General features: G+C 71.1%; 52 protein-coding genes, 1 tRNA gene and 1 pseudogene (2 of these 54 only partly in view). 30 read left to right on the top strand and 24 right to left on the bottom strand.

Going from position 1 to position 56042, the window contains the following annotated elements:
• The 3 genes from pepN to P1K89_RS01775 form a co-directional block, all read left to right on the top strand.
• Window positions 1–1683 carry the 3' portion of an aminopeptidase N gene (pepN, locus tag P1K89_RS01785; protein ID WP_284614640.1) on the top strand. 1044 nt of this gene lie to the left of the window's left edge, so only the last 1683 of its 2727 coding nucleotides appear in the window; its start codon lies off the left edge, out of view; the stop codon is at window positions 1681–1683.
• A complete protein-coding gene (locus P1K89_RS01780; protein ID WP_284614639.1) occupies window positions 1680–2687 on the top strand; it encodes a class 1 fructose-bisphosphatase in 1008 nt (335 codons plus the stop codon). Before pepN ends, P1K89_RS01780 begins: the two co-directional genes overlap by 4 nt.
• 71 nt (window positions 2688–2758) lie before the next feature.
• A tRNA-Thr gene (locus P1K89_RS01775) sits at window positions 2759–2834 on the top strand.
• A gap of 78 nt (window positions 2835–2912) precedes the next feature.
• On the opposite strand, the gene P1K89_RS01770 is transcribed toward P1K89_RS01775, so the two are convergent.
• On the bottom strand, window positions 2913–4244 hold the full coding sequence (locus tag P1K89_RS01770; RefSeq protein ID WP_284614638.1) for an HD-GYP domain-containing protein: 1332 nt from the start codon (window positions 4242–4244) through the stop codon (window positions 2913–2915).
• Between the two features lie 226 nt (window positions 4245–4470).
• Window positions 4471–5550, bottom strand: coding sequence for a TRAP transporter substrate-binding protein (locus tag P1K89_RS01765; RefSeq protein WP_284614637.1), 1080 nt, complete (start codon window positions 5548–5550; stop codon window positions 4471–4473).
• Window positions 5551–5759: 209 nt separating this feature from the next.
• Here P1K89_RS01765 and P1K89_RS01760 point away from each other — a divergent pair, with 209 nt between their 5' ends.
• On the top strand, window positions 5760–7229 hold the full coding sequence (locus tag P1K89_RS01760) for a M28 family metallopeptidase (RefSeq protein WP_284614636.1): 1470 nt from the start codon (window positions 5760–5762) through the stop codon (window positions 7227–7229).
• Window positions 7230–7282: 53 nt separating this feature from the next.
• Here the strand turns inward: P1K89_RS01760 and pmbA are convergent, their stop codons facing one another.
• Window positions 7283–8671, bottom strand: coding sequence for a metalloprotease PmbA (pmbA, locus tag P1K89_RS01755; RefSeq protein ID WP_284614635.1), 1389 nt, complete (start codon window positions 8669–8671; stop codon window positions 7283–7285).
• A 67-nt stretch (window positions 8672–8738) separates the two neighbouring features.
• Here pmbA and yjgA point away from each other — a divergent pair, with 67 nt between their 5' ends.
• Window positions 8739–9296 (top strand): ribosome biogenesis factor YjgA, encoded by a 558-nt coding sequence (gene yjgA / locus P1K89_RS01750; protein WP_284614634.1) that lies wholly within the window; start codon window positions 8739–8741, stop codon window positions 9294–9296.
• Entirely contained in the window at window positions 9289–9876 is a 588-nt protein-coding gene (gene mog, locus P1K89_RS01745; protein ID WP_284614633.1) for a molybdopterin adenylyltransferase, read from the top strand. The genes yjgA and mog overlap by 8 nt, the downstream gene beginning before the upstream one ends.
• 36 nt (window positions 9877–9912) lie before the next feature.
• Here mog and cysE read toward each other — a convergent pair whose 3' ends face one another.
• Window positions 9913–10692 carry a serine O-acetyltransferase gene (cysE, locus tag P1K89_RS01740; RefSeq protein WP_284614632.1) on the bottom strand — a complete coding sequence of 260 codons (780 nt, stop codon included), beginning with the start codon at window positions 10690–10692 and terminating at the stop codon, window positions 9913–9915.
• 44 nt (window positions 10693–10736) lie between these two features.
• Window positions 10737–11441 carry an RNA methyltransferase gene (locus tag P1K89_RS01735; RefSeq protein ID WP_350080802.1) on the bottom strand — a complete coding sequence of 235 codons (705 nt, stop codon included), beginning with the start codon at window positions 11439–11441 and terminating at the stop codon, window positions 10737–10739.
• Window positions 11442–11638: 197 nt separating this feature from the next.
• On the opposite strand from P1K89_RS01735, the gene P1K89_RS01730 reads away from it, so the two are divergent.
• Together P1K89_RS01730 and P1K89_RS01725 are read left to right on the top strand one after the other, a co-directional pair.
• On the top strand, window positions 11639–12685 hold the full coding sequence (locus P1K89_RS01730) for an inositol monophosphatase family protein (RefSeq protein WP_284614630.1): 1047 nt from the start codon (window positions 11639–11641) through the stop codon (window positions 12683–12685).
• Between the two features lie 137 nt (window positions 12686–12822).
• On the top strand, window positions 12823–13281 hold the full coding sequence (locus P1K89_RS01725; RefSeq protein WP_284614629.1) for an outer membrane lipoprotein: 459 nt from the start codon (window positions 12823–12825) through the stop codon (window positions 13279–13281).
• A gap of 171 nt (window positions 13282–13452) precedes the next feature.
• On the opposite strand, the gene P1K89_RS01720 is transcribed toward P1K89_RS01725, so the two are convergent.
• Window positions 13453–13947, bottom strand: coding sequence for a hypothetical protein (locus tag P1K89_RS01720; protein WP_284614628.1), 495 nt, complete (start codon window positions 13945–13947; stop codon window positions 13453–13455).
• Between the two features lie 7 nt (window positions 13948–13954).
• The gene (locus tag P1K89_RS01715) at window positions 13955–15088 is read right to left on the bottom strand and encodes a ParM/StbA family protein (protein WP_284614627.1); all 1134 of its coding nucleotides are present in this window, start codon (window positions 15086–15088) and stop codon (window positions 13955–13957) included.
• Between the two features lie 165 nt (window positions 15089–15253).
• On the opposite strand from P1K89_RS01715, the gene P1K89_RS01710 reads away from it, so the two are divergent.
• The 3 genes from P1K89_RS01710 to mobA all read left to right on the top strand — a co-directional run bounded on the left by P1K89_RS01710 (window position 15254) and on the right by mobA (window position 17335).
• Window positions 15254–15967 carry an ABC transporter permease gene (locus P1K89_RS01710; protein ID WP_284614626.1) on the top strand — a complete coding sequence of 238 codons (714 nt, stop codon included), beginning with the start codon at window positions 15254–15256 and terminating at the stop codon, window positions 15965–15967.
• A gap of 61 nt (window positions 15968–16028) precedes the next feature.
• Complete coding sequence (locus P1K89_RS01705; RefSeq protein ID WP_284614625.1) at window positions 16029–16733, top strand: energy-coupling factor ABC transporter ATP-binding protein; 705 nt, start codon at window positions 16029–16031, stop codon at window positions 16731–16733.
• Window positions 16730–17335, top strand: a complete 606-nt coding sequence (gene mobA, locus P1K89_RS01700) for a molybdenum cofactor guanylyltransferase (RefSeq protein ID WP_284616292.1) — start codon at window positions 16730–16732, stop codon at window positions 17333–17335. The genes P1K89_RS01705 and mobA overlap by 4 nt, the downstream gene beginning before the upstream one ends.
• Here mobA and P1K89_RS01695 read toward each other — a convergent pair.
• From P1K89_RS01695 to P1K89_RS01645, 11 genes are all read right to left on the bottom strand, one after another.
• Window positions 17298–17726: a hypothetical protein gene (locus P1K89_RS01695; RefSeq protein ID WP_439897946.1), complete on the bottom strand. Its 429-nt coding sequence runs from the start codon at window positions 17724–17726 to the stop codon at window positions 17298–17300. The genes mobA and P1K89_RS01695 overlap by 38 nt on opposite strands.
• A gap of 32 nt (window positions 17727–17758) precedes the next feature.
• On the bottom strand, window positions 17759–18928 hold the full coding sequence (locus P1K89_RS01690; RefSeq protein WP_284614624.1) for a formate dehydrogenase subunit gamma: 1170 nt from the start codon (window positions 18926–18928) through the stop codon (window positions 17759–17761).
• A 28-nt stretch (window positions 18929–18956) separates the two neighbouring features.
• Window positions 18957–19196, bottom strand: a complete 240-nt coding sequence (locus P1K89_RS01685) for a hypothetical protein (RefSeq protein ID WP_284614623.1) — start codon at window positions 19194–19196, stop codon at window positions 18957–18959.
• Window positions 19193–19819 carry a formate dehydrogenase FDH3 subunit beta gene (gene fdh3B, locus P1K89_RS01680; RefSeq protein ID WP_284614621.1) on the bottom strand — a complete coding sequence of 209 codons (627 nt, stop codon included), beginning with the start codon at window positions 19817–19819 and terminating at the stop codon, window positions 19193–19195. Before fdh3B ends, P1K89_RS01685 begins: the two co-directional genes overlap by 4 nt.
• A gap of 21 nt (window positions 19820–19840) precedes the next feature.
• Window positions 19841–22816, bottom strand: coding sequence for a formate dehydrogenase subunit alpha (locus P1K89_RS01675; protein ID WP_284614620.1), 2976 nt, complete (start codon window positions 22814–22816; stop codon window positions 19841–19843).
• A 10-nt stretch (window positions 22817–22826) separates the two neighbouring features.
• On the bottom strand, window positions 22827–23063 hold the full coding sequence (locus tag P1K89_RS01670; RefSeq protein ID WP_284614619.1) for a formate dehydrogenase: 237 nt from the start codon (window positions 23061–23063) through the stop codon (window positions 22827–22829).
• Window positions 23064–23197: 134 nt separating this feature from the next.
• Window positions 23198–23827, bottom strand: coding sequence for a TorD/DmsD family molecular chaperone (locus P1K89_RS01665; protein ID WP_284614618.1), 630 nt, complete (start codon window positions 23825–23827; stop codon window positions 23198–23200).
• Window positions 23820–25955, bottom strand: coding sequence for a 4Fe-4S dicluster domain-containing protein (locus tag P1K89_RS01660; protein ID WP_284614617.1), 2136 nt, complete (start codon window positions 25953–25955; stop codon window positions 23820–23822). Before P1K89_RS01660 ends, P1K89_RS01665 begins: the two co-directional genes overlap by 8 nt.
• Window positions 25879–26517 carry a DUF3306 domain-containing protein gene (locus P1K89_RS01655; RefSeq protein ID WP_284614616.1) on the bottom strand — a complete coding sequence of 213 codons (639 nt, stop codon included), beginning with the start codon at window positions 26515–26517 and terminating at the stop codon, window positions 25879–25881. Before P1K89_RS01655 ends, P1K89_RS01660 begins: the two co-directional genes overlap by 77 nt.
• Entirely contained in the window at window positions 26517–27023 is a 507-nt protein-coding gene (locus P1K89_RS01650; protein WP_284614615.1) for a DUF3305 domain-containing protein, read from the bottom strand. The genes P1K89_RS01655 and P1K89_RS01650 overlap by 1 nt, the downstream gene beginning before the upstream one ends.
• Window positions 27024–27109: 86 nt before the next feature.
• The gene (locus P1K89_RS01645; RefSeq protein WP_284614613.1) at window positions 27110–27757 is read right to left on the bottom strand and encodes a CatA-like O-acetyltransferase; all 648 of its coding nucleotides are present in this window, start codon (window positions 27755–27757) and stop codon (window positions 27110–27112) included.
• Between the two features lie 146 nt (window positions 27758–27903).
• On the opposite strand from P1K89_RS01645, the gene mutS reads away from it, so the two are divergent.
• The 7 genes from mutS (at window position 27904) to P1K89_RS01610 (ending at window position 37625) form a co-directional block, all read left to right on the top strand.
• Window positions 27904–30543: a DNA mismatch repair protein MutS gene (gene mutS / locus P1K89_RS01640; protein WP_284614612.1), complete on the top strand. Its 2640-nt coding sequence runs from the start codon at window positions 27904–27906 to the stop codon at window positions 30541–30543.
• Complete coding sequence (locus P1K89_RS01635) at window positions 30540–31367, top strand: proteasome-type protease (RefSeq protein ID WP_284614611.1); 828 nt, start codon at window positions 30540–30542, stop codon at window positions 31365–31367. The genes mutS and P1K89_RS01635 overlap by 4 nt, the downstream gene beginning before the upstream one ends.
• 364 nt (window positions 31368–31731) lie before the next feature.
• Complete coding sequence (locus P1K89_RS01630) at window positions 31732–32817, top strand: YVTN family beta-propeller repeat protein (RefSeq protein ID WP_284614610.1); 1086 nt, start codon at window positions 31732–31734, stop codon at window positions 32815–32817.
• A gap of 10 nt (window positions 32818–32827) precedes the next feature.
• Window positions 32828–33988: a di-heme oxidoredictase family protein gene (locus tag P1K89_RS01625; protein ID WP_284614609.1), complete on the top strand. Its 1161-nt coding sequence runs from the start codon at window positions 32828–32830 to the stop codon at window positions 33986–33988.
• Window positions 33989–34010: 22 nt separating this feature from the next.
• Entirely contained in the window at window positions 34011–34442 is a 432-nt protein-coding gene (locus tag P1K89_RS01620) for an NUDIX hydrolase (RefSeq protein WP_284614607.1), read from the top strand.
• A gap of 34 nt (window positions 34443–34476) precedes the next feature.
• Window positions 34477–36348, top strand: coding sequence for a M3 family metallopeptidase (locus P1K89_RS01615; RefSeq protein ID WP_284614606.1), 1872 nt, complete (start codon window positions 34477–34479; stop codon window positions 36346–36348).
• Window positions 36345–37625, top strand: coding sequence for a S41 family peptidase (locus P1K89_RS01610; protein ID WP_284614605.1), 1281 nt, complete (start codon window positions 36345–36347; stop codon window positions 37623–37625). Before P1K89_RS01615 ends, P1K89_RS01610 begins: the two co-directional genes overlap by 4 nt.
• Before the next feature lie 19 nt (window positions 37626–37644).
• Here P1K89_RS01610 and P1K89_RS01605 read toward each other — a convergent pair whose 3' ends face one another.
• Window positions 37645–39054, bottom strand: coding sequence for an MORN repeat-containing protein (locus P1K89_RS01605; protein WP_284614604.1), 1410 nt, complete (start codon window positions 39052–39054; stop codon window positions 37645–37647).
• A gap of 223 nt (window positions 39055–39277) precedes the next feature.
• Here P1K89_RS01605 and P1K89_RS01600 point away from each other — a divergent pair, with 223 nt between their 5' ends.
• Window positions 39278–40027 carry a winged helix-turn-helix domain-containing protein gene (locus P1K89_RS01600; protein ID WP_284614603.1) on the top strand — a complete coding sequence of 250 codons (750 nt, stop codon included), beginning with the start codon at window positions 39278–39280 and terminating at the stop codon, window positions 40025–40027.
• 753 nt (window positions 40028–40780) lie between these two features.
• Here P1K89_RS01600 and P1K89_RS01595 read toward each other — a convergent pair.
• Window positions 40781–41467: pseudogene (locus P1K89_RS01595) on the bottom strand (aminotransferase class I/II-fold pyridoxal phosphate-dependent enzyme); the annotation flags it as partial.
• A 361-nt stretch (window positions 41468–41828) separates the two neighbouring features.
• Here P1K89_RS01595 and P1K89_RS01590 point away from each other — a divergent pair.
• A complete protein-coding gene (locus tag P1K89_RS01590) occupies window positions 41829–42659 on the top strand; it encodes a response regulator transcription factor (protein WP_284614601.1) in 831 nt (276 codons plus the stop codon).
• An 87-nt stretch (window positions 42660–42746) separates the two neighbouring features.
• On the opposite strand, the gene P1K89_RS01585 is transcribed toward P1K89_RS01590, so the two are convergent.
• Window positions 42747–45491, bottom strand: a complete 2745-nt coding sequence (locus tag P1K89_RS01585; protein WP_284614600.1) for a TonB-dependent receptor — start codon at window positions 45489–45491, stop codon at window positions 42747–42749.
• 275 nt (window positions 45492–45766) lie between these two features.
• Between P1K89_RS01585 and P1K89_RS01580 the strand changes: the two genes are divergently transcribed.
• The 7 genes from P1K89_RS01580 (at window position 45767) to pnuC (ending at window position 51799) form a co-directional block, all read left to right on the top strand.
• Window positions 45767–46588 (top strand): alpha/beta fold hydrolase, encoded by an 822-nt coding sequence (locus P1K89_RS01580; RefSeq protein WP_284614599.1) that lies wholly within the window; start codon window positions 45767–45769, stop codon window positions 46586–46588.
• A 65-nt stretch (window positions 46589–46653) separates the two neighbouring features.
• The gene (gene pyrG, locus P1K89_RS01575; RefSeq protein ID WP_284614598.1) at window positions 46654–48312 is read left to right on the top strand and encodes a CTP synthase; all 1659 of its coding nucleotides are present in this window, start codon (window positions 46654–46656) and stop codon (window positions 48310–48312) included.
• On the top strand, window positions 48309–49166 hold the full coding sequence (gene kdsA / locus P1K89_RS01570; RefSeq protein ID WP_284614597.1) for a 3-deoxy-8-phosphooctulonate synthase: 858 nt from the start codon (window positions 48309–48311) through the stop codon (window positions 49164–49166). Before pyrG ends, kdsA begins: the two co-directional genes overlap by 4 nt.
• A gap of 12 nt (window positions 49167–49178) precedes the next feature.
• Window positions 49179–49472, top strand: coding sequence for a DUF1330 domain-containing protein (locus P1K89_RS01565; RefSeq protein ID WP_284614596.1), 294 nt, complete (start codon window positions 49179–49181; stop codon window positions 49470–49472).
• A gap of 93 nt (window positions 49473–49565) precedes the next feature.
• Window positions 49566–50852, top strand: coding sequence for a phosphopyruvate hydratase (eno, locus tag P1K89_RS01560; protein ID WP_284614595.1), 1287 nt, complete (start codon window positions 49566–49568; stop codon window positions 50850–50852).
• A gap of 34 nt (window positions 50853–50886) precedes the next feature.
• Window positions 50887–51159: a cell division protein FtsB gene (ftsB, locus tag P1K89_RS01555; RefSeq protein WP_284614594.1), complete on the top strand. Its 273-nt coding sequence runs from the start codon at window positions 50887–50889 to the stop codon at window positions 51157–51159.
• A gap of 19 nt (window positions 51160–51178) precedes the next feature.
• Window positions 51179–51799: a nicotinamide riboside transporter PnuC gene (gene pnuC / locus P1K89_RS01550; protein WP_284614593.1), complete on the top strand. Its 621-nt coding sequence runs from the start codon at window positions 51179–51181 to the stop codon at window positions 51797–51799.
• Window positions 51800–51808: 9 nt separating this feature from the next.
• Here pnuC and P1K89_RS01545 read toward each other — a convergent pair whose 3' ends face one another.
• Entirely contained in the window at window positions 51809–52957 is a 1149-nt protein-coding gene (locus P1K89_RS01545; RefSeq protein WP_284614592.1) for an ABC transporter substrate-binding protein, read from the bottom strand.
• Window positions 52958–53094: 137 nt separating this feature from the next.
• Here P1K89_RS01545 and P1K89_RS01540 point away from each other — a divergent pair, with 137 nt between their 5' ends.
• Both P1K89_RS01540 and P1K89_RS01535 read left to right on the top strand, forming a co-directional pair.
• Window positions 53095–53775, top strand: coding sequence for a Crp/Fnr family transcriptional regulator (locus tag P1K89_RS01540; RefSeq protein ID WP_284614591.1), 681 nt, complete (start codon window positions 53095–53097; stop codon window positions 53773–53775).
• Between the two features lie 4 nt (window positions 53776–53779).
• Window positions 53780–54463, top strand: coding sequence for an AAA family ATPase (locus P1K89_RS01535; protein ID WP_284614590.1), 684 nt, complete (start codon window positions 53780–53782; stop codon window positions 54461–54463).
• A gap of 3 nt (window positions 54464–54466) precedes the next feature.
• Here the strand turns inward: P1K89_RS01535 and hslO are convergent, their stop codons facing one another.
• Together hslO and P1K89_RS01525 are read right to left on the bottom strand one after the other, a co-directional pair.
• A complete protein-coding gene (hslO, locus tag P1K89_RS01530) occupies window positions 54467–55447 on the bottom strand; it encodes an Hsp33 family molecular chaperone HslO (protein WP_284614588.1) in 981 nt (326 codons plus the stop codon).
• Window positions 55448–55481: 34 nt separating this feature from the next.
• The gene (locus P1K89_RS01525) at window positions 55482–56006 is read right to left on the bottom strand and encodes a gamma carbonic anhydrase family protein (protein ID WP_284614587.1); all 525 of its coding nucleotides are present in this window, start codon (window positions 56004–56006) and stop codon (window positions 55482–55484) included.
• A 33-nt stretch (window positions 56007–56039) separates the two neighbouring features.
• Here P1K89_RS01525 and P1K89_RS01520 point away from each other — a divergent pair, with 33 nt between their 5' ends.
• Window positions 56040–56042 carry the start of a ferritin-like domain-containing protein gene (locus P1K89_RS01520; protein ID WP_284614586.1) on the top strand. It continues 801 nt past the right edge of the window, so only the first 3 of its 804 coding nucleotides appear in the window; the start codon lies at window positions 56040–56042; the stop codon falls past the right edge of the window.

Genomic DNA, 56042 nt, shown 5'->3' with positions numbered 1-56042 from the left:
CGCATCGACGACGTGCGCGGCCTGCGCGCCGCGCAGTTCCCCGAGGACGCCGGCGCGATGGCGCACCCGGTGCGCCCCGACAGCTACGTCGAGATCAACAACTTCTACACCGCCACGGTCTACGAGAAGGGCGCCGAGGTCGTGCGCATGATGGCCACGCTGGTCGGCCGCGAGGGCTTCCGCCGCGGCATGGACCTGTACTTCCAGCGCCACGACGGCCAGGCCGTGACCTGCGACGACTTCGCGCAGGCCATCGCCGACGCCAACCCCGGCAGCGCGCTGGCCGCCCACCTGACGCAGTTCAAGCGCTGGTACGCGCAGGCCGGCACGCCGACGCTGCACGCCGAAGGCATCTTCGACGCGCCGACGCAGACCTTCACGCTGACCTTGCGCCAGACCTGGGCGCCCTCGCCCGGCCAGGCCGACAAGCATGCCTACGTGATCCCGGTCGCGATGGGCCTGGTCGATGCCGCCGGCCGCGCGATGCCACTGCAGCTGGAGGACGAGACCGCGCCGACCGGCACCGAGCGCGTGCTGGTGCTGACCGACACCGTGCAGGCCTTCCGCTTCGTCAACATCGACGTGCCGGTGGTGCCCTCGCTGCTGCGAGGGCTGTCGGCGCCGGTGCTGCTGCGCGACGGGCTCGACGACGCATCGCTGCTGCAGCTGCTGAAGCACGACCACGACCCGTTCAACCGCTGGGAAGCCGGCCAGCGCTTGGCGTTGAACCGCATGCTGCAGGCGGTCGAGCACCGCGCGTCGGAGGCCGTGCTCGACGAGGCCTTCATCGAGGCGATGCGCAGCGTGCTGCGCCATCCGTCGCTCGACGCCGCGTTCAAGGAACTGGTGCTGACGCTGCCGAGCGAGGCCTACGTCGCCGAGCAGTGCGCGAGCGTCGACCCGCAGCGCATCCACGTCGTGCGCGAGCTGATGCGCCGGCAGCTCGCCGCGCGCCTGCATGCCGACTGGGTCTGGGCCTGGGAACAGCACCAGGTGCGCGAAGGCTACCGGCCCGACGCGCAACAGGCCGGCCGCCGCGCGCTGGCCAACCTGGCGCTGCGCAACCTGGTGCTGCATGCGGTGGAGATGGGCGACCCGGTCTGGCAGGGCCGCGCCTACCAACGCGTGAAGGACGCGGGCCAGATGACCGACCGCTTCGGCGCGCTGGAGGCGCTGGTGGTCGCGCACTCGCACCTCGCCGAGGCCGCGCTCGACCACTTCCACGCGCTGTTCGCCGACGATGCGCTGGTCATCGACAAGTGGTTCTCGCTGCAGGCGATGGCGCCGGAGCCGCTCGGCGAACAGGCCGGCAGCGTATTCCGCCGCGTCAAGGCGCTGATGAAGCATGCCGACTTCACGCTCAAGAACCCGAACCGCGCGCGCAGCCTGATCGGCGCGTTCTGCCACAGCAACCCGGCCGCCTTCCACCGCGGCGATGCTGCCGGCTACGTGTTCTGGGCCGACCGCGTGCTCGAGCTGGACGCGATCAATCCGCAGATCGCCTCGCGCATCGCCCGCGCGATGGACCGCTGGACCCACCTCGCCGAGCCGCTGCGCGGCGCCGCCCGCGAAGCCATCGCCCGCGTCGCGGCCAAGGTCGACTTGAGCCCGGACGTGCGCGAGATCGTCACCAAGGCCCTCGAATCGGCGCCCGAACCCGCCCCTGCCCCTGCCGCCGCATGAAACGCATCAGCCTGACCCAGTACCTCGTCGAGCAGCAGCGCGAGCACGGCCACATCCCGAGCCAGCTGCGCCTGCTGCTCGAGATCGTCGCCCGCGCGTGCAAGAGCATTGCCATCTCGGTCAACAAGGGCGCGCTCGGCGAAGTGCTGGGCACCGCCGGCACGCAGAACGTGCAGGGCGAGGTGCAGAAGAAGCTCGACGTCATCTCCAACGAGGTGCTGATCGAGGCCAACGAATGGGGCGGCCACCTCGCGGCGATGGCCAGCGAGGAGATGGACTCGATCCACGTCGTGCCCAACCGCTATCCGCAGGGCGAGTACCTGCTGCTGTTCGACCCGCTCGACGGCTCGTCGAACATCGACGTCAACGTCTCGATCGGCACCATCTTTTCGGTGCTGCGCAAGGTCGGCCATACGCGCGGCGTCGCCGAGGAAGACTTCCTGCAGCCGGGCAAGCAGCAGGCCGCGGCCGGCTACTGCGTCTACGGCCCGCAGACGGTGCTGGTGCTGACGGTCGGCTCCGGCGTCGCGATGTTCACGCTCGACCGCGAGACCGGCTCGTGGGTGCTGACGCAGTCGGGGGTGTCGATTCCGGAGGACACGAAGGAATTCGCCATCAACATGTCGAACATGCGTCACTGGGCCGCGCCGGTGAAGCGCTACATCGACGAGTGCCTGGCCGGCAGGGAAGGCCCGCGGGGCAAGGACTTCAACATGCGCTGGGTGGCCAGCATGGTGGCCGACGTGCACCGCATCCTGACGCGCGGCGGCGTCTTCCTGTACCCCTGGGACCAGCGCGAGCCCGACAAGCCCGGCAAGCTGCGCCTGATGTACGAGGCCAACCCGATGGCCTTCATCGTCGAGCAGGCCGGCGGCGCCGCGACCAATGGCCGCCAGCGCATCCTGGACCTCGTGCCGGAGAAGCTGCACGAGCGCGTCAGCGTCGTGCTGGGCTCGAAGAACGAAGTGCAGCGCGTGACCGACTACCACCTGGCGGCCGACTGATCGTTGCCTGATCGCGGAGCGGGCGGCGACAAGGCGCCGCGAAAAATCCTCTATACTCCGCGTTTCACCGTGCCGGTGTAGCTCAGTTGGTAGAGCAGCGCATTCGTAATGCGAAGGTCGGGAGTTCGACTCTCTTCACCGGCACCATGATTCAAGCCCGAGGGCCCGGACGCACGTCCGGGCCCTCTTGCTTTGTGGAGCCCATGTGCCACCCGGCCAGCGGTTTCAGGACACGGCCAGCGCGGCATCCGTCGCGCGCCGCGCCGCTTCCTTCGCATCGTCGATCAGCTGCCGCACCAGCACTCTCTCGCCCGGTGGCAAGCGCTCGGCGCGGATGCGCGCCTCGCGCTCGACCTCGCGCAGCCGCCACTCGACTTCGCGCATCACGATCGCGATTTCGCAGTGCGTGCGCGCGTCCATCGCAGCCACCTGCGCACGCATTGCGTCGATGTCGAGGAAGTCGAGGCCGGTGCTGGAGTAGGCCATGCGGATTCGCCGGCAGCGCTCGATCGCATGCTCCAGCAGCGCCTGCAGCGCTGCGCTGGCACGGACGACGCGGCGCTCGACCGTCGCACGCAGGTCGTTGAGTCCGTTCAGCGCAGCGGCCAGCCGGACCGCGTGCGCCGCGAGTTCGTCGGGCTGCACTGGCGCCTGGTCGCCCGCAGCGACATCCGAGACCCCGACGACCCGGGCGATCGACGCCACGCGGCCGAGCAGCCGGCGGTCGAATTCGCCCGGGATCAGCTTGACCGCGACCGACGCGCGTTCGCCTGGGCTGCGGCCGGACTCGATGACGCCCATCAGCATCTCGGCCAGTCCCAGCACCTGGCCCGCCAGCGGCAACTTCGGGCCGGCGAGTCCCTGCGGGTAGCCGAAGCCGTCGAGCCGCTCGTGGTGGTTCAGCACCGCGTCGGCCACGGCGGGGCCGGCACCCGGCATCTCGCGCAGCACGCGCGCGGCGACGATCGGGTGCGCGGCGATGTGCTTCCACTGCTCGTGCGTCAGTCGCAGGCCCGGGCGCAGGATCGCGGGATCGATGTAGAGCTCGCCGGCGTCGTGCAACAGGCCGGCGACCAGCAGCGTGTGGCGGCTTGCCGCGTCGGCCGGCGCCAGCTCGTGCATCAGCGCCGCGGCGAGCAGGCCGACGCCGACCGCATGCTCGAGCTTCTGCGGGCCCTGCGCCGCGTAGACGCTGAGCAAGGACTCCAGCGGCGTGCTCAGCCGCAGCTCGCGCAGCGCCGCGGCGACGGCCCGCTTGCCGGCCTCGCCGCACACGCCCGCCAGCAGTGCATGGCGGCCGAACAGCAGGTCGGCCACCTTCTCCATCGGCCGGCTGGCGACGCCATCGACGACACGCACCGAGGTCTCCAGGGGCTTGCGCAGCTTGTGCTGCAGCAGCCGGTCGCGCACCCGCGCGTCGATCTGCGCGCCCTTGGCGACCAGCTTGATGCCGTTGCCGCTGACGATGTCCTCGATCGCCTCGACGGTCGTGGTCTCGGAGACCTCGACGACACGGTCCAGATAGTGCTCGTTGACGCTCGGCGTTTCGTCGACCATGTGCGCTTCGCACCTCCCTGATGCTCACTGTCGGCAGGCGGGGCCGCATCTGGAGCCATCAAAAGCGGGGAGTGCACACGGCATCGTGTCAGGAGTTCTTGTCGGCAGCCGGCCATCTTGAACGATGTCAATTCGCTCTTGCGGCAGTCGCAAAGAACACGGCCCCGCCGCCAGGTCGGCGAGCGGGGCCGCTGGGGCGACGGTCGATGACGACCGTGCCGCCGGCTTACAGCTTCTGCGACTGCATGAAGTCGTCGAAGCCGGCTTCGGCGAAACGGAACCACAGGTTCTGGTCGCGGCGGAACGCGGCGTAGTCCTCGTAGACCTTCTTCCAGTTCGGGTTCTTGCCGGAGATGTCGCTGTACAGGGCCATCGACTCCTTGAACGCGGCCTCGAGCACGTCCTTCGGGAAGCGGAACAGCTTCGTGCCGGCGGCCACCAGCTGCTTCAGCGCGGCGGGGTTCTTCGCGTCGTACTTGGCCTGCATGTCGACGTGGGCCACCGCGGCGGCGCACTCGATGATGGCCTTGTTCTCCGATGAGAGGCCCTCGTAGGCCTTGCTGTTGACGAAGAAGTCCAGCTGCGGGCCGCCTTCCCACCAGCCGGGGTAGTAGTAGTACGGCGCCACCTTGTTGAAGCCGAGCTTCTGGTCGTCGTACGGGCCCACCCACTCGGCCGCGTCGATCGTGCCCTTCTCCAGCGACTGGTAGATCTCGCCGCCGGGAATGTTCTGCGGCACGCCACCGAGCTTCTCGAAGACCTTGCCGGCGAAGCCGCCGATGCGCATCTTCATGCCCTTGACGTCGGCGATCGACTTGATCTCCTTGCGGTACCAGCCGCCCATCTGCGCGCCGGTATTGCCGCCGAGGAAGTTGACGATGTTGTACTGCTTGTAGAACTCGCGCATCAGCTTCAGGCCGTTGCCTTCGACCATCCACGCGGTCATCTGGCGCGAATTCAGGCCGAACGGGATCGCGCAGCCGATCGCGAAGGTCTCGTCCTTGCCGAAGAAGTAGTACGGCGCGGTGTGCGCGACTTCGACGGTGCCGTTCTGCACGCCGTCGACGACGCCGAACGGAGGCATCAGTTCACCGCCGGCGTGCGTGCTGATGGTGAACTTGCCGCCCGACAGTTCGCTGACCTTCTTCGCGAAGACATCGGCCGCGCCGAAGATGGTGTCCAGCGATTTCGGGAAGCTCGACGCGAGGCGCCAGCGGATCGTGGCCTGCGCATGCACCGCCGGGGCGACGCCTGCTGCCAGGACGCCGGCGAGACCGGCGCTACGAACGAAGGAACGACGTTCCATGCACATCTCCTGTGTAATTTCGCAATGAAACGCGCGGCATTCTAGAAGTCGGTCCAACGCCTCGCGGGGGGTGAAACCCCGTCAACGCGGCGGTCCGGACCCAGGCTGCGGGGCGCGACCGCTGCGCAGACTAGGGCCGCGAGCTTGAAACTCCCTGAAATTCGGGAAAGTCCCAGGCCGCCGCGGCGCTCGGGGGCGACACTCGGCCGATGCCCGCCGCCCGCTTCACGAACCGCGCCGCCGTTCCTGTCGCCCGACTCGCCCGACTCGCCCGACTCGCGCCGCCGGCCCTGCTCGCGGCCTGCGCAGGCGTTTCCGCGCCGCCTCCCCCGGGGGCCGACGCGGTCATCGCCGCGCTGGTCGCCGACATCTCCGCGCAGCGCATCGAGTCCCGCATCCGGGCGCTGGTGGGGTTCGGCACGCGGCACACGCTGTCGGACACCACGTCCGCGACGCAGGGCATCGGCGCGGCGCGGCGCTGGATCAAGGCCGAGCTTGACGCGTGCTCGGTCGCCGCCGGCGGCCGGCTGCAGGTGGCCTTCGACGAACACGTCGAGCCGCCCGGCGCCCGCGTGCCGCGGGCGACGCCGGTGGTGAACGTCGTGGCGACGCTGCCCGGAACGCAGGCCGGCTCGCGCGAGCGGCTGATCGTCGTCAGCGGCCACTACGACTCGCGCGCCAGCGACGTGATGGACGCGCAGTCGGCCGCGCCCGGTGCCAACGACGATGCCTCCGGCACCGCCGCGGTGATGGAGATGGCCTGCGTGATGGCGCGCCACCGCTTCGACGCGACCCTGGTCTTCATGGCGGTGGCCGGCGAGGAGCAGGGCCTGCTCGGCGCGACGCACTGGGCCGCACAGGCGAAGCGGCAAGGCCTGCAGATCGACGCGATGATCACCAACGACATCATCGGCAGCCCGGTCGGCGATTTCGGCCAGCGCGATGCGCGGCAGCTGCGCCTGTTCGCCGACGGGCTGACGCCGCTGCTGCGGCTGGTGCTGCGGCCGCCGGCGAACCAGAGCGCCGACGACGCGGCAGCACAGGAGGCGGTGCGCCAGCAGCTCGATGCCCTCGCGCGTGCCGGCGGCAACGCCGACCTGCCGACGCACCAGCTCGGCCGCCACCTGAAGGAGATCGGCGAACGCGCGCTGCCGGGCTTCCAGGTCAACCTGATCCAGCGCCCCGACCGCTACCTGCGCGGCGGCGACCACCTGCCCTTCCTGGCGCGCGGCTACCCGGCGGTGCGCTTCACCGAACCCTTCGAGAACTTCCGCCACCAGCACCAGGACGTGCGCATCGAAAACGGCGTGCGCTACGGCGACCTGCCGGAATTCGTCGACTTCGCCTACGTCGCCGATGTCGCGCGCATCAACATCGCCGGCCTCGCGGCGCTGGCACGGGCACCGGCGGCGCCGAAGCAGGCACGCATCGAGGTGCTCGAGCTGACGAACGACACCGCGCTGCGCTGGGAGCCCAACACCGAGGACGACCTCGCCGGCTACCGCGTCGTCTGGCGCGAGACCGGCTCGCCGGTGTGGCAGCACCGGCGCGACGTCGGCATGGTGACCCGGGTGGTGATGACCGGGCTGTCGAAGGACAACCTGATCTTCGGCGTGCAGGCGGTGGACCGCGACGGCCATGCCAGCCTGGCGGCCTTTCCGCTGCCGCTGAGCCGCTGAGCCGCTGAGCCGCTGACGGTGCGCCTGGCGGTGGCGGCCGCGTCCTTCGGACGTCAGGCGCCGGCCACCTTCATGCGGTCCAGCAGCATCGAGCCGACCGTCTTGCCGCCCATCGTGTAACGATCGGCGCCGATCGCGACGATGCTGCGCAGCATGTCCTTGAGGTTTCCGGCGATCGTCACCTCGTGCACCGGGTGCACGATGCGGCCCTTGTCGACCCAGTAGCCGGCCGCGCCACGCGAGTAGTCGCCGGTGACGTAGTTGACGCCCTGCCCCATCAGCTCGGTGACGAAGAAGCCGCGGTGCAGCTTGCGCAGCATCTGGTCGAGGTGGTCGCCGGGCTGGGTGTTGCGGCTGGTCAGCGACAGGTTCTGCGAGCCGCCGGCATGGCCGGTGGTCTTCAACCCGAGCTTGCGGGCCGAGTAGCTCGACAGGAAGTAGCCCTGCACGACGCCGGCGTCGACGACGCGTCGTTTGCGCGTCAGCACGCCTTCGTCGTCGAACGGGGCGCTGGCCTTGCCCTTGCGCTGGTGCGGGTCCTCGTCGATGTCGAGGTGATCGGCGAGCACCTGCTGGCCGATGCTGTCGAGCAGGAAGGTGGCCCGGCGGTACAGCGCGCCGCCGCTGGTGGCCTGCACGTAGGCGCCCAGCATGCCGGCGGCCAGCGACGATTCGAACAGCACCGGCACCTCGCAGGTCCGGATCTTGCGCGCGGCCAGGCGCGACAGCGCGCGCTCCGCCGCATAACGCCCGACCGCCTCGGGCGACGCCAGGTCCATCGCGTCGCGCATCGAGCTGTACCAGGCATCGCGCTGCATGTCGGGTTCGCCGCGGCGGCTGCGCGAGGGCTGCACCGCGATCGGCGCCACCGAGATCGAATGCCGCGAGCTCGCATACCCGCCGCGGAAGCCGCGGCTGTTGCCGGCCCAGAAGTGCGACTGCTGTGCCGAGGTGCCGCCGCCTTCGCTGTTGGCGATGCGCTTGTCGGTGGCGAAGGCCGCGTCCTCGCAGCGCCGCGCCAGCTCGGCGGCGGTGTCGGCGTCCAGCGCCCAGGGATAGAACAGGTCGAGGTCGCGCGCGGCCTGCTCGGCGGTCGCCAGGTCGTCGGCTTCCGGCAGGCCGGCGGCAGGGTCCTCGGCGGTGAAGCGCGCGATGTCGTAGGCCGCGCGCACGGTCTGCTCAAGCGCCTGGCGCGAAAAATCCGACGTACTGGCATTGCCCCGGCGCTGGCCGAGGTAGACGGTGACGCCGAGCGACTTGTCGCGATTGCGCTCGACGTTCTCGAGGTCGCCCTTGCGCACCGAGACCGACAGGCCCGCGCCCTCGGAGACCTCGGCGCCGGCGTCGCTGGCGCCGAGCTGCTTGGCGATGGCCAACGTGTCCTCGATGATCTGCTGGAACTGCTCGCGCTGGAAGGCGAAGCCCTGGGAGGTGGTGGACATGGGCGGCTCTCTTGTTCTGGGGCTGGGCGACAATCATAGCCACGCCCTCCCACCCCAATCACGCTCCGTGCGCCCCGATCCCGAAGACCAAGACGATGCCCGCGCCGAGCGCCCGAGCAAGACCCGGCTGAAGCAGCAAAGCCATGCGCTCCAGGCGCTCGGCGCCGAGCTGTCCGAGCTGCCCGACGACCGCCTCGCGGCGACACCGATGCCCGAGCCGCTGCGCGAGGCCATCCTGACGTACCGCCGCACCAAGTCGCACGAAGGCCGGCGGCGCCAGCTGCAGTACGTCGGCAAGCAGATGCGCTTTGCCGACGAGGCGCCGCTGCGCGAGGCGGTGGCGGCGTTCAAGCTCGGCTCGGCGAAGGACACGCTGAAGCTGCACGAGGCCGAACGGTGGCGCGATGAACTGATCGCCGACGACAACGCGCTGACCCGCTGGGCCGAGGCCTACCCGCGCTCCGACCTGCAGCGCCTGCGCAGCCTGCTGCGCGCCGCGCGCAAGGACGCCCCGGCGACAACCGAGCAGCGCAGCGGCCGCGGCTACCGCGAGCTGTTCCAGTTCATCAAGCCCTGGCTCAATGACACCGACGACGACGTCGAACAGGAGAGCGCCGATGAGTGATTTCGATCCCGTTCGCATCGGCGTCGTCTCGATCAGCGACCGTGCGTCGGCCGGCGTCTACGAGGACAAGGGCATCCCGGCGCTGCAGGACTGGCTGCAGCGCGCGCTGCGCAATCCGATCGACTGGCAGACGCGGCTGATCCCCGACGAGCAGCAGGGCATCAGCGAGGCGCTGCGCGCGCTGGTCGACGAGACCCGCTGCGACCTCGTGCTGACCACCGGCGGCACCGGCCCGGCGCCGCGCGACGTGACGCCCGAAGCGACGCTGGCGGTGGCCGACAAGCAGATGCCCGGCTTCGGCGAGCAGATGCGGCAGATCAGCCTGCGCTTCGTGCCGACGGCGATCCTGTCGCGCCAGGTCGCGGTGATCCGCGGCAAGGCGCTGATCATCAACCTGCCGGGGCAGCCGAAGTCGATCGCCGAGACCTTGCAGGGCCTGCCCGACCAGGGCGTGCCCGGCATCTTCGCCGCGGTGCCCTACTGCATCGACCTGATCGGCGGGCCGTACCTCGAGACCGACGACGCGGTCTGCAAGGCGTTCCGCCCGAAGAGCGCGGTCCGGCCGCCCCGCAACGGCTGACACCGCCGCGGCGGGCTGGCGGCCTTCGCGAACCCGCTACTTCACGAGCCGGTTCAGTTCCTCGGCATCGAAGCGCTCGGTGGTGTGCGCATCCTGAGGCACGCACTCGCTGCCCGGCAGCTCGCGCGCGCCCGACGACAGCTTCTCGATCGCGTGCCACAGCAGCGCGATCTGGTGCTCGTGGCTCGACGCGTTGTCGATCAGCCCCTTCATCGCCTGCGCCACCGGATCGTCACCCTGGGTGACGCCGTAGGCCGAGAAGCCCATCTTGGCCGCCGCCTGCTCGCGCTGCGCATCGGCCGACTTCTGCACGATGCGCGCCGGAATGCCGACCGCCGTCGCGCCCGCCGGCACCGCCTGCAGCAGCACCGCGTTCGAACCGACGCGTGCGCCGTCGCCGACGGTGAAGCCGCCCAGCACCTTCGCGCCGGCCGAGACGATCACGCCGCGGCCCAGCGTCGGATGCCGCTTGGCACCCTTGGCCAGCGAGGTGCCGCCGAGCGTCACGCCCTGGTAGATCGTGCACTCGTCGCCGACCTCGGCGGTTTCGCCGATGACGACACCCATGCCGTGGTCGATGAAGACGCGGCGGCCGATCGTGGCGCCCGGGTGGATCTCGATGCCGCTGACGAAGCGGCCGATGTGCGACAGGAAGCGGCCTGTCCACTTGAAGCCGGCGGTCCAGGCGCGGTGCGCGAGGCGGTGCAGCACCAGTGCGTGCAGGCCCGGGTAACAGGTCAGCACCTCCCAGGTCGAGCGCGCGGCGGGGTCGCGCTCACGGATGCAGGCAATGTCTTCGCGCAGGCGGTCGAACATCTGGCAAACCTTAGGCGTGTAGCGGCGCCAGTGTATGCGGCCGGCTATTTCCCTGCCGGCGGGCACCTTGTCTGCACGGAACGCGCAATGCCCCGCAGGATGTGCAGCTCCTCGCGCGTCAGCTGCGCCCGGTTCAGCAACTGCTGCAGGCGCGGCATCAGCCGTTTCGGCGCCGCCGGATCGAGGAAGCCGATCTGCTCGAGCGCCGCCTGCCAGTGGTCGAGCGCGCCCTGCACCTCGGGCATCGTCGCCAGGTCGGCCAGCGGCGTGCGCGGCACCACGTCGAAGCCGCCCAGCGCCTGGCGCCACTCGTAGGCAATCAGCTGCACCGACTGCGCGAGGTTCAGCGAGCCGTAGTCCGGGTGCGTCGGGATGCTCAGGCAGGCCTGGCAGCGCCAGACCGCCTCGTTGGCCAGCCCATGCCGCTCGCTGCCGAAGACGAAGGCGATGCGCTGTCCGCCGGCGGCCAGCGCCGGGAAAAACGCGCGCGGCGCGAAGGTCGGCGGGCCGAAGTCGCGCGGCGTCATCGCCGTCGCGCAGGCCAGCTGGATGCCGTCGAGCGCCTCGTCCAGCGTCGCGACGATGCGCGCGCGCGTCAGCACGTCGGCCGCGCCGCTGGCCATCGCCACCGTGTCCTCGTGGCTCAGCACGTCGGCAAAACGCGGCTGCACCAGCACCAGCTCGGCGAAGCCCATCACCTTGATCGCCCGCGCGGCCGCGCCGACGTTGCCGGGGTGGCTCGTGCGCATCAGCACGAAACGCGTCGGGTCGGGGGTCGGTCGGGAATCGGGCACGGGGTTCGGGGCGGCTAAAATCGCGCGCTTTCGGCGCCGGCGCATTGTCGCCGCCCGAAACGGCGACATCGCCGCCACCTCGCCGCCACGCCGGTGCGGGCCCCGTTCTTTCCCCCCGCTGCCGCCTTCGTCTTCCAGGATCAGGACATCCCATGTCGCAACAACTGCACCCGATGCTCAACATCGCCATCAAGGCCGCACGTGCCGCCGGGGCGATCATCAACCGGGGCTCGCAGGACCTGGACATCCTGAAGATCTCGCACAAGGGACCGAACGACTTCGTCAGCGAGGTCGACCAGGCGGCGGAGGCAGCCATCATCGAGACGCTGCTGGGCGCCTACCCCGGCCACGGCATCCTGGCCGAGGAGTCGGGCCGCACGCACGGCTCCAAGGACAGCGAGTTCGTCTGGATCATCGATCCGCTGGACGGCACCACCAACTTCCTGCACGGCTTCCCGGTCTACGCGGTGTCGATCGCGCTGGCGTTCCGCGGCGTGGTACAGCAGGCGGTCGTCTACGACCCGACGCGCAACGACCTCTTCATCGCCTCGCGCGGCCGCGGCGCCTTCCTGAACGACCGCCGCCTGCGCGTCAGCAAGCGCACCCGCCTGTCGGACTCGCTGGTCGGCACCGGCTTCCCGTTCCGCCGCGGCGACAGCTTCCAGCGCTACGTGAAGATGTTCGAGACGGTGATGCAGTCCTGCGCGGGCGTGCGCCGCCCGGGCGCGGCCGCTCTGGACCTGTGTTATGTCGCGGCCGGCTGGTACGACGGTTTCTTCGAGACCGGCCTCAACCCCTGGGACATGGCGGCCGGCTCGCTGATGATCACCGAAGCCGGTGGCCTGGTCGGCAACTTCACCGGCGAAGCCGACTACCTTTACCAGCGCGAACTGGTCGCCGGCAATCCGAAGGTCTATGCGCAGCTGGTGACGCTGCTGGCGCCGTACACCCGCGTCATCAAGGCCGACGAGTCGGCCGGCGACGCCCCGGCCGCCGCGCCGGCGTCGGACGTGGTCGTCGACGCGCTGGCCGCTGCGGTGGGCGCCGCCGACGCGCCGGCCGACGCTGCGGCCGATGCGCCGCGCGAGCGCAAGCCGGTGCGCATCCGCAAGGCCGCCGTCCCCGCCGACGGCGCTGCCCCGGCACCCATCGCGCCGCGCACGGTCGCTCGCCGCGGCCCGCGGCAGCCGCGCGGCTGATCGCCGGCGCAGCATCGGTGTAGGGACTCTCCGACAGCCGCGGCACGGCGCGTCCGACGCCGCATGGGAGCTATGGCCGGCACCGCGGCGCATCGGCACGTCCTAAGGTTCACGCATCCATCACCTGGAGCAGAACCATGAACACCATGCGTCGTTGGCCTCTTGCCGTCCTTCTCGCCTCGGCCGCCGTCTTCGGCACCGGCTGCGGCTCGACCCGGAACGTCGCCGACGCGCCGGTGACGACCGGCGGTTCGTACTACACCGCGTCGACCGGCACGGTGGCCGGCATCGACGTCGTCGCGGCCGACCAACGCGGACCGGGTGCCGGCGCGGTGATCGGCGCGATCGTCGGCGGCGTGCTGGGCAACCAGGTCGGCGGCGGCACCGGCCGCGCGGCGGCCACCGGCATCGGCGCCGTCGGCGGCGCGATCATCGGCCACAACATCGAGAAGCGGCGCGCCGACGACGTCTACCGTGTGAGCGTGCGCTTCGACAATGGCGAGCGCCGCCACTTCGACTTCCAGCGCATCGACGATCTGCGCGTCGGCGATCGCGTGCGCTACGAAGGTGGAACGCTGCACCGCGCCTACGGTTAACAGCGTTGTCCCAGGTCCCGGCGCGACCTGTCGCTCCGGTGACCTCCCGGGCGGGTGCTGCCGAGCAAGGCAGCCACCGGCCGGGGTCTCCCTCCAGCGCGCCCGGCGAGGGCCTGCTGGCGAGAGACCTGGATCCGGGCCTCGGGGCCCGCATCCTCGTTGTGCATGGGCTTAGCCGTTCCGAAACAGGCCGCGGTCGCGCATGCGCAGCAGGCGCGCACGCGTCGTCGACGCCTCGTCGGGCGGCACGCCGTCGGCCATCGGCACGGCGGATGCGGCCATCGCCCCCGGCCCCTCGTCCTGCACCACATCGACCAGCAGCGGCGGCTCCGATGCGCGGGCTTCCGCGGGGCGCGCGTCGGCCGGTGCCGCCGGCGGCATCGCGTCGATCGCGAGGTCGACGAAGTCGGCCGTCGGCGCCCGGGGCGGGGGCGGCCTCGTCGCCGCGGCCACCCCCGCGCCGGCCCACGGCGCAGGCGTCGCGGAGGCCCGCTGCACCGCGGCTACCGGCGCGCGCAGCCGCACGTACTCCCACACCAGGCCGCTGGCCGCGAGCTGCCGCAGCCGTTCGCCGCGCGAAGCGTCGCTGCCGAGCGCGCACAACATCGCGTGCAGCTCGGGGTACACCTCGCTGTCGATCTCGAGCTCGAGGTGGAGCGCGGCCACGCGCGATTCAACCTTCGGCGATCGCCTCGCCGATCAGCTGGAAGCCGCGTACATTGGCCGCCATCGGCTCGGGCATGATGAACACCGGAATCGCCGGGAAGCGCTTGACCAGCACGTCGCGGTAGCGATCGGGATGCCCGCCGACGAGCACGATCAGGTCGACGATCTCGTGCGCGTCGCGCAGGCCGTCGATCATCAGGTTGATCGAGTCCTCGATGACGCTCATGATCTCCGGCTCGAAGCGCTCGAGCTCGTGGGCGACACCCATCAGCTTCACCGGCGTGCGCAGCCGCAGCGCCTCGTTGATGCGCGGCATCACCGCCGGCCCCAGCGGCCGGCCGATGTGCGAGGCCAGCGACTCCTGCACCGAGCGCACCACGCGGTGGCGCCCCGCGTCCGAGGCCGCGCCGCTGGCACGCGGGTTCACCGTGCCCTGCTGGATCAGCATCCAGTCGAGCGTGTGCTCGCCGGGGTCGATCATCAGCACGGCCAGGTCGTCGAGCGATTCGGCATTCGGCAGTGGCGGCAGCGCGCCGCCGGTGCGGGTGATCACCGCGTTGAGGTCGTCGAGGTGGTCCCCCAGCGCCGCGTAGCCGCCCATCGGCTGCGCCTGCACGATGACCCGGCGCACATTGATGCGGCGCTCGTCGCCGAGGTCGATCTCGCCCTCGTAGTGCGCGCGCAGGTAGTCGCGCCGCTTCGCGTCGTTGTACTGGTTGACCGGCAGGCCCAGCACCAGCACGTCGACCACCGCATCGCCGGCCTCGACCATGTAGCGCAGCGCGCCCTTGGTCAGGGCCTCGTAGATGGCGCCGCGGTAGAACTCGTCGGTGACGTCGCGGCCGAAGCTGCCGCCCGCCTGCGCGAGGCCGACATCGCGCCCGACCTCGTACTTCGCGCCACCGACCGGCACGTCGAAGGTGTCGCGCCGCCGCGTGCTGAGCGAACGCACCGCGCTCGCGTCGGCGGGGATCGCCATCGACGGGAAGTTGATGAAGGCCACGCCGTTGCCGGAGCGCACGCTGGCCTTGACGAGGCCGAAGCCGACGTCGATGGCCCGCACGACCGGACGCGTGGCCGGATCGGCCTGCGCCGAGCCGCCGTCGAGCGCCCGGAGCTTGGAGGTGCTGGAGTTCGCCATACGCTCCCTTTTCAGTCAGCAGGGTACGGCCCTGGTTTTATAGAAGCGGTGGCCGGCGGCCAAGGCATGGCACCACGCGAGGCGTGGGCATCGGTTGCCGATGGATACGCGCACGGCGTGTCGACGCGTTGCCGGCTATCCTGTCCGGCGCATGGACACCCCTTCATGAGTGCGATCGCCGACAGCCTCCGCACCGCGGTCGACCTGATCTGGCAGGGCGACCCGGTGCTGCTGCGCACCGTGGGCCTGTCGCTGACGGTGAGCGCCACGGCCTGCGCGCTGGCCGCGGGCCTCGGGCTGGCCGCCGGTGCCGGGCTGGCCATCAGCACCTTCCCGGGCCGGCGCGTGCTCGTCACGCTGCTCAATACGCTGCTCGCGCTGCCCTCGGTGGTGGTCGGGCTGCTGGTCTACCTGCTGCTGTCGCGCAGCGGGCCGCTGGGCGCCTGGGGCATCCTCTTCACGCCATCGGCCATGGTGGTGGCACAGACGATCCTGATCGTGCCGGTGATCGCCGCGCTGTCGCGCCAGCTCGTCGCCGATGCGATGCGCGACGGCGGCGACCAGCTGCGATCGATCGGCGCCAGCGGCTTCATGGCCGCGCTGCTGATGCTGCTGCACGAGCGCTGGGCCGTGGCCACCATCCTCCTGGCCGCGTTCGGCCGGGCGATCTCGGAGGTCGGCGCGGTGATGATCGTCGGCGGCAACATCGACGGCGTCACGCGGGTGATGACCACCACCATCGCGCTCGAGACCAGCAAGGGCGACCTGCCCAAGGCGCTGGCGCTGGGCCTCGTGCTGCTGGGCATCGTCGGCGCGATCAACGCGCTGGTCGGCGCGGCGCAGCGCATGCACGGCGGCGGCCTGGTGGGGGTGAGATGAGTGACGCCCGGAGGCACTCGCGCCCCTTCGGGTGGCCGGCCCGCAGGGCCTTGGGGGCCCGATGAGCGCCGCCGTGCTGCTGGCCCTCAACGACGTCGGCGTGCGCTTTGGCGAGGTGCGCGCGCTGCAGGGGGCGGCGCTGCAGATCCATCGCGGCGAGTTCATCGCGCTGATCGGGGCGAACGGGTCCGGCAAGACGACGCTGCTGCAGGTGCTGCACGGCCTGCTGCCGCATTCGGGCACGCGCACGGTCAACCCGCCGGGCCGCGCGCAGACCATGGTCTTCCAGCGCCCGTTCATGCTGCGCCTGTCCGTGCTCAACAACATGCGGCTCGCGCTCTGGCTGGCGCGCGTGCCGGCGGCCGAGCGCCGGCAGCGCGCCGACGAGGCACTGGACCGCGCGGGCCTGTCCGCGCTGCGCGGGCGCCCGGCGCGGGCGCTTTCCGGCGGCCAGCAGCAGCGCCTGGCGCTGGCGCGCGCCTGGGCGCTGAAGCCCGACCTGCTGTTCCTCGACGAGCCGACCGCCAACCTCGATCCGTCCGGCAAGAAGGAAGTGGAGGCGATGCTCGCCGGCTTCGCGGCCGAAGGCATGACGCTGGTGATGAGCACGCACAACCTCGGCCAGGCCAAGCGCCTGGCCACGCGCGTGGTCTACCTCGACCAGGGCGTGATCCGCGCGGACCTGCCGACCGCGCACTTCTTCGAGCGCAGTGTCGACGAGCGCCTCGACCTGTTCCTGAAGGGGGACCTGCGATGGGAGGTGTGATCGATCCGGACGACATCACCGGCTGGGTGCTGGCCGGCGGCCCGGGCACCGGCCTCGGCGCCATCGACCGCGGGCTGCACAAGCATGACGGACTGCCGCTGGCGATGCATGCGCTGCTGCGGCTGGCGCCGCAGGTCGGCAACGTGATGATCAACGCCAACCGGAACCTCGGTGCCTACGAGTCCTTCGGCGTGCCGGTGTGGCCCGATGGCACGGGCGACCCGTCGGGACCGCTGTCCGCCCTGGTGACGGGGCTGGAGCATTGCGAGACGCCGTGGCTCGTCACCGTGCCCTGCGACGCGCCGCGCTTCCCGCTCGACCTCGTGCAGCGCCTGGCCCGCGCTGCGCTGGCCGGCGAGGCGTCGATGGCGATGGTGATAACGCGCGAAGCGGGCGTGCGCCGCGCGCATCCGTCGTTCTGCCTGCTGAAGGTCGACCTGCTCGAGAGCCTGGTGCGATTCAGCCCCGGCGGCCCCGGTGGCGCCGGCGACATCGAGGCCTGGGCGGCGCAGCAGCGCTGCGCCGACGTCGAATTCGACGACCCGCAGGCCTTTTCTGCTTTCTCTACTTCTTGGCCGGGCCCTGCGCTTCCTTCGCGGTGAGCGTCGTGCTCGGCGGTGCCGTCGCCGTCTTCGGCGGCGAATGCGCGCCGGCGGCCTCGATCGGCGGCACGGCCGACGCCGCCGCCGGCGGCGCGGCCGACGCCACCGGCGACACGTAAGGGCCGGGGTCGGCGCAAGGCGGGGTCGGCACCGGTGCCGCGACCGGCTTGCCGCCGGCCTGCGCGGTCTTCTTGTAGTGCTCGACCGTGCGGTCCATCGACAGGCACAGCTTGTACGCGGCGACCTTGTCGCCCCATGCGGACTTGGCCGCCGTCTCCGCGGCCTTGGCCTTGGCTTCGTCGCTGAGTGGCGGCAGCTTGGCCACGACGGGCAGCGCAAACAGGGGCAGGACCATGAACACGATGGTCGGCGAGGTCTTGGCAAGGCGCATGAAGGTGCCCTCTCGGTTCGCTCTCGGTTCACTCAGGCCTGCGCGGCGGGCTGGGCCGGCCGGTCGGACGGCGGCGTGCGCTGCGCGGGAATGCGACCGGCGCGCACGTCCTCGTACCAGAGACCGTGGTGTTCGATGGCCCAGGCCTCGTCGACGACGCCGGTGCGCATGGCCTGGAAGGCGCCGCGCGTGCCGATCGTGCCCAGGTAGATGTGGCCCAGGAACAGCACGATCATCAGCGCGGTCGCGACGCCGTGGATCATGTGGGCGATCTGCATGTCGCCGCGCAGGTAGGCCATGCCCGGGATCAGCTTGTCGAGCACCAGCCCAGAGGCCACGGCCACGCCGCCGCACAGGAACACGCCACCCCAGAAGATCAGCTTCTCGCCGGCGTTGAAGCGCCCCGATGGCGGTTCCTCGCCGCCGAACAGGCCGCCGCCCTTGCGCAGCCACTGCATGTCGGAGGCGTGCGGGAAGTTGTCGCGCACGAAAGTGAAGAACACGATCACCAGCGACACCGCGAACAGCGGGCCGAACAGGTTGTGCGCGGTCTTCAGCGCGTAGGTCAGCCAGCCGAACAGGGTGCTGCCGGTCAGCGGCAGCAGGATGAACTTGCCGAAGGCCATCACCAGGCCCGAGATCGCGAGCACGCAGAAGGCGGTGGCGTTCGACCAGTGCGCCGCCCGCTCGAAGAAGGTGAAGCGCTCGACCTTGCGGCCGGTGTCGGGCACGTGGCCGCCGAGCGGTCCGCGGCTGAAGTAGAACAGCGCCAGCGCCAGCACGGTGATCACGATCAGCGCGCCGCCGTACGGAATGATCCAGTCGTTGCGGACCTGCCGCCAGGCTTCGCCGGCATTCGTGTAGCGCGAGCCCGGGTACTGCACGAAGGGCTGGATCAGGACGCCCTGCTCGGCGCCGGGCAGGCTGGAATAGCCCTTGTTGACGCCGGACTCGCGCACGCCGCGCCAGAACGGCGCGTTGTTGCCGGGCTGGCTCTTCGCGCGCTGCGCATTGTTCTCGTCGGGCTTCGGTTCCGGCGGCGCGACGAAGCCGGCCGGCGGCCCGGCCAGCGCGGGCGTGCCGTTCGGCGCCGCGGCGGCAGAGGCGGACGCGGCCGCATCGGGCGCGGCCTGGCCGGACGCCATCGTCACGGCCAGCGCGGCCAGCAGGCCGGCCAGCGCGCGGGGGATCAGGTGTCGCATCGCCGTCTCCGTGTCGATCCGGGGCCGCTCAGCGCAGGTAGTCGTTCTGCGCCTGGTTCCGCTGGCGGAGCTGCTCTTCCCACGCCTGCTTGTCGCCCGCCTTCCAGCCCGCCGCGCGGTAGGCCGGGTGGGCGGCATCGGACACCGACCAGGCCTGCGCATCCGGCTTGCGCGTGCCCTGCTCCAGCTTCTGCGAGCGCTCGCCGCAGCCGGCCGCGGCGAGCAGCACGGCGGCCAGGGCCAGCGCGTGCAGCGGCCGCGCGGTCACTTCTTGACTCCTTCGGACCCCGCCTGCGAGGTCTGCGTCGGCTTGCCGTAGGCGGTGCCCCAGCCCCACACCTCGCTGCCCTTGCCGCGGTTCAGCACGCGGGTGCGGAAGATGTCGGCCACCACGTCGCCGTCGCCGCCGAGCAGCGCCTTGGTCGAGCACATCTCGGCGCAGGCCGGCAGCTTGCCTTCGGACAGGCGGTTGCGCCCGTACTTGGCGTTCTCGGCCTCGCTGCCGTTGGCTTCCGGACCGCCGGCGCAGAAGGTGCACTTGTCCATCTTGCCGCGCAGCCCGAACTCGCCATTGGCGGGGAACTGCGGCGCGCCGAACGGGCAGGCATACGAGCAGTAGCCGCAGCCGATGCAGACATCCTTGTCGTGCAGCACCACGCCTTCGTCGGTGCGGTAGAAGCAGTCGACCGGACACACCGCCATGCACGGCGCGTCGGAGCAATGCATGCACGCGACCGAGATGCTCTTCTCGCCCGCCATGCCGTCGTTGAGCGTGACGACGCGGCGCCGGTTGACGCCCCAGGGCACGTTGTGCTCCTGTTTGCAGGCGGTGACGCAGCCGTTGCATTCGATGCACCGCTCGGCGTCACAGATGAACTTCATTCTTGCCATGTCGTTCTCCTGGATCGCCGATCAGGCGGTGGCCGTCGTGGCCTTTTGCACCTGGCAGACCGTGGTCTTGGTCTCCTGCATCATCGTCACGCTGTCGTAGCCGTAGGTCGTGGCGGTGTTGACGGCCTCGCCGCGCACCACCGGGGCCGCGCCATTCGGGTAGTAGGCCAGCAAGTCAGCGCCCTGCCAGCGGCCCGAGAAGTGGAACGGCAGCCACACGGTCTCGCGGTCGACCCGCTCGGTGACCAGCGCCTTCACCGTCAGCCGCGCGCCGGTCGGTGTGCTGACCCACACGTTGTCGCCGTTGCGGATGCCGCGGTCGTTGGCGGTGGCCGGGTTGATCTCGACGAACATCTCCTGCTGCAGCTCGGCGAGCCAGGGGTTCGAGCGCGTCTCCTCGCCGCCGCCTTCGTACTCGACGAGGCGGCCCGAGCTCATGATCAGCGGGAAGTTCTTGCCGATGTCCTTGTTCTTCTCCTGCACGCTCTTGAACAAGGTCGGCAGGCGCCAGAACGCGTTCTTGTCGTCGTGCGTCGGGTACTTGGCGACGAGCTCCGGCCGCGTCGAGTACAGCGGCTCCCGGTGCTGCGGGATCGGGTCGGGGAAGTTCCAGACGACCGCGCGGGCGCGGGCGTTGCCGAAGGGATGGCAGCCATGCGCCAGCGCGACGCGCTGGATGCCGCCCGACAGGTCGGTCTTCCAGTTCTTGCCCTCGGCCGCGGTGCGTTCGGCCTCGGTCAGGTCGTTCCACCAGCCGAGCTTCTTCAGCAGGATGTGGTCGAACTCCGGATAGCCGGTGGTGATCTCGGCGCCCTTGGAGCACGAGCCGTCAGCGGCCAGCAGGTTCATGCCCTCGCGCTCGACGCCGAAGTTCGCGCGGAAGTTGCCGCCGCCCTCCATCACGTGCTTCGACGTGTCGTACAGGTTGGGCGAGCCCGGGTGCTTGATCTCGGCCGTGCCGTAGCAGGGCCAGGGCAAACCGAAGTAGTCGCCGTCGAGCTTGTAGCCGGTCTCCTTGTCGACGCCGCCCTTGGCCTTCAGCGTCTTCACGTCGAAGACGTTCATGTTGCGCATGTGCGCCTTCAGGCGTTCCGGGCTCTGGCCGGTGTAGCCGATGGTCCACATGCCCTTGTTGATCTCGCGCAGCAGCGATTCGGGCTCGGGCTCCATCATCCCGCCCTTGCCGGCGACCAGCTTGTGGCTCTTCGTCAGCTCCTTGTCGAAGCCCAGCTTCTGCGCCAGCTGGTACATGATCATCTGGTCGGTGCGCGATTCCCACAGCGGCTCGATCACCTTCTCGCGCCATTGCAGCGAGCGGTTCGACGCGGTGCAGGAACCGCTGGTCTCGAACTGCGTCGCGGCCGGCAGCAGGTAGACCGCCCGGTTCTTGTTGAGCTCGCCGTCCTTGCTGGGCATCGCCGCCATCGCCGCGGTGGCCGACGGGTACGGATCGACCACCACCAGCAGGTCCAGCTTGTCCATCGCCCGCTTCATCTCGAGGCCGCGGGTCTGCGAGTTCGGCGCATGGCCCCAGAAGAACAGGCCGCGCAGGTTGCTCTCCTGGTCGATCAGCTCGTTCTTCTCGAGCACGCCGTCGATCCAGCGCGAGACGGTCATGCCCGGCTTGGTCAGCATGCCGGGCGCGAACTGCTTCTTGATCCACTCGAAGTCGACGTCCCACACCTTCGCGAAGTGCTTCCATGCGCCCTCGGCGACGCCGTAGTAGCCGGGCAGCGAATCCGGATTGGGGCCGACGTCGGTGGCGCCCTGCACGTTGTCGTGGCCGCGGAAGATGTTGGCGCCGCCGCCTGACTTGCCGATGTTGCCCAGCGCCAGCTGCACGATGCAGGACGCGCGCACCATCGCGTTGCCGATGGTGTGCTGGGTCTGGCCCATGCACCAGACGATCGTGCTCGGCCGGTTGTCGGCCAGCGTCTTGGCCGTCTTGTAGCAGGTGGCCTCGTCGACGCCGCAGGCCTCGAGCACCTTGTCCGGCGTCCACTTCGCCAGGACCTCGTCGCGCACCTTGTCCATGCCGTAGACACGGTCGGCGATGTACTGCTTGTCCTCCCAGCCGTTCTTGAAGATGTGGTACAGCAGGCCGAAGAGGAACGGGATGTCGCTGCCCGAGCGGATGCGCACGTAGTCGTCGGCCTTCGCCGCGGTGCGCGTGAAGCGCGGATCGACGACGATCATCTTGCAGCCGGTTTCCTTGGCATGCAGCATGTGCAGCATCGACACCGGATGCGCCTCGGCCGCGTTCGAGCCGATGTACATCGCGGCCTTCGCGTTGCGCATGTCGTTGTACGAGTTCGTCATCGCGCCGTAGCCCCAGGTGTTGGCGACACCCGCGACCGTGGTGGAGTGACAGATGCGTGCCTGGTGGTCGCAGTTGTTGCTGCCCCACAGGCTGACCCACTTGCGCAGCAGGTAGGCCTGCTCGTTGCTGTGCTTGCTGGAACCGACGACGAAGATCGAGTCGGGCCCGCTCTGCTTCTTCAGCTCGAGCATCCTGGCGCTGATCTCGTTGAGCGCCTGGTCCCAGGTGATCTTCTCGTACTTGCCGTTGACCAGCTTCATCGGCGTGCGCAGCCGGTACTCGCCGTGGCCGTGCTCGCGCAGCGCGGCGCCCTTGGCGCAATGCGCGCCGAGGTTGATCGGTGAATCGAAGACCGGCTCCTGCCGCACCCAGACGCCGTTCTCGACCACGGCATCGACCGCGCAGCCGACCGAGCAGTGGCCGCAGACGGTGCGCTTGATCTCTACCTTGCGCGCGCCGGCCGCCGGGGCATCGGCGGCCTGGGCCTTCTTCTGCACCAGCGTCAGCTGCGCGACCGCGAGGCCGGTGCCGACGCCGAGGCCGGAGCGGCGCAGGAAGGCGCGCCGGTCCATCGTGGGGATCGCCCGCGACACGCCGCGCGCGAGGCTGGCGACGAGTCCACTGTCCGACGGGCCGGTGGCGTGGCCGGCGGGTCCGGGCTTGCGCGTGAGCAGCATGGCGGCTCCTTCAGGTGCGGGCGGTCTCGTAGTAGCGCAGCACGTGCGCCGACAGGCGATAGCCGGCCGCGCCGTCGACGGGGCCGGGCGCGGCGGACACGGCGGCCGCTTCGGGCGCGGCGACCGGCAGGGCCGTGGCGGCCACCGCGGCCGCGCCCGCGGCGCCGGCGCCGACCAGCAGGCCGCGCCGCTTCAGCGGCGTCTCGGGTTCGAGGGGCCTGGCAGGAAAACCGCGTTGGTCGCTCATGCTCGTCCTCCTGGGTAGGCGCGGAAGGCGCGAAGGCGCAGGTCGGCTACGAGGAAACCGGCCCTCACGACGAATGTAGGCAGGTCCGCCCCCTAACTCATCAGGGCATGCCCTAGCGCAAGGCCGGAGCCGGCCTAGAGCAAGTCGAACGCCTGCGCCTCGACCGCGATGAAGTCGCGCGTGAATGCGGCGACCGCACGATAGAAATCGGCGCGCGGGTGCTGCTCGATGGCCGCGCACAAACGCTCACTCCAACTGCGAAGATGCACATCGAAGAAGCGCTGCTGCGCCATCAGCGTGTCGGCGCCGGGCCCCTCGCCGGCGATCAGGTGCTGCATCACCTGGCACAGCGCGGCGATGTGGTCTTCGGTCTCGAAGACCGTGTCCGGCCGCTCGAGCCCCAGCGCGTCGAGGTCGGCGCGCAGCGCCGCCAGCGGCTTCTCGTTGAGCGCGCCGGCCAGGTACCACGAGCCGTTCAGCGCGATCTCCGGCTTGCCGACGCCGCCGAACAGCGCTACGTATTCCTCCGCCACATCGGCCAGCGGCAGGCGCCGCGCCGCCTCGACCAGCGCCGACCAGCTGCCCTCGAGAAACGCACCCGCGCTGGGCGCCTCGGTGGCGGCCTGGCGCAGCCCCTCGTACAGCGGCGCCGGCGGCACCTCGAGGTAAAGCCGGGCCAGCAACCCGTAGACCTCGGCGCGCGCGCGCTCCTCGGCATCGTCGGCCACGGCGGGCCGCGCGGACGACGTCGGCGCCTCAGACATCAGTGATCCTCACTTCGCTGGCGCTGGAATGGATGTCGATCACGCGGCAGTCGGCGCACATGCGCAGGCGATCGGCGGCCGCGCCCTGGAACATCGGATGGGCACCGAGCTTGCCGATCATCAGCTCGATGGCCTGAAAGGTTCCGAACGGCTTGCTGCAGCGGATGCAGCGGTAGGGTTCGGCCTCGTTCAGCACCCGCGACTGCTTGCGCGCCCGGCCCTCGTCGGCCAGCAGCAGCCGCGGCTGCAGCACGATGGCCTGTTCGGGACAGGTGACCGCGCACAAGCCGCACTGCACGCAGTTCTTCTCGATGAAGCGCAGCTCCGGCTTCGCTGGGTTGTCCGCCAGCGCCGCCGACGGGCACGCGCCGACGCAGCTCAGGCACATCGTGCACCGGTGCCGGTCGACCTCGAGGCTGCCGAACGGGCTGCCCTCAGCCGGCAGCGCAATCACCTCGGCGCTGGTGGCCGAGGCCAGCCGCAGGTGTTCGAGCGCCAGCTCCAGCGCCGTGCGCTTGTCGGCGGGCACCGCGAAGGCGGCCGGCCGAACGCTGCCCGCCGGCGGCATGCGCAGCGCGGCGTCCAGCGCCTTCGCGTCGCGCCCATCGAGCAGGTGCAGGTGCCGCCCCGGCAGGCCCAGCCCGCTCAGCAGAGCCTGCGCGACGGCCATCTGCGCGGCGACCGCGCGCCGGTAGTCCGGCGCTTCCTCGCCGGTCATCAGCACCAGCACCTGCGAGGCGCCGAAGGCGATGGCCGACAGCCACAGCTCGATGCCGACCGACGCGGTGTGCCAGACATCCAGCGGCAGGCAGCGGGCCGGCAGGCCCTGCACCGCGGCATCGGAACGCGCCGCGCGGCCCAGCTCGCCGATCAGGCGCGCTCCACCGCCCTGGCTGTGCACCAGCAGCGCCGCGTCCCGTCCGCCCGCCTCTCGGTAGGTGCTCAACAGGGTCCGGATGCGGCGGCCCTGGTGGTCGATGCGCGGCGCCGCGTAGCCGATGGCCCCGGTCGGGCAGACGGTCGTGCAGGCGCCGCAGCCCACGCACAGGTGCGGCTCGACGACGATGCCCGGCAGGGCCGCCGCACCGGAGCGGCCCTTGGCCGACGCGTCGCTGCGGATCGCGCGGGCGGAGCAGACGTCGATGCAGGCGCTGCAGCCGATCTTCTCGTTGCGGCTGTGCGCGCACAGGCGCTGCTGGTAGTGGAAGAACTTCGGCTTCTCGAAGTCGCCGGTGCACTCGCGCAGTTCCAGCACCGCGGTCACCAGCGCGGGCTCGTCCGCCGCGTGCCAGTAGCCCTGGGGCGGCTGGTGGAGATCGATCAGCGGCTCGGCGTTCAGATCGAGGATCAGGTCGAAGCGTTCGCTGAACGACTGCGGTTCGCGCTGGAAGTCGATGGCGCCGGCGGCGTCGCAGACCTTCACGCAATCGCGGTGGCTGCGGCAGCGGGCAAGGTCGATCTGGTAGCTGAAATCGATGGCCTGTTCGGGACAGGCCTCGATGCACGCATTGCAGCGCGTGCACAGGTCGAGGTCGATCGGGTTGCGCGATTCCCAGCGCACCTCGAACGCGCCCAGCCAGCCGCCGAGGCCGGTGATCCGGCCGGCATGCACCGGCCAGTCCCGCGGCTGCGGCACGCTGCCGGGGCCGTCGATCAGGAGGCTGACGGCCAGCTTGCCGGCCAGCATCGCGGCGGCATGCACGGCCCGGTCGGTCGGACCGATCACCAGCACGCGCCCCTCCGACCGGTAGTCCACCGTCGGCACCGGGTCGGCGTCCGGCAGCTGGGCCAGCGCGATCAGCGCGGCGATCTTCGGCGTCGCCGCAGCGGCCTCCTTCGACCAGCCGGCGGTCTCGCGGATGTTGACGAAGCGGATCGGCCGCTCCACCAGGCCGGGCGCACCCGCCGTCTGCTCGTTCAGCTCGACGAAAAGGCGGCTTTCCTGCGTGCAGGCCACCAGCAGGGGATCACCGCCGAGGGCCGCGCGCTGGAATGCCGCGGCCTCGCGCCGGCAAAGCGTCTGGTGGACGGTGGCGAGACCGGCGCCGGCGTCAGGCCCCAGCGCCTTCGCCAGGGCCGGGCCGTCCAGCGGCATGGTCTTGTTGCAGTTGCAGATCAGCGTCGTCATCGGGCGTGGGCGTGGACTCGGCCTCGGGTGGCAAGGGGTCGGCGGCATCGGGCGAGCGAGCCCGGGCGGCGCCGGTCTCGGCCGCGGCATCGGGCTCGTCGGCATCGAACAGGCCCAGCGCCTTCGACTGCGCCATCTGGCGCAGCACCGCCATTGGAATCGGATTCGGCTTGCCGTAGTCGTCGATGTAGGTATCGAGCCCGTCCATCACGTTGAAGTGCGGATCGCTGAAGAGCTTCTTCATCGCCGCCTGCTTGACGCCGTCGTCGACCCCCGGCGCGACGAAACGCGCGTAGTCGGACTCGCGCGTCAGCTGCGCGACGTCCGCCAGCGTCGGCAGCGATGGAGCGGCGGGCGCGCGAGCGGGTGCGCCACCGGGCGCGCCCGCGGGCGTTTGCGACTCGCGCACCGTCGCCGGGGACGCTGCTTGCGCATCGGGCGCCCGCGGCTGCGTGGTGTCGCCCGCCGACGGCTGGACCGGCGCCGGCGCGGCCGGCGCCGCACGCCGCGACTCGGCCTTGCGTCGCGACCAGCGCGCGAGGAACGGCGTGTCATCGGCCATCAGCGCCGCTCCCCCGGGGCAAGGAAGGATTGCGGGCGCCGGCGCTGCTTCGGCTCGGGCCGGTAGTGTTCGTCGGTGTAGGCACGCAGCCAGGCCGCGATGTCCGGCGACATCGGCACGTTGTCGACCCGTTCCTGCGCATCGAGCCAGCGCCCCGCTTCGTTGTACGAGACACTGACGGTCTCCGGCCAGGCCCGCGACGGGTCCTCGTCGGCTATGCGCCAGACGACGAACCAGACCGGCGTGCCCGAGGCCAAGTTGAGGTGATAGCCCTCGGCCTCGTCGCGGAAGAGGGCGACCTCGAAGCCGGGGAAGAGCTGGCGCTGGACCTTGCCGTCGTCGCGCAGCACGCGCGGCGCGGTGCCGAACGCCGGTTCGGCCGGCACGACGTCGACCAGCCGGAAGCGCCAGGCCTCCCACTGGTTCGGCTCGGCCTCCCGTTCCATCACCACGGCGACCTGCACCGAGGGTCGGGCGGTGGTCGGGAGGCCCTGGTCGGCAGACATCGGCAAAGTCTAGGGACTTCCGGTGCCGGCCGCATCGGTGCCACCCAGGGGGCCTGGTCCGCGTCCGGGGCCACGGCCGGGCCCGCCTACGCGTCCAGCCAGCTCGCCGGCTCGCGCAGCGCGGCCTCGAACGCCTGGATGTAGCGGCCCACGTGCAGACCATCCATCAGCGCGTGGTGCACTTCGACCGAGAAGGGCATCCACAGGTGCGGCCCGTCGTGGTCCGCGCGGCCGAACGCCAGCTTGGGCACCGAGTCCTCGCGCCCCCAGTTGCGGGCATGCGAGAAGCTGGTGAAGGGGATCAGCGGCAGCGTCGTCGTGTGGATCACGTCGGTGGCGTCCAGCCGTGGCTCGAACGCCGCCTGCCGGGACCGGGCCTGCGCCATCGCCTCGGCGCCGCTGCGCGCGAAGGTCTCGTAGTCGGCGGCGTGGTCGAGGTAGGCGAAGCCGAAGCTGTCGTCCTCGCGCAGCACCGTGGCGCCCCCGTGCACGACCTCATGCACACGCACGCGGCCGCCTTCGAGGCGGTAGCGGAAGGGCTCGTGCAGGTTGGCCAGGCGCAGCGCGATGAAGTGGTAGGCCAGCGTGAAGCTGCCGACGCCCCGCGCCGCCGCGGCGGCCTTCAGCGCGGCCACGTCGAGCCGCACGCAGACGTTGAAGTAGGGCTTGTCGAAGCCGCGGAAGAATTCGAAGGCGTCGCGCCGCGCCCAGCGCTGGAGATCGAGATAGGCCATGTCGCCCGCCATTCTGCCGACGAAGCCGACCCCAGCCGGGCCGGCCCGCGCGCCGAGTGAAAATGGCGCCACAAGCAGCGCCTTCCCGCTGCGGATTCCCCCGCCGTGACACGAGCCTTCGCTCGCCAAGGGCCGCCTCGCTCCCCATGACCACCACCGCAGCCTCGCGCTTTCTCGAAGGCATCGAGTCGCACACGCCGATGATGCAGCAGTACCTGCGCATCAAGGCCGACTACCCCGATACGCTCGTCTTCTACCGGATGGGCGACTTCTACGAGCTGTTCTACGACGACGCGCGCAAGGGCAACCGGCTGCTCGACATCACGCTGACCAGCCGCGGCCAGAGCGGCGGCGAGCCGGTGGTGATGGCGGGCGTGCCGGTGCATTCGGTCGAGAACTACCTGGCGCGGCTGATCAAGCTGGGCGAGGCGGTGGCGCTGGCCGAGCAGGTCGGCGACGTCGCGACCGCCAAGGGGCCGGTCGAGCGCAAGGTGGTGCGCGTGGTGACGCCGGGCACGGTCACCGACACCGAGCTGCTTGACGAACGCGCCGATACGCTGCTGCTGGCGGCTATGAAGCAGCGCGCCACCTGGGGCCTGGCCTGGCTGGGCCTGTCGAGCGGGCGCCTGGGCGTCACCGAGTGCGGCGAGAAGGAGCTGGCGGGCTGGCTGGCCCGGCTGGACCCCGCCGAAGTGCTGCTGCCGCAGAAGGAAGCCGCCAACGCACTGCCGCCGGCGCTGCTGCAGCACCGCGCGGCCCGCACCGCGCGGCCCGACTGGCAGTTCGACACCGCGCTCGGCCTGCGCAAGCTGACCACGCTGCTGCGCGTGCAGTCGCTGCAGGCCTTCCATGCGCAGGACCTGCCCGTCGCGCAGGCCGCGGCCGCCGCGCTGCTGGCCTTCGCCGAGCACACGCAGGGCCAGGCGCTGGCGCACGTGACGAGCCTGGCGGCCGAACGGGCCAACGAGCTGATCGAATTGCCGCCGGCCACGCACCGCAACCTGGAGCTGACGCAGACGCTGCGCGGCGAGGACGCGCCGACGCTGCTGTCGCTGATCGACACCTGCCGGACCGGCATGGGCAGCCGCGCGCTGCGCCACTGGCTGACGCATCCGCTGCGCGATCGGGCGACGGCGATCGAGCGCCACGATGCGCTCGCCGCGCTGATCGCCGCCGGCTTCGAGCCGCTGCGCGATGCGCTGCGCCAGGTCAGCGACGTCGAGCGCATCACCGCGCGCGTCGCGCTGCGCCAGGTGCGGCCGCGCGAGCTCGCGGGCCTGCGCGCGACGCTGCGGGCCCTGCCCGCGCTGGGCGCCGCCGCGCCGCGCGGCCCCGGTGCCGGCGTGCTGCTGGACCGCCTGCAAGCCGCGATGAGCCCGCCGCCGCAGCTGGCGGCGCTGCTGCAGCGCTGCATCGCCGAGGAACCCGCGGTGCTGCTGCGCGACGGCGGCGTGATTGCGCCCGGCTTCGATGCCGAGCTCGACGAGTTGCGCGGCATCGCGCAGAACTGCGATGCCTTCCTGGTCGACCTGGAAGCGCGCGAACGGGCCCGCACCGGCATCGGCAACCTGCGCGTGCAGTACAACCGCGTGCACGGCTTCTACATCGAGGTCACCATGTCCGGCCTCGACCGCGTGCCCTCGGACTACCAGCGCCGGCAGACGCTGAAGAACGCCGAGCGCTTCATCACGCCGGAGCTGAAGGCCTTCGAGGACAAGGCGCTGTCGGCGCAGGAACGCTCGCTGGCGCGCGAGAAGTGGCTGTACGAGCAGCTGCTCGATGCGCTGCAGGACTTCCTGCCGGCGCTCGGCGCCCTCGCGCGTTCATTGGCCGCGCTCGATGCGCTGGCCGCGCTCGCCGAGCGCGCGAGCACGCTGCAGTGGTGCCGGCCGCAGTTCGTCGGCCATCCCTGCATCGACATCGACCAGGGCCGGCATCCGGTGGTGCAGGCGCGGCTCGCCGAGAGCGGCGGAAACGGCCAGGGCGCCGACTTCATCGCCAACGACTGCCGGCTCGATGCGCGCACACGCATGCTGGTGATCACCGGCCCGAACATGGGCGGCAAGAGCACCTACATGCGCCAGGTCGCGCTGATCGTGCTGCTGGCCTCGATCGGCTCGTACGTGCCGGCCAGCGCCTGCCGGCTCGGGCCGATCGACGCCATCCACACCCGCATCGGCGCGGCGGACGACCTGGCCAACGCCCAGTCGACCTTCATGCTCGAGATGACTGAAGCGGCGGCGATCGTGCACGGCGCCACCGAGCAGTCGCTGGTGCTGATGGACGAGATCGGCCGCGGCACCAGCACCTTCGACGGCCTGGCCCTGGCGGGCGCGATCGCCGCCCATCTGCACGACCGCAACCGCGCGTTCACCTTGTTCGCCACGCACTACTTCGAGCTGACCGAGTTCCCGGCCCGCCACGAGCGCGCGCTGAACGTGCACGTCTCGGCGGTCGAGAGCGGCCACGACATCGTCTTCCTGCATGCCATCGAAGCCGGCCCCGCGAGCCGCAGCTACGGCGTGCAGGTGGCGCGGCTGGCCGGCATGCCGGCCACGCTGCTGCGCCAGGCGCGCGCGACGCTGGAGGCGCTCGAAGCGCAGGCGCTGCGCGGCGACGCACAGGTCGACCTGTTCGCCGCCCCACACGCCCCCGCCGCGGCACCGGAACCCTCGCCGATCGATGCCGCGCTGGCGGCGATCGATCCCGACGCGCTGACGCCACGCGAAGCGCTGGACGCGCTGTACCGCCTCAAATCGCTGCAGAAGGAAGAGCTCGCCCCATGACCTATTGCATCGGCATCCGCCTCAACGCCGGGCTGGTGTTCCTGTCCGATTCGCGCACCAACGCCGGCATGGACCAGATCAGCACCTACCGCAAGATGATGATCTACGAGAAGCCGGGCGACCGCTTCATGGTGATGCTGTCGGCCGGCAACCTGAGCATCAGCCAGTCGGTGCGCGAGATCCTGCAGGTCGAGAAGATCGACCGCGGCCCCGAGATGCCGGGGCTGACGATCTGGAACGCCGAGAGCATGTTCGACGCCACGCGCGTGCTCGGCGCCGCGGTGCGCCGCGTCTACGAGCAGGACGGCCCGTCGCTGAAGGCCACCGGCGTCGACTTCAACGCGTCGATGATCTTCGGCGGCCAGATCAAGGGCGAGGCGATGCGGATGTTCCTGGTCTATTCGGCCGGCAACTTCATCGAGGCCACGCGCGAGACCTGCTTCTTCCAGATCGGCGAAAGCAAGTACGGCAAGCCGATCCTCGACCGCGTGCTGACGCCGACCACGCCGCTGGACGAAGCCGCCAAGTGCGCGCTGGTGTCGATGGACTCGACGCTGAAGTCCAACCTCTCCGTCGGCCTGCCACTGGACCTGCTGGTCTACCGCGAAGGCGCGCTGCAGGCCGACGAGCATGTCTGCATCGACGACCGCAACCCGTACTTCCAGATGATCCACAGCACCTGGGGCCAGCGCCTGCGCGAGGTGTTCGAGGGCATCGACGATCCGCGCTGGGACGGCGGCGACACCGAACACCCGCTGCTCGCGCCTTCCACGCGTTATGAGCCGATGCGCAAGATCACCCATCCGGGCGAACGCATCGTCTGACTTCCCACTAAGCGCGCCCCCGATCGGTGCATCGGGCGTGCGCACAGCCGCATCGCTGACACCACGCATTCAGGCGTTAGGCGCCAGATTGCGTTTCGTCAACCCGCGCCCTACCGCTGTTACTTCCATGCCCTAGGGATGGCATTCGCGGTGCAGCGCACAAAGACTGCGCGGGCCAAGCGTTTCGGGCTGTCCGGAGGCCGGGATCGCGCGGGACGCCGGCCTTGTGCGGCCGGCGCCATGCCATGTCCTGGCCACCGGCGCACACCGAGACCAACGAGATCATCGCTTCGCGCTCGCCTGCGGCATGCGGCCGCACGCGCCGCCATGGCCGGGTTCCTTGTCGACTTTGTGGGAGCCATGCATGAACGCAAAGATCCGAGTGACGATGCTCGCGACCGCTGTCGCCGCCGCGGCGGCCATCGGCAGCAGCACCACGGCAGTCGCCGGCAGCGGCCCGGCGGTACTCAAGAACGCGATCGTCCTGATCACCAACTGGGGCGACGACACGGTGTCGGTGGTCGACCTCGACTCGGGGCACCAGCTCAGCGAGATCAAGGTCGGTGCCAAGCCCTACGACGTGAAGCTCGACCCGACGGGCCGCACCGCCTACGTCAGCAATTCGGCGGCGTCGGACATCTCGGTGATCGACGTGCAGGCGATGCTCGAGTCGCACCGCATCCCGGTCGGCTTCAGCCCGCGCGACATGGCGATGTCGCGTGACGGCCGCTTCATGGTCGTCGCCAATTCCGGCGATGCCACCGTGTCGATGATCGACCTGAAGACCTCGAAGCAGACGCGCACGATCAAGGTCGGCGCGATCCCCTACGGCACGCAGCTCTACGCCGACGACAAGCGCGCGGTGATCACCAACTGGGGTGAGAACACCGTCTCGTTCGTCGACCTCGACAGCGGCAAGGAAGTCGCCAAGACCGCGGTCGGCGTGCTGCCCTATACCGTCGCCGTCGCGCCGGGACAGTCGGTGGCCTACGTCACCAACTTCGGCTCGGCCTCGGTGTCGCGCGTCGACCTGAAGTCGATGAGCACCACCGGCACGCTGGCCGTCGGCAAGGCGCCGTGGGGCCTGGGCATCTCGCGCGACGGCAAGGTGCTGGGCGTCGCCAACTTCAGCTCGCACGAGCTGTCGACGATCGACGCGGTCGCGTTCAAGGAAACCGCGCGCCACTACGTCGGCGGCACGCTGAAGGTCGCCGCCAGCGACAAGGCCGCTGCAACGCGCAACGACGCCACCACGCCGCGCCAGGACCCGCAGCAGACCGCGGCGCGCTCGAAGAACGTCGCGATGAGCGAAGACGGCCGGCTGATCGTCTGGACCGACCTGGCGAACAACACCGTCAACGTCACCGACGCGGCCAGCGGCGAGACGCTGCGCTCGATCAAGGTCGGCAAGGCGCCGTACGGCATCACCTTCCTGCGCAAGCCCGCCTGAGCGCGCTGCCATGATCCGCGTCCCCTCCCTGCGCCGACGTGTCGTCCCGCCCGTCCGGGCGCGCTGGGGGCGCGGGCTGCTGGCACTGGCGCTGCTGTCGCCGCTGGCCCCGTCGGCGCAGGCGCCATCGGCGATGCCCGACGACCAGACGCTGCGCAACCAGTACCCCGGCACGCCCGTGCCGGGGCTGACGCCGGCGCAGCTGCGCGCCTTCGAGCACGGGCAGGTGCTGTTCTCGAAGTTGTGGAAGCCGGCCGACGGCCTCGGCCCGCGCTTCAATGCCGATGCCTGCATGACTTGCCACCACAACCCGCTGCCGGGTGGCAACGAGTTCGCGCCCGACCGCTTCGTCGTGCACGCGCCCTCGTGCACCGACCGCGTCGGCGGCCACGGCTGCCCGCGCTTCGCGCTGGGGCCCGACGGCGCCGTGCAGGCGCTGCCCCGTCCGCCGGATGCGGTGATGCGCAAGCCGCAGTCGCTGTTCGGGCTCGGCATGCTCGAAGCGGTCAGCGACGCCGACATCGAGGCGCTGGCGCGGCTGCAGCGCGACGATCCCGACGGCGTGCGCGGCCGCCCCGGCCGCACCGCCGATGGCCGCGTCGGGCGCTTCGGCTGGAAGGCCCGCTTCGCCGGCATCGACGACTTCGTCGCCGCCGCCTTCCATGCCGAGATCGGCCTCGATACGCGAGCCTACGCGACGTCGGCCAAGCCGGAGATCGGACGCGCCGTGGTCGCCGGCACGTCGCAGTTCCTGCGCCTGCTCGCGGCACCGCCGCTGACGCCGCGCGGCGACGTCGAACGCGGCCGCGCGCTGATGGACGACCTGCGCTGCACCGCCTGCCATGTGCCGGCGCTGCGCACCGGGCGCTCGGCGGTGCCGCTGCTGACGGGCCGGCGCGTTGTCGCCCACACCGACCTGCTGCTGCACGACATGGGCCCGGCGCTCGCCGAGCCGGTCGACGAGGGCGGCGTCGGCCCGGCGCGCTTTCGCACGCCGCCGCTGTGGGGCCTGAACGCCAGCGGCCCACCCTACCTGCACGACGGCCGCGCCGCGACGATCACCGACGCCATCCTGATGCACGGCGGCGAGGCGGCGCGCTCGGTCGAGCGCTTCAAGGCGCTGGCGCCTCTTGACGTCGATCATCTGCTGCGTTATCTCAACAGCCTCTGAAGGCGACGAAGGGAACCCCACCATGGCGATCGAGACCTCTCAAGGCCTGCTGAAGCTGATCAGCTACGTCGGCGTGCGCAACGCGGGCCGGCTGCTGATCGTGCGCTACGAGACGCCGCCGAACCCGGACAAGCCGGGCTGGTGGATCCCGGCCCCCGAAGCCGGCTATGGTGACGAGCCGTTCGAGGTCGCGCAGCAGGCGCTTGCGCGCCTGGGCTTCGACGACGTGACGCTGCGCGTGATGGACGTCGAGTCGTTCTCCGTCGGCGAGCGCAACTGGCATGTCTGCGTGCACTACGTCGGTGACGTCGCGCACGACCCGCGGCCGCGCGAGGGCATCGCCGAATGGCGCTGGTGCGCCGAGCACGAGCTGCCCGACGCCGCCGAGTTCGCGCACCGGCGCTGGGAACACAGCCTGGCCCGCCGCATGGCGGCGTTCGCGGCGCCGCGCTAGAACGCGGGCACGGACGCCAGGCGAGGCCGCGGCGATGGACGCCACCGACAGCCGGCTCGAACGGGCCTGGCGTCGCGCCGCGGCGCTGGCGCTGGGCACGCTGCTGTGCGCGCTGGCCGCCGCCGGCGTGCTGACCGCGACCAGCGCGGTGGCGGCGACCGAGGAATCCGGCGCGGCCTTCGCCGATGGCGATGCGCTGCTGCGCCACTGTGCCGACGTGGCGCGCAGCGGCGGTGCGCGCGGTGAACGCCTTGCGGCGCTGGCCGAGCTGTGGCGCAGCGTGCATCCACGAGCCGAGCTGCGCGAGGCCGCACGCGGCTGCGCCGCGCGGCTCGAACGCACTGCCGCCGGCACTGCCGTCGCCGACCGCCACGAGGCCACGCTCGCCCGGCTCGAGCGCGACTTCGAGCGCCGGCTCACCGAGCGCTCGCCGCGCCTGCGCTTCACCGCGGCCGAAGCCGCCGGCCTGCCGTCCGGGCTGCTCGACGAACTGCGAGACGCCGGTGGGGCGACGGTCTCGATCGGCGTCGGGCTGGGCGACTACTACGTCTTCATGCGCCATGTCGACAGCGCCGCCGCCCGCCGCCGCATGTACCTCGCGCATGCCAACCGCGGCGGCGCGGAGAACATCGCGACGCTGGCGCGCATCGTCGACACGCGGCGCCAGGCCGCCGCGGCCGCCGGCCATGCGGACGCGTACGAGCGCACGGCTGCCGCGCTCGGCCTGCCGACGGGCGCGCAGGTCGAAACCTTCCTGGCGGCCGTCGGACCCAGCATCGCCGCCGCCGCGCAGCAGGACATCGACACGCTGCGCCGGCACAAGCAGCAGCACGCGCCGAAGGACGGCCGGCTGCGGCGCTGGGACGCGCTGTACTACATCGAACGCGAGCGCCAGCGCTCGGTCGGCCTTGCCGAGGACGACGATGCCGCGCGCATCCCCACGGCCGCGCTGCGGCCGTGGCTGCAGCGCTACTTCGGCGCGCTGGCCGGGCTGCGCTTCGAGCCGGCACCCGGCCGCGGCTGGCATGCCGAGGTCGACTGCCTGCAGGTGCTCGACCCCGCCGCCGCCGATGCGGCGCTCGGCCTGCTGTGCCTGGACCTGCATCCCCGCGAGGGCAAGTACTACAACCACGCGAGCTTCGCCGTGCCGCCCGTGCCGGGCGAGCCGGGCGCGCACCTGGCCGCGCTGGTCGCCAACCTCGATCGCGACGCGCTGACGCCGGACGAGGTGGAGCGCCTCTTCGCCGAGTTCTCGATCGCGCTCGGCCTGCTCACCATGGACCGCGGGCGCGGGGCCGCGGGTGCCGCCCCGGCCCAGCCGCTGTGGCAGCAGCTGCAGCGGGCCTTCTTCGAACAGGTGGCCTTCAGCGACGAGGCGCTCGCGCTGCTGCCGGAGGGCGTCGCACCCGCGCCGGCGCTGCGCGCGCAGGTGCGCGCCAACCGCAGCTTCGCCGCCGGCATCACCGCCTCGCGCCAGTTGACGGTGGCGCGCTACGACCTCGCGCTGGCGCGCGCGACGCGCCCGGTGGACCCGATGGCGCTGTGGCGCCGGCTGGAAGACGCCTCCGGCCTGCCCTACGAGCCCGGCAGCCACTACCCGAGCCGCCTCAATGCCCTGGCCGGCGCCAACGCCGGGCTCTACTGGAGCACGCTGTGGCGCGAAGCGGCGGCCATCGACCTGGTGCAACGCTTCGGCGACCGCACGCTGCAGCCCGATGCCGCCGTGGCACTGCGCGGCGCGTTCTTCGCCGCCGCGCCGCCGGCGGAGCTGATGGCGCGCTACCGGGCGCTCGCCGGCAGGGACTTGTCGCTCGACGGCTACCGCGTCCAGATCGGCGGCAACACGATGGCCGCGGCCGCCCGCCGCGCCACGCTGGCGCGTGCGCCGACGAAGGGAGCGCCATGACCGGCCGCCACGCTGCCCCGCTGCACCCCCTCCTGCTGGCGGCGCTGCTCGCCGCGGTCGTGCCCGACGCGACGGCCAGCGAGTCGGTGCTGGCGCCGGCACCGCAGGCGCCGGAGGCCGCCGCGCTCGGTCCCGAGGACGCCGTGCTGATCGCGCGCACGCTGCAGCAGATCACACGCCACTACGTCGAGCCCAAGGGCGGCCACGAGCTGGTGGTGACCGCGCTGCGCCAGCTGCTGGCGTCGCTGGATCGCCATTCGGCGCTGATCGAGGGCGCCAGCCCTCAGGCCGTGCGCGACGCGGTGGCCGGACAGTTCGGCGGCATCGGCATCGAGCTGGACATCGGCCCGGACGGGCCGGTTGTCATGCAGCTGTTCCGCGACGGGCCGGCGCGGCGCGCGGGCGTGCAGGCCGGCGACCGCATCGTCGCCGTCGACGGCGAGCCGGTGCGCGGCGCCGCTCTCGACGCGGTGATCGCACGCATCAAGGGCCCGCCGCGCAGCACGGTGCGGCTCGAGCTGCAGCGCGGCGCAGCGGCGCTGCGCCTCGACGTCGAGCGCCAGCTGGTGCGCTTCTCGACGGTGGGCGTCGAGCGCCGCGGCGGGCTCGCCGTCGCGCGCATCTCCGAGTTCCTCGACGGCACACCCGCCGAGCTCATCGAGCAGCTGGCCGCGGCGGCCGAGGCCGCGCCGATCGAGGGGCTGGTGCTGGACCTGCGCGGCAACCCGGGCGGCGTGGTCGAGTCCGGCGTGGCCGTCGCGTCGCTGTTCCTGCCGCCGAACGTGCTGGTGCTGTCCAGCAGCGGCCGGGCGCCCGACGCCAGCCAGCCCTACCTCAGCATCGACGCGTCCACCGGCCTGCCTGCCGGGCAGGCCGCGCTGGTCGCCCGGCTGCGGCTGCTGCCGCTGGTGGTGATGATCGATCGCCGCAGCGCCTCGTCGGCCGAGTTCGTCGCCGCCGCGCTGCAGGACCACCGGCGCGCGCGCATCGTCGGCTGCGGCCCCAGCTACGGCAAGGGCTCGATCCAGTCGATCGTGCCGCTGTCGTCGCAGTACGCGGTGAAGCTGACGACGGCGCGCTTCAGCTCGCCGCGCGGCCGTGCGCTCGACGGCGCCGGCGTCGCGCCGGACGTGCTGGTCGCGGCCGCGGGCGCAGATACATCGCGCGAAGCCTGCGATGCGCACACGGCGGGGCTGCTGGAGGCGGCGCGCGAGGAGCTCGCGCGCCTCGGCCGCACGGCGTCCTCGGGCGGTCCGCCACGCGGCGGCGGCTCCTGAGGGCGGTGAACGCGGCGCGCTACTGCTTGCGCCGCGTCAGCGTGCCGCGTTCGGTCTGCGCGTCGGCGCGGAACTCGCCTTCCCAGCGGTCGCCGTTGTTCCAGAGCAGCTGGCCCTGACCGTCCTTCAGGCCGGCGCGCCACTGGCCGATGTACTGGTCGCCGTTCTTCCAGCGGTACATGCCTTCGCCGTCGGGCAGGCCGCGCGAGAACTGGCCGCGGTAGACGTCGCCCGACGCGAAGACGATGCGGCCGTCGCCCTGCGGCAGGCCGTCGACGACCTCGCCCTCGTAGAGGTTGCCGTTGGCGAACTTCACGCTGGCGTAGCCGGTGGCCTTGCCGTCGACCCACGGGCCGTCGTAGCGCTGGCCGTTGACCCACTGGTAGACGCCCTGCCCATCGGGCTCGCCGCGGGTGAACTGGCCGGTGTACTGGTCGCCCGACGCGAAGACCATCTTGCCGGTGCCGTGCGGCTGGCCGTCGACCACCGCGCCCTCGTAGACATTGCCGTTCGCGAAGCGCAGCACGCCGTCGCCCTCGGGCTTGTCGTTGACCCACACGCCCTTGTAGCGCTGGCCGTTGCGCCAGATGAACTCGCCGTGGCCCTGGCGCTGGCCGCGCACGACGGTGCCTTCGTACTGGTCGCCGTTGCTCCACAGGATGCGGCCACGGCCGCTGTAGGTCTGGCCACCGGGATCGGCGCCGAAGGTGCCGACGATGCGCGTGCCGCCGGTCAGCGCGATGTCGACCGGTGCGGCCACCGCCGGCAGCACCGCGGCGATCGGCGCGGTGGCGCCGGTGCTGGCGCGGCTGGCGACGGACGAGGCATCGCCGGGGCGGATCGAGGCGGTGGACGGGGCGGCCGGCGCCGCGGGGGCGGCCGCCGTGCCGTCGACGCGCTCGCGTGCCGCCCGCGCGGCCTGCGCGGCTTCGTCGCGCCGCTGCAGCGCCTGCCGCTGCGGTGCGCCGCCGCAGCGCTCGGCGACCAGGTCCCAGGTGCTTTCGGCCTTGCGGAACAGCACCGAGGCATCCGCCCAGCGCTGCTCGGCCTGCGCCCGGTCGGCCAGTTGCTGCAGCGCCTGGGCATCACGCTGCGAGGCGACGCACTGCTCGCTGCCGCCCTGCTGGTCCTGGATCGCCAGGCGCGCCTGCTGCGAATCGGCCAGGTTTCGCTGCGCGCGCTCCTTCGCCCGGCCCTGGCAGGCCTCTTCGGCCTGGCGCCACAGCGCGATGGCCGCTTCGGCCAGCCGCGCCTGGTCGGACAACGCGGCGCGCTGCGCCTGGGCGGTGGCGGCCTTCAGGTCGGCGGCCATCGCCTGGTCGGTGACGGTGGTGCAGTCGGACGGGACGGTGGCGGTCTGCGCGGCGGCCAGCGGTGCAGCGACCATCCAGGCCAGGCAGATCGGGAAGACGAGGCGATGGGGGATCACGCTCTCCGGCTCTTTCCAGGACAGCCCTGTCGGCGGGCTGCAACAAGCGATAAAAATTATATCGACGGGGTGGGTCGCCGCCGTGTGGCTTTGGTCGCCTGACGCGCCCGCGCGACGAGCGCCGCACCGGCGCGCATTGGCGCGCATTGGCGCCGGCATGCGCGGCGTATTGGCCCTTGCGAGCGCAAGGGGCGGGGGTTACACCGAGGCCATGCTCGCGACGATGACTGCCCCGTCCTTCGCCATGGCCGCGCCCGTGGCGTCACCGGCCTACAGCGTCGGCTTCGCCGCCGACGACGGGCCGTGCGCGGCCGCCTGGCGCGACGCGCTGGCGGCCGAAGGCCTGCGGGTGCACGACTGGCCGTTGGCCGACTTGCACCAGCCCTCCGAACGGCCCGATGCCATGGTGCTGCACCTGGTGCACGGCGTCGCGCGCCAGCTCGGCGCGCTGCGCGCGCTGGTCGCCCGCGAGCCGGCGCTGCCGATCGTCATCGCCTGCCGTGGCCTGCGCGACCTCGACCACGTGCTGGCCCTCGAGATGGGCGCCGACGACGTGTTCGATGCGTCGCTCGATGCCGCGGTCGCCGCGGCCCGCCTGCGCGCGCTGTGGCGGCGTGGTGCACGCCTGCGGCCGGCCGCCGCGGCCACGTCGCCCGACCAGTTGCAGGTCGATCGGCTGACGCTGGACCGCGGCGAGCGCCGCGCGCTGCAGGACGGTCGCCCGCTCGACCTCACCGAGGGCGAGTTCGAGCTGTTATGGCGCCTGGCGCTGCGGGCCGGCCAGGTCGTGCCGCGGCACGAGCTCCTGCGCGAGTTGCGCGGGCTGGTCGACGGTGGCCCCGACCGCTCGATCGACAGCCGCGTCTACCGGCTGCGCGCGAAGCTCGGAGACCGCGGCGGCGCGGCCGCGCAGCGCATCCGCACGATCCGCAACTGCGGCTACCTGCTGACCGGCGCGGCCACCGGACGCTGAAGGCGCGAACAGCCCGGCGCGCACGTTGCGCAGGGCCTGGCCGATGATGCGCAGCGAACCGTCGATGGTCGGCTCGTCGGCGCCGCCATAGCCCAGCGCCAGCCCGTTCGGGCCGCGCGCATGCCAGCAGATGGTCGACAGCGGCGTCGCACCGACCCCCTGCCGGCGGATCAGCCGGAACACCTCGACGTCGGACACCTCGGGCGGGAAGTGCAGCGCCGCATGCACGCCCTCCGCGGTCGGCCCCAGCGTCGCCCAGTGCGGCAGGTGGTGGGCCGCCGCCTGGTGCAGCGCGGCGCGGCGCGCGCGGCAGCGCTGGCGCAGCTCGTGCAGGTGGGCGCTCATGTGGCCTTCGTCGATGAAGGCGGTCAGCGCCAGCTGCGTCGCGACGTGCGCGTGTTCGCCCAGCAGCCCGCGCATCGCGATGAAGGTGTTCGCCAGCTGTTCGGGCACGACGAGGTAGGCCAGCCGCAGCGACGGGAAGAGCACGCCCTCGAAGGTGCCGACGACCAGCACGCAGCCATGGCGATCGCGGGTGTACAGGGCCGGCGGCGGCACGCCGTCGTGCACCAGCTCGGTGTTGTAGTTGCCCTCCAGGATCCAGGACCCCTGCCCGGCCGCCCACGCCAGCAGCTCGGCGCCGCGGCCGGCCGTCGTGCGCACACCCAGCGGGACCTGGCCGAGCGGATGCAGATAGACCGCGCGCGCATCCGGCGCGTGCGCGCGGCCGTGGGCGACATTGAAACCCTGCTCGTCCAGGGGCACGCCGACCGCCTTCGCATGCAGCACGTCGAACAGCACCGGCAGGCTGGCGTGGCCGGGGTCTTCCAGCCACACCCGGTCCCCCGGCTCGAGCAGCACGCGGCTGATCAGCTCCACCGCCTGCATCGGACTGTTGAGGACCAGCACCTGGCGCGCGCTGCAATGGATGCCGCGGGTCAGCGCCAGGTGGCGCACGATCGACTCGCGCAGCCCCGGCAGTCCGGCGGACGGCCCGTAGTTCAGGTGCTTGCGGAACGGCTCGCTCCATGCGCGCTGCATCAAGCGGCGCCAGGTGTCGAGCGGAAAGTCCTGCGTCGGCACATTGCGCGGATGCAGCGCGGGCAGCGCGAAGAGCTCGGTCGGCACCTCCAGGCGCGACCACTGGCCCAGGTGCGGGGCAAAGCGCTCGATGACGCGCTGCGCCGCCGCGCTGATCGGACGGTCGGCCGGCACCGCCGCGGCAGCCTGCACCGGCACGGGCAGCGGATCGGCGATGTAGCTGCCGTCGCCGACGCGGCGCTCGATGAAGCCCTCGCTTTTCAGTTGTTCGAAGGCTTCGTCGACCGCCCCGCGGGAGACCGCGCAGTCGGCCGCCAGGCGACGCGCCGATGGCAGCCGCATGCCGGGCTTCAGCGTGCCGTTGCGAACGCCGTCGAGCACCGTGCGGTAGATGCGCACACGCTGCGCCACGCTGCCCTCGGCCTCGCCGCCGCGCAGCGACTGGATGAACACCCCCGCCACCTGCTTGACCACAGCGATCCCCCGGCGCCCGTGATGTCGGTATGTGCCGCATTTGGACAGCCAGGACACCGCCGCGAAACTCCGAATGCGACGAACGGCGGAATCGCAGGCACGGACTGCGGCTGCGCACCTACAAGGTCCGGGCGAGCGACGGTAGGCTCGACGCCAATGATGGCCCGACTCTTTCAATCGTTACCGGACGGCGCCGCCGCGCCCGTCCCACCGCGGCAATGGCCCGCCACGCCGTGCCGAATTGGCTCTTGCGGCACCCTCTGCCGCCAGGAATCATGAGCGCCCGATGATGATCCGCGACGACCCCGCCCTGCCGCACCTGCACCACCTGCAGGCTGCCGTGTCCACCTGGTCGACCACCGGACCGGCACCCCTGATGCACTTCGACGCCGGCCTGCGCGCCCCGTCGCTGGTGCTGTTCGTCGGTCCTGGGGCCCGGCCCGACCGCGCCACCGGCGAGCTGCTGGGCCAGATCGGCCTGCGCTGTGCCGCGGTCGCCGACCTCGACGGCGCCCATGCGGCCTGCAGCAACCTGCAGTTCGACGCGTTGGTGATCGATGCCGCGGTGCTGACGCCGACGCTGGCACTGGGCCTGGCCGGCCTGCATGTGGCCGCCGGCTGCCCGCTGCTGGTGCTGAGCGACACGTCCAGCGAGATCGACGCGATCGTCGCGCTCGAGCACGGTGCGGCCGAATACCTCGTGCAGCCGCTCTCGCCGCGGCTGCTGCGGGCGCACCTGATCGCGCAGCTGCGCAGCCGCGCGCCGCAGGACGCCGCCACGCCGGTGACGATGCCCGAGCGCACCATCGGCGGCTGGACGCTCGACCGCGTGCAGCGCGAGCTGCGCCGCGGCCAGCGCCGCTGCGAGCTGACCGAAGGCCAGTTCTCGCTGCTGGAATGCCTGGCGTCGCAGCTCGGCAGGCTGGTGCCGCGCACCGAGCTCGAAAGCCGCGTCGCCGGGCCCGACAGCTCGCTGAACGCCCGCTCGATCGATGTCTACGTGCACCGGCTGCGCCGGCGCCTGGCCGAGCTCGGCATCGACGAGTTCGAGGTCGAGAGCGTGCGCGGCCGCGGCTACCGGCTGCAGTGCAAGCCGGCGGCCGAAGCCCTCACCTGACGACGCGGCTCCCCGCGCGTTTGCCGCGGGCCGGGCCACCCCCGACGCCGGGGACGCCGGGTCGCGAGGCCGACCCGGCTCCTTCCTTCACTTGAACTCGTAGCGCAGGCCCGCGTAGACGAAGCGCCCGCGCGGATCGGCGTACTGCGGGTCGTAGCCGCCCTGGAACGACACCTGGCCGCCGGAGTTGGTGTACGGCGGGTCCTTGTCGAGCAGGTTGCGCACGCCCAGCGTCAGCCGCAGGTTCTTGATGCCGGTGTAGGCCACCTGCAGATCGAAGGTCTGGTAGGCGCCGACCTTCGGGGTCTCGCCGCTGACGGTGCTGGGCAGGTCGGTGTAGCGCTTCTGGTAGTTCTGCACCAGCGTCGCGTCCCAGGCGCCGCGCGAGAACGTCGCGCTCAGCGTGTGCTTCCAGCGCGGCAGCACGCCGCCGGTGGCGGCATTGACCGTGTCGACGTTGCCGGTGAAGGTGCCGTCGGTGTTCTGTGTGTCGTAGGTGATGAAGTAGGTGCCGTTCATCGCCAGCGACAGTCGGCCCGCGTCGCCCATCGGGAAGTTGATGCGGCCGTCGACGTCGATGCCCGAGACCCGTGTCTCGCCGAGGTTGATGTTGGTCGCCAGGATGTTGGTGATCGGCCCCGGCAGCTGCGGGAAGGCGGCTTCGACCGGTCCGCGGGTGATCAGGTGCGCGTACTTCACCGGGTCGGCCAGGATCACCGCCGCCGGCACGCCGTTGACGATGGTGTCCTTCAGGTCCACCTTGAACCAGTCGATCGCCACCGAGCTGTTGGCGGTCGGCTCGAACACCAGGCCGACCGTCGCGTTCTTCGACTTCTCGGGCTGCAGCGCCGTGTTGCCGCCGTTGGTCGTCGCGAACTGGGTCTGGCAGTCGTTGCCGCCGCCGGTGGTCGGGCAGCGCAGCGGGTCCGACAGGCCGGGCGGCGTCACGTTCAGCGTGTTCGGCAGGTACAGGTCCTGCAGGCTGGGCGCGCGGAAGCCCTTGCCGACCGAGCCGCGCAGCATCACGCTCGTCGTCGGCCGCCAGCGCAGGTTCATGCTCGGCGTGGTGGAGCTGCCGACACCTTCGTAGTCGTCCCAGCGCACCGCGCCGGTGATGTCCAGGCCCTTGATCACCGGCACCGCGAGCTCGCCGAACACCGCCTTGACGTCGCGCTCGCGGTTGGTGACGAGGAAGTTGCCGCCGTAGCCGGAGATGTCGCCGGTCTGGATCGTCGGGCTGGGGTCGAACAGGTACTTCTCGCGCCGCATCTCCGCGCCCAGCGCCAGCGCCATCGCGCCGCCCGGCAGCTTGGCCAACTCGCGCGAGGCCTTGGCCTGCAGGCTCTGCAGCTGCGAGTCGGTCTGGTAGGCCACGCCGGTGAAGTTCGCGGCGCGGATCTGGGCAGTGACCTCCGGCGTGTTCGGTCCCCAGAAGTTGACGACGCCGCTGTTGAGCAGCGGCAGGATGCGCGACAGCGCCGGGTAGCCATCGTTGACCACCTCCTTGACCTTGCTGCGGCTGTACAGCGCGGCCGCGTCGAGGTCCCAGCCGGCCACCACGCCGCGCAGGCCGAGCACCGCGCGCGGCGCGGTCGACACGTTGCTGATGTCGCGGTCGCCGGAGAGGTTCGCGCGCCAGCGCACCAGGATGTCGGGCAGCGGCGCGGTCGGCCCGATCACGCTGCGGATGTAGGCGGTCGGGTAGTGCAGCGCGCTGGGACTCAGCTGAATCGTCGAGAAGCCGTTGTACGGCGCGACGTTGAACAGCGGGTGGTTGTTGGGCAGCGCGAACTGGTCGGAGATCGGCACCGGCTGGATCACGGTGCGGATCTCATTGCGGTTGTACGAGGCCTCGGCGAAGAGCTCGAGCTCGGGCGTCAGCGCGAGCTTGCCGGCGACGAAGAGCGCGGAGCGTTCGGTCGCCGGCAGCAGCGTGACCTGCGGCGACGGGTCATAGCGGCATCGGTTCTGCGGGTCGTTCAGCGGGTCGACGATGGAATACGGCGGCGGGCAGGTGCCGGCGGCCGGATTCAGCGTGCGGCCCGATGCGTCGAGCAGCACGATGTTGGCCGGGAAGGTATTGCCCGAGGTGACGTCGTTGCCCTGCGCGACGTTGATGCCCGAGCGCGCGAAGTCGCGGTCGGCGCCGCGCAGCCCGCCTTCCTTGTTGAAGGACGCCATCGCCATCACGTTGAAACGGTCCGACGACAGGTCGCCCAGGCCCCACAGCACCGAGGCGCGCTTGGACGACGCGCCGCCTTGCGTCGTGTCGCCGGCGGTCAGCGAGACCTCGCCGCCGCGGTGCTCGTTGCGCAGGATGAAGTTCACGACGCCGGCCACCGCGTCGGAGCCGTAGACCGCCGAGGCGCCGTCCTTCAGCACCTCGACGCGGTCGATCGCCGCCAGCGGGATGCTGTTGACGTCGACCGACACCGAGTCGCCGGTGAAGCCGACGCCGTAGGGCGCGATGCGGCGGCCGTTGATCAGCACCAGCGTGCGCAGCGAGGTCAGCCCGCGCAGCGAGATTGCCGAGATGCCGCCGGTGGTCGCGCCCGAAGCCGACGAGCTGGCGAGGCCGCCGGAGCTCGATGCGGCGCTGACCTGCTGCAGCAGCTGCTCGACGTTCAGCACGCCGGAGCGCTCGATCGCCTTGCGGTCGATCACCTGCACCGGCAGCGCGGTCTCGCCGTCGATGCGCTTGATCGACGAACCGGTGATCTCGACGCGCTGCGGCGCCGGCTGCTGGGCCAGCACGGTTGTCGGCAGGATGGCCGTCAGGCCGAGACAGGCCAGCCGGGCAGCACGGGCGGTGACGCACAGGCGGAGGGACATGGTGGGCTCCTCGAGGAATTCGTGAAGCCAGCCAATCTAGGCAGCGGCCTTCGCGGCGTCTGAAGCAGCACGTCGCGTCGGCGCGAGCCGGCGTGACGCCACCGCCTCCGATGTCACGCCAGGTCGCGCCCTGTCACGCCGCCTCGCCGGTGGCGACTTCGCGTCACCCCGAGCGAGCCGGCGTGACGCTCGGCGCCGCCCCGGGCTTTCCCGCCCCGGGCCCCCGCTGTGGCGCCCGAGGCACACTGCCGGCTTTCGCGTCCTGCGCTGTCCGCATGTCCCCCACCCTGGTCTTCTCGCACGCCAACGGCTTTCCGGCCGGCACCTACCGCCAGCTCTTCAAGGCCTGGCGGGCCGCCGGCTGGCGGGTGCACGCGATCGAGAAGTTCGGCCACGACCCGCGGTTCCCGGTCACCAGCAACTGGCCGAAGCTGCGCGACCAGCTCATCCACTTCCTCGAGTCCGACGTGCGCCGGCCGGCCTGGCTCGTCGGCCACTCGCTCGGCGGCCTGCTGAGCCTGCTGGCCGCCTGCAAGCGGCCGGACCTGGTGCAGGGGCTGGTGCTGCTGGACAGCCCGGTGATCACCGGCTGGCGCGCGCACAGCATCCGCATGCTGAAGCTGTCGGGCCTGATGCCGCGCATCTCGCCCGGGCGCATCTCGCGCACGCGGCGGCACGAGTGGCCGTCGCGGCGCGCCGTCGCCGAGCACTACGGCGCGAAGTCGCTGTTCGCGCGCTGGGATCCGCAGGTGCTGGCCGACTACGTGCAGGCCGGCACGCGCCGCGAGAACGGCCGCATGGTGCTGGCCTTCGACCGCGCGGTCGAGACGCGCATCTACGACACGCTGCCGCACCAGCTCGGCCTGCTGCTGCACCGCCACCCGCTGCGCTGCCCGCTCGCCTTCGTCGCCGGCACGCGCTCGCGCGAGATCCGCCAGGGCGGGCTGGAAACGGCGCACGCGCTGGCCGGCAAGCGCTTCCGCTGGATAGACGGCACGCACCTGTACCCGATGGAGAAGCCCGCCGAGACGGCGGCGCTGGTGCTCGAGCTGCTGGACGACATGCGCGCCGGGGCGGTCGACACCCCACACCTATAATCGCGCTTTACCACCAGAGCATTTGTGCATCACCCGCTTCCGACGGGGTGCCGGATGCGCATGACATGACCAAGTACGTCTTCGTCACCGGCGGTGTGGTGTCCTCCCTCGGCAAGGGCATCGCTTCGGCCTCGCTGGCTGCGATCCTCGAATCGCGCGGCCTCAAGGTCACCCTGATCAAGCTGGACCCCTACCTCAACGTCGATCCGGGCACGATGAGCCCGTTCCAGCACGGCGAGGTCTTCGTCACCGACGACGGCGCCGAGACCGACCTCGACCTCGGCCACTACGAACGCTTCATCACCACGCGGATGAAGCGCTCGAACAACTTCACCGCCGGCCAGGTCTACAAGAGCGTGCTCGAGAAGGAGCGCCGCGGCGACTACCTCGGCAAGACGGTGCAGGTGATCCCGCACGTCACCAACGAGATCCAGGAGTTCGTGCGCCGCGGTGCCGAATCGGTGGACGTGGCGATCGTCGAGATCGGCGGCACGGTCGGCGACATCGAGTCGCTGCCCTTCCTCGAAGCGGTGCGCCAGATGAGCCTGAAGCTCGGGCCGCAGCACACCGCGTTCGTGCACCTCACCTACGTGCCCTACATCGCCGCCGCCGGCGAGCTGAAGACCAAGCCGACGCAGCACACGGTGCAGAAGCTGCGCGAGATCGGCATCCAGCCCGACGTGCTGCTGTGCCGCGCCGACCGCGAGGTGCCGGCCGACGAGCGCGAGAAGATCTCACTGTTCACCAATGTCGCCGCCCATGGCGTGATCAGCATGTGGGACGTCGACACCATCTACAAGGTGCCGCGCCTGCTGCACGAGCAGGGCCTGGACGAGCTGATCTGCATGAAGCTGCAGTTGCTGACGCGCCCGGCCGACCTGCGCCGCTGGGACCACCTGGTGCACGAGGTGCTGCATCCGCAGCGCGAGGTGACGATCGCGATGTGCGGCAAGTACACCGACCTGTCGGACTCGTACAAGTCGCTGAACGAGGCGCTGCGCCACGCCGGCATCCACCACCATGCGCGCGTGCGCATCGAGTACGTCGATTCCGAGACGCTCAACCCGCAGTCGGCATCGCAGCTCGAACGCTTCGATGCCATCCTGGTGCCCGGCGGCTTCGGCAAGCGCGGCATCGAGGGCAAGGTCTGCGCCGCGCAGTACGCGCGCGAGCACGGCGTGCCCTACCTGGGCATCTGCCTCGGCATGCAGGTGGCGACAATCGAGTACGCGCGCCATGTCGCGGGCCTGGCCGACGCCAACTCCACCGAGTTCGATCCCAACACGCCGCATCCGGTGATCGCGCTGATCGACGAATGGCAGGACCGCGACGGCACGATCCAGAAGCGCCACGCGAACTCCGACCTCGGCGGCACGATGCGCCTGGGCGCGCAGAGCTCGGACGTCAAGGCCGGCACGCTCGCGCACCGCATCTACGGCAGCGTGGTCACCGAGCGCCACCGCCACCGCTACGAGGCCAACGAGCACTACCTGGAGCGCCTGCAGCAGGCGGGCCTGGTGATCTCGGCGATCACGCAGCGCGAGCAGCTGACCGAGATCGTCGAGCTGCCGCAGTCGCAGCACCCGTGGTTCGTCGGCGTGCAGTTCCACCCCGAGTTCAAGAGCACGCCGTGGGACGGCCACCCGCTGTTCATCAGCTACATCCAGGCCGCGCTCGACCGCCAGGCGCAACGCAGCCAGAAGCTGGAGCGGGCCGCCGCATGAAGCTCTGTGGATTCGAGGTCGGCCTCGACCGCCCGTTCTTCCTGATCGCCGGCCCCTGCGTCGTCGAGTCCGAGCAGCTGCAGATCGACGTCGCCGGCCGGCTGAAGGAGATCACGCAGGCGCTGGGCATCCCGTTCATCTTCAAGTCGAGCTACGACAAGGCCAACCGCTCCAGCGGCACCGCGCCCCGCGGGCCCGGCATGCAGGAAGGCCTGCGCATCCTCGGCGAAGTGAAGCGCCAGCTTGGGCTTCCGGTGCTGACCGACGTGCATGCCGAGGACCAGATTGCCGACGTCGCGGCGGTCGTCGACGTGCTGCAGACGCCCGCGTTCCTGTGCCGCCAGACCGATTTCATCCATGCGGTCGCGAAGAGCGGCAAGCCGGTGAACATCAAGAAGGGCCAGTTCCTCGCGCCGCACGACATGAAGAACGTGATCGCGAAGGCCCGTGCAGCGGCGAAGGAGGCGGGCCTGTCCGAAGACCGCTTCATGGCCTGCGAACGCGGCGCGAGCTTCGGCTACAACAACCTGGTCTCCGACATGCGCTCGCTGGCGATCATGCGCGAGACCGGCGCGCCGGTGGTCTTCGACGCCACCCACTCGGTGCAGCTGCCGGGCGGCCAGGGCACCAGCTCCGGCGGCCAGCGCGAGTTCGTGCCGGTGCTGTCGCGCGCGGCGGTGGCCGTCGGCATCGCGGGCCTCTTCATGGAGACGCACCCCGACCCGGCCAACGCGCTGTCCGACGGCCCGAACGCGGTGCCGCTGAAGCACATGCGCGCGCTGCTCGAACAGCTGGTGGCGCTGGACCGCGTCATCAAGACCCAGCCGCTGCTCGAAAACGACTTCAGCTGCTAACCCAGGAACTACATGGCCGCCTACATCATCGCCGACGTGACCGTGACCGATGCCGACAGGATGGCGAAGTACCGCGAGTGGAGCACCAAGGCGATGCAGGAGCACGGGGCGGAGGTCCTCGTGCGCGGCGGCGAGTTCGAGGTGCTGGAAGGCCCCTGGACGCCGAGCCGCCTCGTCGTGCTGAAGTTCAGGGACCGCGCCGCCGCGAAGGCCTTCTATGCCAGCGAGACCTACACCCATGCGAGGTCGCTGCGCGAAGGCGCCGGCGTGATGCGCATGATCGTCGTCGACGGCGTGCCGTCGTAGCCACCCCACGGCCCTTCCGCCTTGATGCGCGCATGTAACCCCTGCACGGCAACATCCGCGCCGCCCGTTTTCCACTTCCCCGGAGACCATTGAATGAGCGCCATCGTCGACATCGTCGGCCGAGAAATCCTCGACAGCCGCGGCAACCCCACCGTCGAGTGCGACGTGCTGCTGGAAAGCGGCACCATGGGCCGCGCCGCCGTGCCCTCGGGCGCCTCCACCGGCAGCCGCGAGGCGATCGAGCTGCGCGATGGCGACAAGTCGCGCTACCTCGGCAAGGGCGTGCTGAAGGCCGTCGAGCACATCAACACCGAGATCAGCGAAGCGGTGCTCGGCCTCGACGCCTCGGAGCAGGCTTTCCTCGACAAGACGCTGATCGACCTCGACGGCACCGACAACAAGAGCCGCCTCGGCGCCAACGCGACGCTGGCGGTGTCGATGGCCGTCGCGCGCGCCGCGGCCGAAGAATCCGGCCTGCCGCTGTACCGCTACTTCGGCGGCTCGGGCGGCATGCAGATGCCGGTGCCGATGATGAACGTCATCAACGGCGGCGCGCACGCCAACAACACGCTCGACCTGCAGGAGCTGATGATCATTCCCGTGGGCGCGCCGAGCTTCCGCGAGGCGGTGCGCTACGGCGCCGAGGTCTTCCACGCGCTGAAGAAGATCATCGACGCCAAGGGCATGAGCACCGCGGTGGGCGACGAAGGCGGCTTCGCGCCCAGCGTCGAGAACCACGAAGCCGCGATCCAGATGATCCTGGAAGCGATCGACAAGGCCGGCTACACCGCCGGCGAGCAGATCGCGCTCGGCCTCGATTGCGCGGCCAGCGAGTTCTACAAGGATGGCCAGTACGTGCTGGAGGGCGAAGGCGGCCTGAAGCTCGCCGCGCCGGCCTGGACCGACATGCTCGCGACCTGGGTCGACAAGTACCCGATCATCAGCATCGAGGACGGCATGGCCGAAGGCGACTGGGATGGCTGGAAACACCTGACCGAACGCCTGGGCCAGAAGGTTCAATTGGTCGGCGACGACCTCTTCGTCACCAATACGAAGATCCTGAAGGAAGGCATCGACAAGCGCATCGCGAACTCGATCCTCATCAAGATCAACCAGATCGGCACGCTGACCGAGACCTTCGCCGCGATCGAGATGGCCAAGCGCGCCGGCTACACGGCCGTCATCAGCCACCGCTCCGGCGAGACCGAGGACTCGACGATCGCCGACATCGCGGTGGGCACCAACGCCGGCCAGATCAAGACCGGCTCGCTGTCGCGCTCGGACCGCATGGCCAAGTACAACCAGCTGCTGCGCATCGAGGAAGACCTGGGCGACATCGCCATCTACCCCGGTCGCTCGGCGTTCTACAACCTGCGCTGATCGCCGGCCCCCCGCCGTCCGCCGTCCACACCCCATGCGCCTGCTCACGCTCGCCCTGCTCGCGCTGCTGGCGCTGGTGCATGCGGAGCTGTGGTTCGGCGACGGCGGCAAGCCCTACGCGCTGCGCCTGCAGGGCCAGCTCGACGCCCAGCTGAAGCAGAACGAGGCGCAGCGCCAGCGCAATGCGCGCCTGGCCGCCGAGGTCGACGATCTGCGCATGGGCCTCGAGATGGTCGAGGACCGCGCGCGCAGCGAGCTCGGCATGGTCAAGCCGGACGAGATCTTCGTCCAGGTCACGAAGCGCTGAACCCGCATCGACGTTTGCGTTGAACCTGTTCGCCGAGGCCTTCACCGTCTGGGGCAGCCCGATCACGTGGCTGGAGATCGCCGCCTGCGTGCTGGCGGTCTGGATGGTCGTGTGCAACTGGCAGGTCAATCCGCTGGCGTGGCCGCTGGCGATGGCCAGCTCGGCGATGTACGCGCTGCTGTTTGCACACAGCAAGCTCTATGGCGAAGCGACGCTGCAGCTGGTGTTCATCGTCGTCGCGGTCTGGGGCTGGTGGCAGTGGCTGCGCGGCCATGGCGCCGAGGGCGGGCCGCTGGTCGTGCACGTGCTGACGGTGCGCCAGCGCTGGCAGGCCGCCATCGCGACGCTCGCCGCGTGGCCGGCGCTCGCGCTGCTGCTGGCCACCGCCACCGACAGCGACGTGCCCTGGCTCGACGCGCTGCCCACCGTCGGCAGCCTCGCCGGCCAGTTCCTGCTCGGGCGCAAGCTGGTCGAGAACTGGCCGGTGTGGATCGCGGTCAACGTCTTCAGCGTCGGCCTGTTCGCGATCAAGGGCCTGTGGCTGACGGTCGCGCTCTACGCGCTGTTCGCGGTGATGGCCGCGATCGGCTGGCGTGCGTGGCGGCAGAAGCTGCCCGCGCCGCAGGCCGCCTCGGCCTGACGCGGCGTCCTAACGCCTGAAGCGCTCGCCCGGCGCGATGATCGACAGCTCGACGTAGCTCGACGCGACGTAGGGGCTCTTCGCGAAGCCCAGCTGCAGCTTGCCGATGTCGAACTGGCGCATGCCGGCCAGCGCCGCGATCAGCTTCTCGCGCGTCGGGTTCGGCCCGGCGCGGCGCAGGCCTTCGGCCAGCACGCGCGCGTTGAGACAGCCCTCGAGGCTCATGTACGAGTACTCGCCGGCCGCCTGCGTGCCCATCGCCTGCTGGTAGTCGCGCACCAGCGGCATCGCGGCGTTCCACGGGTAAGGCATCACCTGCGCGACGACCACGCCGACCCCGTCGGCGCCCAGCGCCTTCAGCGCGCCGCGCGTGCCCATCACCGACAGCGCGTACATCGGCAAGCCCTTGCGGCCCTGGTTGATGCCCTTGATCGATTCGACCGTCGGCTTGCCGGCCGTGGCCAGCACGACGGCATTGGCATCGCTGCCCAGCACCTTGGCCACCGCGGCGGCCGCGTCCGATGCGTCGTTCTCGACCGTCGCGACCGCCACCGGCTTGATCTGGCGCGTCGCGAGCTCCGCCTCCAGGGCGGTGAGCACGTCGCGGCCGAAGCCGTTGTTCTGGCGGATCACCGCGATGCGCGTGGTGCCGATCGTCGCCAGGTGCTGCGCGATCTTGCGGGCCTCGTCGCCATAACTCGCGCGCACGTGGAAGACGTTGTCGAACTCGGCCTTGCGGATCGAGGTCGCGCCGGTCAGCGGCGCGACCACCGGCACCTTCTTCCCGGCGATCAGCGGCAGCACCTTCTCGTTGTTCGGCGTGCCCATCACGCCCATCAGCGCGAACACCTGCTGCTCGTCGATCAGCTGGCGCACGTTGGCCTCGGTGCGCGCCGGGTCGTAGGCATCGTCGATGGCCACCAGCCTGAGCTTGCGGCCGTGCACGCCGCCCTGCGCGTTGACCTGCGCCAGGCACAGCTCGGCGCCGCGCCGCGCCTCCAGTCCAAGCTCGCCGAGCGGGCCGCTGTAGGCGGCCGACTGGCCGATCAGCAGCTCGTCCGCGGGCTGCGCCGGCGCCGCGCACGCGGCCGCACCGATCGCCATGCCGCACACCAGCAGCGCAGCGGCGCGGAGGTCTTTCCCAAGCCGACGTTCCATGTCCCTCTCCTTAGAATTCCCGTTCCTGGGCCGGCAGTCTGGAAGCGGCGTCTGTCGCTTGTCTGTCGTTGCAACGACAATGAACCGCCACGCGGCCCGGGGCTAACCCGTAGGCACCGCAGCGGCGCCCGCCAAGCATGAAATCCGTCACCACCCTGATCGAGGCCTCGGCCTGGGGCCGCGTGCTCACGCCGCACGAGCTCGACCGCGTGATCGCCCACTCGAACGAACGCTGCGTGCCCGCGCAGGGTTACGTCGCGCGCATGGGCGAGCCGGCGACGCACTGGATCGGGCTGGCCGAGGGGCTGCTGAAGATGTCGGTGATGTCGGCCGACGGGCGAGTGTCCAGCTTGAGCGGCGTCAGCACCGCGGCCTGGTTCGGCGAAGGCTCGCTGCTCAAGCGCGAGGCGCGGCGCTACGACGTCATCGCGCTGCGCCCCAGCCGCCTGGTGCTGGTGCCGGCCGCCACCTTCGAATGGCTGCGCCAGACCAGCCTGCCCTTCAACCACTACCTGCAGCACTTGATGAACGCGCGACTGAGCCTGTTCATCGGCATGCTCGAGGTCGGCCGGCTGATGGACGCCGATGCCCAGGTCGCGCGCTGCATCGGCGCGCTGTTCCACCCCGATCTCTACCCCGACCGCGAGGCCTTCGTCGACCTCAACCAGGCCGAGATCGGCCTGCTCTGCGGGCTGTCGCGGCAGCGGGTGAACATCGCGCTGAAGCACCTGGCCGATGCCGGGCTGCTGAAGCCCGAAACCCGCGGGCTGACGGTGCTGGACGTCAACGGCCTGCGCAGTTATGCCGGCGTCGCCTGAGCCCGTGTCGACACCCGGCCTGCGCATCGCCATCGTCGGCGCCGAGAGCACCGGCAAGACCTGGCTCGCACGGGCCGCGGCCGAACGCCTGGCCGAGCACACCGGCCTGGCCGTCGCCTGGGTGCCCGAGGTGCTGCGCGAATGGTGCGACGCCGCCGGCCGCACGCCGCGGCCCGACGAGCAGGCCGGCATCGCCGCCGAGCAGGCGCGGCGCATCGACGAGGCCGCGGCGCGGCATGCGATCGTCATCGCCGACACCACGCCGCTGACGATCAGCGTCTACAGCGAGTACCTGTTCGCCGACCGTTCCTTGCATGCGCAAGCGCTCGACTGGCAGCGCGGCTGCGCGCTGACCCTGCTGACGGCGCTCGACCTGCCGTGGGTGGCCGACGGCCACCAGCGCGACGGCGAACACGTGCGCGAGCCCGTCGATGCGCTGCTGCGCGGCCTGCTGATCGGCGCGCGGCTGCCGTGGGCTTCGATCGCCGGCACGGGCGAGGCCCGGCTCGACGCGGCGCTGGACGCGATCACGCCGCTGCTGCGCGATCTCGAAGCGCCGCGCCGCGGCCTCTTCACCCGGCTGGCCGAACGCGAGGCGGCCGAGCCGGCCTGGCGCTGGGCCTGCGACTGCGACGCCCCGGACTGCGAGCACGCGCTGCGCCGCCTGGCCGCGCCGGAAAGGCGTTAGGGACTACTGCACGACCGTGCTGGCCGGCGGCTGGTCGCGCCCCGGCGTGAACAATTCGCCGACGTCGACCGGGTCGAAGTGGTACTGCTGGCCGCAGAAGTCGCAGCCGATCTCGACATCGCCGCGCTCGGCGATGATCGAGTCGATCTCGCCGCGGCCCAGCCCGCGCAGCATGCCGCCCACGCGCTGGCGCGAGCAGCTGCACGCGAAGCGCGGCGTCAGCGGCTCGAAACGCGCGAGCTGCTCCTGCCAGAACAGGCGGCGCAGCACGACCTCCGGCTCCAGTGTCAGCAGTTCCTCGGGCGTCAGCGTGCCGGCGAGCAGCGCGATGCGGTTGAAATCCTCGTTGCGGCCGATCTGGTCCTCGTCACGGGACACCGCGACACCCCCGGCGAGGTTGGATTCGCCGGTGACCGGCAGCCGCTGCACCAGCAGCCCGGCGGCAATCTCGTCGTTGGCCGCCAGCACCAGCTTGGTGTCCAGCTGCTCGGACTGCAGCATGTAGTGCTCCAGCACATCGGACAGCTTCTGCAACGGTTCGCGACGATCGCCATGCAGCGGCACCACGCCCTGGTAGGGCTGCTGCCCGGGCAAGCGGTCCTTCGGGTCCAGCGTGATCGCGCAGCGGCCCTTGCCGTGCACGTTGAGCATCGCCTCGAGCTGGGCGGTCGGCGGCACCTCGTCGACCACCTTCGCGGTGGCGCGGAAGCTCAGGTCGGGCTGCGCCTCGGCCACCGCCAGCTTGACCGGCCCGTCGCCGAACACCTGCAGGATCAGCGCGCCGTTGAACTTCAGGTTCGACTGCATCAGGCAGGTCGCCGCGGCCATCTCGCCGAGCAGCGAACGCACCGGCGCCGGGAACGCGTGGCCGCCATCGTGCGCGCTGGTGCGGCGCGCCAGCAGCTCGCGCCAGCTGCCGTCCAGGCGCACCAGCATGCCCCGCACGGCGAGGCCTTCGAAAAGGAACTTGTGGAGTTGGTCCATCGGTGGATTCGGTCGATGCGTCTGATCGATGCGCTCAATCGATGCGCTTCAACAGGCTGCGATGCCGCTGCTGCTGCTGCACGTAATGCGCAGCACTGAGCTTCAGGCGCTGGATCTGCTCGGGTGTCAGCTCGCGCGACACCTTGGCGGGCGACCCGACGATCAGCACGCCGTCGGGAAATTCCTTGTCCTCGGTGACCAGCGCGCCGGCGCCCACCAGGCAGTTGCGGCCGATGCGGGCGCCATTCAAGACCACGGCCTGGATGCCGATCAGCGAGCCGTCGCCGATCGTGCAGCCATGCAGCATCACCTGGTGGCCGATGGTGACGTCGTCGCCGACGGTCAGCGTGATGCCGGCATCGGTGTGCAGCACCGCGTTCTCCTGCACGTTGCTGCGCGCGCCGATCACGATGCCGTGGTTGTCGCCGCGGATCACCGCGCCGTACCAGACCGCGGCATGCTCGCCGAGGGTAACCTCGCCGATCACCTGCGCGCTGTCGGCCACCCAGGCGCTGGCGGGAATGCGGGGAATGCGTTCCCCGAGTTGATAGATCGCCATGCGCGGCCCTCGTACAAAAGTATCATTTTAAGGATG

Source organism: Aquabacterium humicola, from assembly GCF_030167915.1.
Lineage (GTDB): Bacteria > Pseudomonadota > Gammaproteobacteria > Burkholderiales > Burkholderiaceae_C > Pseudaquabacterium > Pseudaquabacterium humicola.
The sequence above is the reverse complement of the archived record's forward strand: the minus strand, read 5'-3'. Positions and strand labels throughout refer to the sequence as shown.

Coding starts and splice junctions, on each gene's coding strand:
- P1K89_RS01735 (WP_350080802.1), bottom strand. CDS start 11,441: ATGCGCACGAGCCACCCCGGCAACGTCGGCGCGGCCGCGCGGGCGATC.
- P1K89_RS01710 (WP_284614626.1), top strand. CDS start 15,254: ATGAGTGCGATCGCCGACAGCCTCCGCACCGCGGTCGACCTGATCTGG.
- P1K89_RS01620 (WP_284614607.1), top strand. CDS start 34,011: ATGGCGATCGAGACCTCTCAAGGCCTGCTGAAGCTGATCAGCTACGTC.
- P1K89_RS01760 (WP_284614636.1), top strand. CDS start 5,760: ATGCCCGCCGCCCGCTTCACGAACCGCGCCGCCGTTCCTGTCGCCCGA.
- P1K89_RS01660 (WP_284614617.1), bottom strand. CDS start 25,955: ATGACGACGCTGATCTGCAACTGCAACAAGACCATGCCGCTGGACGGC.
- P1K89_RS01770 (WP_284614638.1), bottom strand. CDS start 4,244: ATGGTCGACGAAACGCCGAGCGTCAACGAGCACTATCTGGACCGTGTC.
- P1K89_RS01610 (WP_284614605.1), top strand. CDS start 36,345: ATGACCGGCCGCCACGCTGCCCCGCTGCACCCCCTCCTGCTGGCGGCG.
- P1K89_RS01645 (WP_284614613.1), bottom strand. CDS start 27,757: ATGGCCTATCTCGATCTCCAGCGCTGGGCGCGGCGCGACGCCTTCGAA.
- pmbA (WP_284614635.1), bottom strand. CDS start 8,671: ATGTCCACCACCTCCCAGGGCTTCGCCTTCCAGCGCGAGCAGTTCCAG.
- P1K89_RS01565 (WP_284614596.1), top strand. CDS start 49,179: ATGGCCGCCTACATCATCGCCGACGTGACCGTGACCGATGCCGACAGG.
- P1K89_RS01665 (WP_284614618.1), bottom strand. CDS start 23,827: ATGTCTGAGGCGCCGACGTCGTCCGCGCGGCCCGCCGTGGCCGACGAT.
- P1K89_RS01525 (WP_284614587.1), bottom strand. CDS start 56,006: ATGGCGATCTATCAACTCGGGGAACGCATTCCCCGCATTCCCGCCAGC.
- P1K89_RS01615 (WP_284614606.1), top strand. CDS start 34,477: ATGGACGCCACCGACAGCCGGCTCGAACGGGCCTGGCGTCGCGCCGCG.
- eno (WP_284614595.1), top strand. CDS start 49,566: ATGAGCGCCATCGTCGACATCGTCGGCCGAGAAATCCTCGACAGCCGC.
- fdh3B (WP_284614621.1), bottom strand. CDS start 19,819: ATGGCAAGAATGAAGTTCATCTGTGACGCCGAGCGGTGCATCGAATGC.
- P1K89_RS01655 (WP_284614616.1), bottom strand. CDS start 26,517: ATGGCCGATGACACGCCGTTCCTCGCGCGCTGGTCGCGACGCAAGGCC.
- P1K89_RS01670 (WP_284614619.1), bottom strand. CDS start 23,063: ATGAGCGACCAACGCGGTTTTCCTGCCAGGCCCCTCGAACCCGAGACG.
- P1K89_RS01545 (WP_284614592.1), bottom strand. CDS start 52,957: ATGGAACGTCGGCTTGGGAAAGACCTCCGCGCCGCTGCGCTGCTGGTG.
- P1K89_RS01650 (WP_284614615.1), bottom strand. CDS start 27,023: ATGTCTGCCGACCAGGGCCTCCCGACCACCGCCCGACCCTCGGTGCAG.
- P1K89_RS01690 (WP_284614624.1), bottom strand. CDS start 18,928: ATGCGACACCTGATCCCCCGCGCGCTGGCCGGCCTGCTGGCCGCGCTG.
- kdsA (WP_284614597.1), top strand. CDS start 48,309: ATGAAGCTCTGTGGATTCGAGGTCGGCCTCGACCGCCCGTTCTTCCTG.
- P1K89_RS01590 (WP_284614601.1), top strand. CDS start 41,829: ATGATGATCCGCGACGACCCCGCCCTGCCGCACCTGCACCACCTGCAG.
- P1K89_RS01585 (WP_284614600.1), bottom strand. CDS start 45,491: ATGTCCCTCCGCCTGTGCGTCACCGCCCGTGCTGCCCGGCTGGCCTGT.
- cysE (WP_284614632.1), bottom strand. CDS start 10,692: ATGTTCGACCGCCTGCGCGAAGACATTGCCTGCATCCGTGAGCGCGAC.
- P1K89_RS01765 (WP_284614637.1), bottom strand. CDS start 5,550: ATGGAACGTCGTTCCTTCGTTCGTAGCGCCGGTCTCGCCGGCGTCCTG.
- P1K89_RS01780 (WP_284614639.1), top strand. CDS start 1,680: ATGAAACGCATCAGCCTGACCCAGTACCTCGTCGAGCAGCAGCGCGAG.
- hslO (WP_284614588.1), bottom strand. CDS start 55,447: ATGGACCAACTCCACAAGTTCCTTTTCGAAGGCCTCGCCGTGCGGGGC.
- ftsB (WP_284614594.1), top strand. CDS start 50,887: ATGCGCCTGCTCACGCTCGCCCTGCTCGCGCTGCTGGCGCTGGTGCAT.
- P1K89_RS01675 (WP_284614620.1), bottom strand. CDS start 22,816: ATGCTGCTCACGCGCAAGCCCGGACCCGCCGGCCACGCCACCGGCCCG.
- P1K89_RS01725 (WP_284614629.1), top strand. CDS start 12,823: ATGAACACCATGCGTCGTTGGCCTCTTGCCGTCCTTCTCGCCTCGGCC.
- mutS (WP_284614612.1), top strand. CDS start 27,904: ATGACCACCACCGCAGCCTCGCGCTTTCTCGAAGGCATCGAGTCGCAC.
- P1K89_RS01715 (WP_284614627.1), bottom strand. CDS start 15,088: ATGGCGAACTCCAGCACCTCCAAGCTCCGGGCGCTCGACGGCGGCTCG.
- P1K89_RS01600 (WP_284614603.1), top strand. CDS start 39,278: ATGACTGCCCCGTCCTTCGCCATGGCCGCGCCCGTGGCGTCACCGGCC.
- P1K89_RS01695 (WP_439897946.1), bottom strand. CDS start 17,726: ATGCGCCTTGCCAAGACCTCGCCGACCATCGTGTTCATGGTCCTGCCC.
- P1K89_RS01540 (WP_284614591.1), top strand. CDS start 53,095: ATGAAATCCGTCACCACCCTGATCGAGGCCTCGGCCTGGGGCCGCGTG.
- P1K89_RS01580 (WP_284614599.1), top strand. CDS start 45,767: ATGTCCCCCACCCTGGTCTTCTCGCACGCCAACGGCTTTCCGGCCGGC.
- P1K89_RS01625 (WP_284614609.1), top strand. CDS start 32,828: ATGATCCGCGTCCCCTCCCTGCGCCGACGTGTCGTCCCGCCCGTCCGG.
- P1K89_RS01730 (WP_284614630.1), top strand. CDS start 11,639: ATGTCGCAACAACTGCACCCGATGCTCAACATCGCCATCAAGGCCGCA.
- P1K89_RS01635 (WP_284614611.1), top strand. CDS start 30,540: ATGACCTATTGCATCGGCATCCGCCTCAACGCCGGGCTGGTGTTCCTG.
- pyrG (WP_284614598.1), top strand. CDS start 46,654: ATGACCAAGTACGTCTTCGTCACCGGCGGTGTGGTGTCCTCCCTCGGC.
- mog (WP_284614633.1), top strand. CDS start 9,289: ATGAGTGATTTCGATCCCGTTCGCATCGGCGTCGTCTCGATCAGCGAC.
- P1K89_RS01705 (WP_284614625.1), top strand. CDS start 16,029: ATGAGCGCCGCCGTGCTGCTGGCCCTCAACGACGTCGGCGTGCGCTTT.
- P1K89_RS01630 (WP_284614610.1), top strand. CDS start 31,732: ATGAACGCAAAGATCCGAGTGACGATGCTCGCGACCGCTGTCGCCGCC.